The sequence below is a fragment of the Achromobacter sp. DH1f genome, assembly GCF_000633435.1.
Classification (GTDB): Bacteria; Pseudomonadota; Gammaproteobacteria; order Burkholderiales; family Burkholderiaceae_B; genus Achromobacter; species Achromobacter deleyi.
The window spans coordinates 337510-392839 of the sequence record NZ_AYMF01000006.1; the positions used below are offsets into that span (position 1 = coordinate 337510).

Here is a 55330-nt window from a genome sequence, read left to right on the forward strand (position 1 = left end):
CGTTGTCGATATACGGCTTGGTGCCCAGCGCGCTGGCGAACGCCAGCTGGATGCGGCCGCCGATCAGGTCCTGCAGCATGGCCGATTCGCCCTTGTAGGCCACATGGGTCATGTCGCCGTGCTGCGAGGCATCGAGATAGGCCAGGCCCAGGTGTCCGTACGAGCCGACGCCCCAAGATCCATAGGCCACCTTGCCGGGATTGGCGCGAACGTACGCCAGCAGCGCTGGACCGTCCTTGGCCGGCACGCTCGGGTGCGCCACCAGCGTCACCGGCGCGATGGCGATCTGCGAAATCAGGACGAAGTCGCGCAGCGTCTGGTAAGGCAGGTGGTGGTAAAGGAACTGGTTCTGCATCAGCGAAGAGCTGAGCGACACGGTCAGCGTATAGCCATCGGGCGCGGCCTTGGCTGCGGCATCGGTGCCCATGATGCCCGATGCACCCCCGCGGTTTTCCACCAGCACCGGCTGCCCTAGCCGGTTCGACAGGCGTTCGGCCACCATGCGCGCCACGATGTCGGTGGCGCCGCCCGCGTTGTAGGGCACGATGATGCGGATGGGTTTCGTGGGCCATGCGGCCTCGGCGTGCAGCGGGCCGGCCAGCGCCAGCCCCAGCAGGGCCAGTGCGCTGCCCGTCAGCCAACGGCGGCGGGATCGTACGGTGTTGCCCTGGGTCATGCGCATGTCTCCGGATCGGCGCGTGAGGCGGCGGGGCGGGATCGCCACGCCGCTGTCGCGCTCGTTCCAGGATTCTTGTCTTGCGACGTGTTTTTTACAATGCGAGGTCAGGTTGACAGCATGTCAAACGGCCTTTGACGTCGGTAATTCAGCGTAATTCGCTGCGCCGATACAGGCTCAAGCCCAGCGCCAGCAATGCCAGCATGCCGGCGCAGCCGCGGTTGACCCAGGTCATCACCCGGGCCGAAAACGCGCGCATGGCGTGGCGGCCGCCATAGGCATACAGGCACATCATCACGCAGTCGATCGCGGCGCTGACCAGCGCCAGCACCACGTACTGATGCGCGACGGGCGCGGCCGGCTGGATGAATTGCGGCAGGAAAGCCGAGAAGAACAGGATGCCCTTGGGGTTCGACAGGCCCACGAACAGGGCCCGCAGAAAGGCCTTCTTGCCAGTGGCGGACACCTGCGCCGCATTGACCTGCAAGGCGCGCGCCGGTGAATGCCAGATGGCCCAGGCCAGATACAGCAGGTACGCCGCGCCGCCCCATTTGACGACGCTGAACAATTGTTCCGATGCTTGCAGCAGCGCGCCCAGGCCGCAGCCCACCGCGCCGATCAGCAACAAATCAGACAACATCGCGCCGGCAATACCAAAGCCTGCGACGCGCATGCCGTGGCAAGCGCCGTTGTTCAGCGCCAGCAGCATGGAGGGGCCGGGGCTGACCATGACGGCGCTCACGGTGACGACATATAGCAATAGCGTGGTGGCGTCCATCGGTCATGGTGAGGGTAGGAAAACAGCACCAAGCATAGCAATGTCAACAATCGAAAGGAATTTGCATTGCTTTGAAGTTGCCGGCGCCGCTTTGGCCGACCATCGAGTTTTCAGCTTGGAGGGCGAATCGTGTACCCACTATCAAAGCGCTGCGGCGCGGAATTCTTCGGCACGTTCTGGCTGGTGCTGGGCGGTTGCGGGGCGGCCGTGCTGGCGGCGGGCTTTCCGCAATTGGGCATCGGCTTTGCCGGCGTGGCGCTGGCATTCGGCCTGACGGTGCTGACCATGGCCTTTGCGGTCGGGCACATTTCGGGCGGCCACTTCAATCCCGCGGTCACCGTCGGCCTGGTCGCGGGCGGCCGTTTCCCCGCCCGGGAAATCCTGCCTTACGTTGTGGCCCAGGTCCTGGGCGCCATTGCGGCAGCGGCGGTGCTGGCGGTCATCGCCGATGGCAAGCTCGGATTCGACCTGAAGGGCAGCCACTTCGCCGCCAACGGCTACGGCGCGTATTCGCCGGGCAAATACTCGATGGGCGCGGCGCTGGTGACCGAGGTCGTGATGACCGCGGGCTTTCTGTTCGTGATCCTGGGCGCCACTGCCAAACGCGCCCCGGCGGGCTTTGCCGCCATCCCCATCGGTCTGGCCTTGACGCTGATCCACCTGGTCAGCATTCCCGTCACCAATACGTCGGTGAACCCGGCGCGATCCACCGGCCCGGCATTGTTCGTGGGCGGCTGGGCGCTGGAGCAACTGTGGCTGTTCTGGGTCGCGCCGATCGCCGGGGCAATCATTGGCGCGCTGGCGTATCGCCTGGTGAGTGAGCCGGCGACTCAGGGGTAGAGGAGAGAGGTGTCGCCCGGATCGGCGCTCAGTTGCTGCTCTACACCGTCACCGTGAGCGCCGTCATGGCCAGCCCCAGCCCATATCAGAGCGGCAAATTCGTCAGTTGCGCCAATTGGGAATCGCTAGGAAATCCGCGGGTCCGGTAGCGGACCGGATAGGTATCTTGACGCTCCAGCATAGGCCCCAGCAGGGTGGACGCCTGCGCCCAGTCGACCACTCTGACTTCACCCATGGTGTCAGTGGCGCCGGGGCGTACCAGTGCCAGCCGGTCTGTCTTGGGAAGCAAGCAATCGGCGCCGCGCGTCCATGATGTCAACGATAGCGAACCGCCCGAAGGGTTGTTGGCTCCGCGAAAGAGATAGTCGGCCACGAAAATGTCGAGGTTCTGAGCGGTGTGGATGCGATCCAGCGCTTCTTTTTGTGTGTCATATTCTTCCTTGGCCATCCTGCGTGCCAGTGTGGCCAGCAGGCTGGCCGTTTCGTCGTTCTCTGGCAGATAGCGTTCGACCTTGGCGTCGCAATAACGGTACATGTGCGGCGATAGCGCAGTGCCATGCTCGAGCGCTATATGGCTCAGTAGCACGATGTTGGTCAGCCCTTCGATGTCGGCGTCGCCGGTGATCAATAGTGTCTCGCGAACGGGCACCATGAATATGGGTTGGCCACGAATCTGCGCGCGTTTGAGCAGGTCGGGCAACAAGGCGCGGCTGGTGTGGTAGCTATCTTTCCAGGCGCCGCCGTAGACACCGGGGCTCAGGGGCGTGAAGTCCGGCGGCGAGTGGCGCAAGTTGTCGATGCTGATAGCCAGTGATTCTTCAAAGGTGAAGCCCCAGTCTTGGGGAACACCTTGGAACAGCGTCGTGATGGATTCCGGTTGCTCCAGCGCCAGCATTACCACGAAATCTTCGTCGAACGGTTTGAACACGGGATGAAAATCGGCGTCGCTACCGTGTGAGAGGATGAGTTGCATGCGAGCGCTTTCGATGGCGCTGCGGCACCGAATGACGGGTCGCAACTGCGAACGCCCGTCGGCCTGAGCCGGGGCGGACTGACGGGCGCTCGCCAGGGCCTTTATATGTATCCGCAGCAATGCCGGCTTTTGCGCTCGGTCGGCATTGCAGTAGTCGCGATACGCGTTCAAGAGCTCGAAATGGGTGCCGTCCTCGAACAACAGCTGAAACTTGTCCGTCCGGTAACCGATATCGTCTGGACAGCCATGGCGCCGGGCAGCATCGATGAATAGCTTCGCGAATTGGTCTTGTGTTGGTTGGCGCCGAAATAGCTTGTCTAAAAATGGCATGTATCTCTCTGGAGGTTTAACGTATCGTGGTCGGCCGAGGTCGGCTCGAGCCATCGTCACGCACCAGAGAAAGACTGGGAATTGGAAAATTCTGAAAATTCGGGTGCTGGCCGGAGTCCGATGCAGGGTTATTGGCTCGCACCCGGATCTTCAAGGCGGCGGGCCCTAGTCCAAAGCCCGCAGACCAGCCAGGTCCGCGTCGCTGGGAAACCCCCGCGTGCGGTAGCGCACCGGGTAGACCTCTTCCGGTTCCAGCAAGGGCGCCAGCACCGCCAGCGCCTGTTCCCAGTCGACCACGCGGACTTCGCCGATCTCGTCGTCGGCATCCGGGCGCACCAGCGCCAGGCGGTCGACCTGGGGTAGTGATGTATCCACGCCGCGCGTCCAGGAAGCCACCGAGAAAGACGCCGTGGCGTCGTCGTTCTGCGTGAACAGGTTGTAGTTGGCGACAAAAATGTCGACGCCCTGTTCTTCGTGGATGCGGTCCAGGGTTTCCTTCTGAGCGTCGTAGTCGCCCTTGGCCAACAGGCGCGCCAGGTGGTTCAACTGACGGCGCGTCGCGTCTTGCGGGGGCTGGTAGCGTTCGATGCCCGCGTCGGTGTAGTGATACATGTGCGGCGACACCGGGCGGCCATGCGGCACGACCTGTTGACAGAGTTCAGCCATCTTCATCAGGCCGGCGTCGTCGTTGTCGCCGCTGACCAGGAGCAGGTCGCGAGTGGGCATCATGAATACCGGACGGCCGCGTACCGGCACGCGCTCAAGCATGTCGGGCAGCAACGCGCGGCTGGTGTCGTAGCCGTCTTCCCAACCGCCGCTGTAGACGCCGGGCGCCACTTCCACAAAGTCATCGGCCGAGTCGCGCAGATTGTCGATCGCCATCGTCAGCGCTTGCTCGAACGAGATGCCCCAGGCGGCCTCGGGGCCGTTGGTCAGGGTCGAGATGGATTCGGGGTGGTCCAGCGCCAGCAGTACCACGCAGTCGTCGCCGAAGGGCCGCAGTGCGGGATGGAAATCGGCGTCGTTGCCGTCGGTGCGCACGTGATGCATGCGCACGTCTTCGATGGCGCCCAGATTGCGGATCACGGGCCGCAGCAGCGGGCGGGCTTCGGCCAGCGATTGCGGCACGGCCACGCCGCTGCTGAGCAGCGTCGACACGAAGCCCTGCAGGGCGCCCTGGCGCTGTCCGCCGGGGGCGCTACAGTAGGCGTGATAGGCATTGTGCAGGTTGAAATACGAGCCTTCGCCCTGCAGCAGGCGGAATTCGTCGGCCTTGTAGGCCAGGTCGCCCGTGTAGCCACGCTGGCGTACGGCAGCAATGAAAAGCTCGGCGAACTGGTCCTGTGTCGGCTTGCGCCGTAACAGCGAATCTAGGAATCCCATGCTTTTCTCGGGTGGTTGAGGCGGTGCCGTCGGGCGCGGCGGCGTTCGGCTACGTCACATCGCGGTCGGGAAGCGAGCGTTGCGGGGCGTCGGCCGCTCGGGCAGCGGCTTGCTCGCGGATGCGGGCCTGGGTGTCGGCGTCCACCAGCCGGCGCAATTCGCGAAACAGCGGCAAGGCGTCGGTGTACTTGCGGCCGTAGTCCAGATTGAAGGCGTAGTCGAAATCGGGGTCGTTGGCGCCCTGGTTATGTTGCAGCAGGGTTTCCAGCTTGTCCATGGCTTTCACGGCCCGGGCTTCGGGCGACGAGGCGTTTTCGTAGTCGTCCCACAAGGCCAGCAGCTGGGCGCGGGCGGGGGCATCCAGCGGCCCGGCCAGGGTCAGCAGGTCCAGGCGTTCCTGGGCGCCCTTGTCCAGGCCGGGTGTCTGCCGGATCGCGGGCACATCGCCGTGGATGGCCTCGCCCAGGTCATGGATGACGCACAGCTTGAGGATGCGGGCGAAGTCCAGGCCCGTCAGGCCTTCTTCGAGCATCATTGCCATCAGGCACAGGCGCCAGGTGTGTTCCGCGGTGCTTTCCTGGCGGCCGCCGGAGCTATGGGCGCTGCGCAGCACGTCTTTGAGTCGTTCGGCCTGGCGGAGAAATTCCAGCCGGCCCTGGAGAGTGTCGGTGTCCATGAATCAGGTTGTCGTAAGTCTGATATCAATATTCTGGCGGGCGTTGCCTGGATAGACAGGCCCATCGCCAACGAGTGTATCTTGTGACTGCCGCCTCCCTTCCGACCGCCCCTGCCGCCGACTCGCATTACGACCGGGCCACCATCGCCTTTCATTGGCTGACGGTCATCCTGGTGGTCGGGCTGTTCGCCCTGGCCGAAATCTGGGGCTTTCTGCCGCGCGGCACACCCACGCGGCGCCTCTTGCAATCGCTGCATATCTCGTTCGGCTTGCTGTTTGCCGCGGTGTTCGTGCTGCGGGTGGTGTGGCGCTTGGGCGCGGGCCGCCAGCTGCCACCGGCCGGGGCAGGGTGGCTGCGGCTGGCCAGTTCAGGCATGCACGGGGTGCTGTACCTGTTGCTGGCGGCGCAGATCGTGCTGGGCTTCCTGTTCCGCTGGGCCCAGGGCGAGCCCTTTGCCTTCTTCGGCCTGTTCGACATTCCCACGCTGATCAGCATCGACCACGAACAGCGGCGTTTCATCGGCGGCCTGCACAACACCGTGGCCTGGAGCATCATCGTGCTGGCCTGTATCCACGCGGTGGCCGCCTTGTTCCACCACTACGTGCTGCGCGACGGCGTGCTGCGCCGCATGACCTCCAGCCGCTGAAGCGAGCCAAAAAAGGCACGGCAGTCCGCCGGATCGGGGGTGGGCAGGTTGTACATTACGCACTATTGCCTGCTTCACCTTTACAGGACCGCCTCACCATGACCGCCCCGAAAGTCGCCATTTCGCCTTCGATCTCCTGCGCCAACGACCAACCCTTCGTGCTGTTCGGCGGGATCAACGTGCTGGAATCCCTGGATCTCGCCCTGCGTTCCTGCGAGGAATACCAGCGCGTGACCACCAAGCTGGGCATTCCTTACGTGTTCAAGGCCTCGTTCGACAAGGCGAATCGCTCCTCGATCCATTCCTATCGCGGCCCGGGCCTGGAAGAGGGCATGAAGATCTTCGAGGCGGTCAAGAAGGAATTCGGCGTGCCGGTCATCACCGACGTGCACGAACCGTGGCAGGCGGCGCCCGTCGCTGAAGTGGCCGACATCCTGCAACTGCCGGCCTTCCTGGCGCGCCAGACCGACCTGGTGGTGGCGCTGGCCAAGACCGGCCGCGTCATCAACATCAAGAAGCCGCAGTTTCTCAGCCCCACGCAAGTGCTGAACATCGTTGAAAAATTCACCGAAGCCGGCAACGAACAACTGATCCTGTGCGACCGCGGCACCAGCTTCGGCTACGACAACCTGGTGGTCGACATGCTGGGCTTTGGCGTCATGAAGAAGGTATCGGGCAATCGCCCGGTGATCTTCGACGTCACCCACGCGCTGCAGCAGCGTTCGGCGCTGGACGCCGCGTCCGGCGGACGCCGCGAACAGGTGGCCGACCTGGCGCGGGCCGGCATGGGCGTGGGTTTGGCCGGCCTGTTCCTGGAAGCCCACCCCGACCCCAAGAACGCCAAATGCGACGGCCCCAGCGCCTTGCCGCTCGACAAGCTCGAGCCATTCCTGACCCAGCTCAAGCAGCTGGATGACCTGGTGAAATCCTTTGCGCCTATCGACATCGAGCCCTGACCCGGGTTGTCATCGCAGGTCAGCCAAGTTGTTATACGATCCGGGCCACATACTTTAGGGAGGCCTGGATGTCTTTTTACGCGATCGTCGCCGTTCGTAAAGAACCCGTCAGCGGCCATGTCGCCTATGTGCGCTGGGGGCTGGCCGAACGCGGCGTGCCGGGGTGGGTCAGCGACCCTGTCACCGCGGCGGCGTCCGAGGTCATCGAGGCCATCAAGGCCGGCGCCGACGTCGAAACCATGATCAGCGTCGACGGCCTGTCGGTCGCCTCGCGCCCCGTGCGCGTGCTGGTCGACGACGACGGACGCGAGCACCTGGCGTCGGTGCCAGCGCCCAGTTCCACGCTGCACACGGTGTTCGACCTGCCCGAGTTCTAGAACGCCGGCTTTCGGCCTCGGGAATACCCTGCTTGCGCGGCACCGGCCGCGGCGCGACCCTGCTGGAGTCACCGCCAGAAGGGGGTCTGCATGTCCGAGTCGGAACTTGCCAGCGCCACCGCGGCCCCCCGTGCCCGCAGACGGCGCGTTTCCTGGATCTGGCTCGTACCCGTCGTGGCCGCCGTGGGCGGCCTGCTGCTGGTGCTGCATGCCTGGCTGGCTGCCGGCCCCACCGCCACCATCGCCTTTCGCACTGCCGAAAGCCTAGAAGCCGGCAAGACCCAGGTCCGTTTCAAGGAAGTGGTGGTCGGCATGGTCGAGCGCGTGGCGCTCAACGACGACCGCTCCGGCGTGGTGGCAACCATCCGCCTGAATCAAGACGCCGCCGACCTGCTGCGCGACGGCACGGCCTTCTGGGTGGTGCGGCCGCGCCTGACGCTCAATGGCGTATCCGGCCTGGGCACGCTGCTGTCCGGCGCCTACATCGGCGTGGATCCCGCCGGCCCGCGCAAGGATGGCGCCAAGGCGGCGTCCAAAACGGTATTCACCGGCCTGGAAACCCCGCCACAGGTGTCGCAGGACCGCGGCGGCAAGCGCTTTGCCTTGCAGGCCCGCGACCTGGGGTCGCTGGAAATCGGGTCGCCGGTCTATTACCGCCGCGTCGCGGTGGGCGAGGTCATCGGCCATCAACTGGAACGCGGCGGCGCGGGCGTGACGGTCGAGGTGTTCGTCGACACACCGTACGATGCCTATGTCAATGCTGGCACGCGCTTCTGGAATGCCGGCGGCATCGACTTCAGCGTGGATTCTCGCGGGCTGAAGGTACGCTCGCAATCGTTGCTGTCGGTGGCCATTGGCGGCCTGGCGTTCGAGACGTTCGATGCCCGCGAGCATCCGCCGGCCCAGGCGGGCGCCGCGTTCGCCCTGTTTCCCAATGAAGAAGCCGCCCGGGCGCAGCCCGATGGCGAACCGTTGCGGATACGTCTGCGCTTTGACCAATCCGTGCGCGGACTGGCGGTCGGCGCGCCCATCGACGCCTTCGGTGCGACGCTGGGGCAGGTCGACGCGATCAACCTGGATTTCGACAACACCACCGGCTTGTTCTACGCGGTGGTGTCCGCCACCGTCTATCCCCAGCGGCTGGGCGCGCAGGTGCTGGGCGAGGTCAAAGAATACACCGGCCCCGACCTGTCGCGTCCCACCGGGCGCTTGCTGACGTCGCTGGTCGAACGCGGCCTGCGCGCGCAACTGCGTATCGGCAACCTGCTGACGGGCCAGCTGTATGTGGCGATGTCGGTGTTTCCCGACGCCAAACCGGTCACTTTCACCATGGAGGAAGTGCCTTTCCTGCCCACCGTGCCCAACAACCTGGATCAGCTGCAGCAGCAGATCAATCGCATCATGACCCGCCTGGACAAGGTGCCGTTCGACTCGATCGGCACCGAACTGAGCGGCCTGTTGCGGTCGGCATCCAGCCTGGCGCGCAGGCTGGATACGCAAGTGGCGCCGGCCGCGCAGGCCCTGCTGCGCGAGGCCAGTCAGTCGCTGGCGGCGGTCGGCGGCATGCTGCAGCCGGATGGCACCTTGTCCGTGGATACCGAGGTGGCAGTGCGGGAACTGGGCCGGGCCGCCCGGTCGCTGCGGCAATTGTCGGATTTCCTGCAGACCCGCCCCGAAGCCTTGCTGCGGGGACGCGGGCCGGACTCGGCCAAGCCGGCGCGCTGAGGCCGCACCCCGGCGGCAAGGACTGCGGCCGGCCTGTCCGTGACCCAGTGCAGCCGTATCGGCGGCAATGGTAGTTTTTGCACTGTCGCGCATCTTTGCCAAGGGATCCCGGCGGGCGCAGCCTTACGGGTGCCCCGGCGCACAATGGGCATGGCGCTTGCTGGTGTTGGCCTGTCTGATCGCCACGGCCCTCGGGGCCGCGGCCCGGCTTCACTGGGGAATCAGCATGGACCATAACGAAATGATGGCTCGCATGATCAGCAAGCCTGTCGCGCCCGGCAAGCCCGAGGGCTGGGACGGCATCTTGTCCGCGTACGCGGATTGCCTGTTGAAAGTGCAGGCCAAACTGACCGACGAGGATGTGCGGGGGTTTTTGGAGGTGGGCGCGCGGGTGTTCAGGACTTGCTGCCAGGAAGAGGCCAAGCAGCGCTGGACCGCAGAGCAACTGGCCGCCTACCACCGCAAGCCGCCGGCACCGGCTTAGGGCCGGCCGTTGCTGCGCAGGGGGCTACAGGCACTGGCGCAGCGCAAACTTGCGGCCAAAGGCGCGAATTTCATCGCCATCGACCGAGGCGGCCACATCCCAGTGGTCGCCGCGGGTTACCAGCACCGACTGGGACGAAAAAGCATGGCGCAGCGCGAACATCCAGAAGGCGGCTTCCGAGCCGACCGGCGCCAGGTCATGCGGCCCGATCCGCAAACGCTCAGGACGGGGCGTTGCGCCCAGTGACCAGCGCAGCGCGATCGCCAGGAAGGCAAAGCGCGCCGAGGCGGACGACGGTTGGACGCAAAACACGCGAATCTTCGGGTTCATGGAATGTGGCCTCCAGCAATGTGACCCAGCCTAGCAAAGAAGGTTGCATCGTTCCATACCGCGTTCGGGTGAGGCGCCTGCGGGTGGCCGGCGCGGCGATCGGTCTCGTCGGCGCTTGCCAACAGGCCTTACTGATCCGCCGGCAAGCGCGTGAAGACGTTGGTGACGATCATCTCTTGCGGCCGCGTGGTCCCCGGCACCTGCGGGGGCATGAGCTTGTCCATTTCCTTGCGGTCCTGCACGCGCGTCAGGCTCAGGTGATCACCCTGGATTTTCACGTAGCGGATGGACGCCACGCCCAGTTCGTACTTGCTGGTGGATTGTTCCAGCGTCTGTTCGATGCGCTTGGCGTCCAGCCAGCGATAGGTGCCGCTGGACACCGTGCCGGGGCCCTGCATCGACCAGGTGCCGTCCGCGCGGAATTCCGCCACGCCCGCACCGCCGGCCGGTTGCGGCGCCAGCGCTTGCCCATCCACGGTGCGCAGCATGGTCTGGTGCCGCCATTTGCCCACCAGGGCTTGCACGGCGTCGGGCGCCGGCGGTTGGGCGGCGGCTGGGATCAGCGCGGCGCTGCAGAGCAGGGCGGCCAGGGCGTAGGAGCGCAGGAGCTTCATGGTGCGGTTCAGGCGTTCAGGTCGTCAGTGGGGCCCTGGGCGGCGCGTGCGTCGGGCGGGCGTGGGTTTGCCGCATTATGCGCGTCGATGGCGCTGGCGTCACGGCTCGCGCCGCAGTCCTTGCAGCAGCAGTTCCTGGGCCTGCAACGCCAGCGCCAGCCGGTCCGCGGCATCGTCCCCGGCGGCAATCCAGAAGGCGCTTTCGGCCAGGCCGCCATACAGCATGCGGGCCAGCGCCCGCGGGTCGGCCGGGCCGATGCGGCCTTCCTCCATCAGCGTCTGCAGCAGCGCGCCCAGCGACACGCTGCATTGGTCCTGCGCGGTGTTGCCGTTGTGGCCCAGGACCGCACGGGCGTCTTGCAGCACGATCCGGCGAATCTCCGGCTCGGTCGCCATTTCCAGATAGGCGCGGCAGCGTTCGACCAAGCCCGTCCAGGCATCGGGCGCGCGCCGGGAAATGGCTTGCAGCCGTTCATCCATCTCGCCGTCGATCTGCTCGACGACCGCTGCCAGCAATCCCGACTTGTCACCAAAATGGTGATACAACGCTCCTCGGGTCAGCCCGGCGGCGGCGGTCAGATCGTCCATCGACGTGCCCGCGTAGCCGGCGCGGCGGAACGATTCCCGCGCCGTCGCCAGCAGCTTCCCGCGGGTTGCTTCAATCATCTCGGCGCGCGATCGCGACATGGTGGGCTCCCGTTGCATACGCCGCGTATGTTAATTGACATGCGACCGGTATGTGAATACGATCTTGCATACGCTTCGTATGTCAATTTGTCCGACGGCCCGTCCCGCCGGCCTGCAACATCCCCAGAGGTTTCGGGTGTCCAATCCCTATCGCGAATTATTCAAGGCGCCCGGCGCCGCAGGTTTTGTCGCCGCGTGCGCGGTCGCCCGATTGGCCTTGCCGATGATCGGCATCGGCATCATCACCATGTTGTCGCAGGTGCGCGGCGCCTATACCCTGGCCGGCGCCGTGGCGGCCACGTTCGCGCTGGCGACGGCGCTGCTGGCGCCGCGTATTTCCCGCCTGGTCGACCGCCACGGCCAGGGCAGGATCCTGCCCTTGGCTGCCGGCGCCAGCGTCGCGGGCCTGGTCGGCCTGGCGCTGTGCGTGCGTGTCGGCGCGCCGGATTGGACGCTGTTCGTGTTCGCGGCGCTGTCGGGCAGCTTGCCCAGCATGCCCGCCATGGCACGGGCCCGCTGGACCGAGATCTACCGCGACCAGCCCCAACTGCGCACGGCCTACGCGCTGGAATCGGTCTTCGATGAACTCAGCTTCATCATCGGGCCGCCGGTGGCGGTGGGCCTGTGCGTCCTGCTGTTTCCCGAGGCCGGCCCGCTCGGCGCGGCGCTGCTGCTGGGCGTCGGCGTCACGGCGTTCGTCATGCAGCGCGCCACCGCGCCCAAGGTGCAGCCGCGCGAAGAAGGCCGCGAAGCGTCGGTGTTGAGCGTGCCCATCATGCGGCAACTGACCACCATGATGGCGGCCATGGGCGTCATCGTCGGCACCATCGATGTGATGAGCGTGGCGTTCGCCCGCCAGCAGGGCCTGCCGGCAGGCGCCAGCGTGGTGCTGTCGGCCTATGCCCTGGGCTCGTGCGTGGCTGGCCTGGCGTTCGGCGTGCTGAAATTCCAGATGCCGCTGGCTCGCCTGTTGGCCATTGCCGCCACCGTCACCGCCTTCACCACGGTGCCGCTGCTGCTGGTTGCGGACCTGCTGACCCTGTCGTTGGGCGTCCTGCTGGCCGGCTTGTCGTTCGCGCCCACCATGATCATCGCCATGGCGATGGTCGAAGGCAGCGTGCCGGGGCGCCGCTTGACCGAAGGGCTGACCTGGCTGGTGACGGGCCTGGGCGCAGGGGTTGCGGCCGGGGCTGCCCTGGCGGGCTGGATCGTCGACCATCATGGCGTGGGCGCGGGATTCTGGACGGCGGTGGGGGCGGGCGCGGTCGTGTTGCTGGTGGCCCTGTATGCCGCGCGCGGCGCCAAGCCCGCGCCAGCGGCAGCGTGAACGCCCGGCGGTTCTAGAATGCCGGTAGCGCCGGGCCGCGGGGCGCGGCGCCCACAAGGAGAACAACCATGTCCCGAACCGTCGTCAATCCCGACACTGTCTTCAACTCGGTGCAATACGGCTTCAGCCAGGCCGTCATCGTGACCGGCCAGCGGCGCATGCTGCTGTCCGGCCAGGTCGGCGTCGATGCCGACGAACGCACCGTCGGGCCCGGCCTTCAGGAACAGACCGAGGCTGCGCTGGACAACATCGAACGCGTCCTGGCCGCGGCCGGCGGCACGCTGGCGCAGGTCATCATGCTGCGCCTCTATATTTGCGACACGGTCCGCGAAGACCAGGAAGTGATCGCCCAGGCCCTGCGCGACCGCTTTCCGAAAGATCCGCCACCCTCCTCGTGGGTCATCGTCAGCGGCCTGTCGCTGCCGGAATGGCTGATCGAGATCGAAGCCGAGGCCATGCTGGACTGACGCCGCTGCAAAGCAACGCCGGGTCCGCAAGCTTCAATCCTTGTCGCGCCACGGCGTCGCGGCAAAGGCCTCGCGGAGGTGGGCCAGAAAGCCCGCCGTGCGGGCCGACAGGTCCTGGCGCGACTTCACCAGCGCCACCACGTTGGCCTCGGGCAAGTTCCAGCCGGCCAGCAGCGGCACCAGGTCGCGGTTCTTCACATGCTCGGCCACATCCCATTCCGATCGGGCCACGATGCCATGGCCCGCCAATGCCCAGGCCACCGCCGCCGCGCCGGCGTTGCTCGACAGCACCGGCGCGATGCGCACCCCCACCGCCGGTCCGCGGCCGCGCTTGAAGCGCCACAGTGTCACGTCTTCTTCGTTTTCCCGCAGGGCGATGCAATCGTGGTCCCGCAGATCTTCCGGCTTGGCGGGGGCGCCGCGCCGAGCCAGGTAGGCGGGCGACGCGCACAGGATGCGGCGGTTGGGCGCCAGCGGGTAGGCTACCAGCGTCGAATCGCGCAGTTCGCCGATGTGGATCATGACGTCCCAGTTGTCGCTGGCCAGGCGGGGAGGGCCGTCGGACAGGATCAGGCTGGCGGTCACGTCTTCGCTGTCTTGGCGAAACTGTGCCACCAGGTCCGCCACGTAGCGCTGGCCGAAACCCAGCGGCGCCACCACCCGCAGGTGGCCGGCCACCACGCCGCGGCGGCCGACCAGCTCGTCGGCCAGGTCATTCAGTTCGCCGCAGATCTGCCCGGCGCGCAGCGCCAGCAGGCGGCCTTCGTCGGTCAACGCCGTGCCGCGGCCGGACCGGTTCACCAGCCGCACGCCCAGCCGCTTTTCCAGCGCATGCAGCCGTTGCGTCACGGCGGGCGGCGTCACATCCAGCGCGCGCGCGGCCTGCGCCAGGGAGCTGGTGGCCGCCAGGCTCAGAAAAAAGCGCAGGTCGTCGGTGGTAATCATTCAGAATTGCCTTAATGATTGATTAAGTCCTTATTAAACACGCAAGCCCCGTGGCGCGCCATACTGCCGGCATGCGGTTGCGCCCGGGCGGCGCCCGCCTCGATCCCCGCCCGTTCCCGCCCGTTCTCTTCCGACACTGCCATGACCGCTGCCCCTGCCACCCTCGATACTCTGGATACGCCCTGCCTGCTGCTGGACGACACCCGCATGACGCGCAATATCGAGCGCCTGAACGGCCTGATGGCTGGCCACGGCGTGCAGTTGCGCCCGCACCTGAAGACGCCCAAGTCGATCGAAGTCGCCCGCCGCGTGATGGCCAGTCCGCAAGGTCCGGCCGCGGTGTCCACGCTGCAAGAGGCCGAACAATTCGCCGCCGCCGGTGTCACCGACCTGCTCTATGCGGTGGGCGTGGCGCCCGCCAAGCTGGATCGCGTCCTGGCCCTGCGTGGCCGCGGCGTCAACCTCACGGTGGTGGTCGACAGCATCCAGGCCGCGCAAGCCGTTGCCGAGCGCGCCAGGCAAGCGGGAGCGGGTATTCCCGCCCTGATCGAAATCGACTGTGACGGCCATCGGGCCGGCGTGCAGCCGGGCCACACCGACCCGTTGCTGGCCATTGCGCGGGTGTTGCACGGTGCGGGCTGCCTGCAAGGCGTCATGACGCATGCCGGCGAGTCCTACGGCTGTCGCAGCCTCGAGGCCATCGCCGCCATGGCGGAGCAAGAACGCCTGGCCGCGGTCACGTGCGCCGACGCGATCCGCGCGGCCGGCCTGCCGTGCCCGGTCGTCAGCGTCGGTTCGACCCCCACCGCGCATTTCGCCCGCAACCTGGAGGGCGTCACCGAAGTGCGCGCGGGCGTCTACGTCTTCTTCGACCTGGTCATGGCCGGACTAGGCGTCTGCTCGGTGGACGACATTGCCGCCACCGTCCTGACGACGGTGATCGGCCATCAGCCCGACAAGGGCTGGATCCTGGTGGACGCAGGCTGGATGGCCATGTCACGCGACCGTGGCACCGCCAAGCAGCCGGTGGACCAGTTGTACGGCCTGGTATGCGATGCCGATGGCAAGGTCTATCCCGACCTGCTGTTGGCCGAAACCAACCAGGAGCAAGGCATCATCAAGCTGCGCGCCGGCAGCGGCGCCGTCTTGCCGGACCTGCCGCTGGGCACCAGACTGCGCGTCGTGCCCAACCACGCCTGCGCCACCTGCGCCCAGCACGACGCCTACGAAGTCCTGCACAGCGGCAGCCGCGACATCGTGGCGCACTGGGAACGTTTCCGCGGTTGGTAAGCCTGCAAAAGGAATCTCGATGGACACCATTTACACCCCCAACGCCACCCCGCCGGCCGGCCACTATTCGCAGGCCGTGCGGGCCAACGGCTTCATCTTTGTCTCCGGGCAACTGGGCTTTCTGCCCGCCGCCCAGCCGGGCGAACGCCCGCAGTTGGCGCAGGGCGTGGCGGCCCAGACCGAAGCCGCGCTGCGCAGCATGGCGGCCATTCTGCAAGCTGCGGGTTCGTCGATGGCCCACGTGGTCAACGTCACCGTCTATATCCCCGACGTCGCCCTGTGGAACGAGGTGAACAGCGTGTACGAACGCAGCTTCGGCGACCATCGGCCCGCCCGGGCCATCGTCCCCACCCGTGAACTGCACTACGGCGCACTGGTGGAAATCAGCGCCATCGCGGTGGCGCCATCCGCTTGATCTGTGGGGGACGGATGAGGGGCGTGCGCGGCCTATAATGCGGGCGCCTCGATACCCCTGGGGGAGCCCATCCGCATGCACTACGAATATCTGTTCTGGTCCATGGCTGCCATGGTCGCCATGGCGCTGGTAGGCGGTTCGCTCTGCGGCCGCCTGCGCTCGGTTGGCCGGGCGTTGGCCGGCGTGGCCGTGCTGGCCGCCGCAGTCTTCGCCGCCGTGTTCGCAATGTCGCGCTCGGCCGGCTTTGGCGACCAGGCCGCCATGCTGTCGATCGCGGCCTTCATGTTCAGCCTGGTGATCGGCAGCGCGGCGGCGCTGCTCACCCGCCGCATCCTGCGCCGCGCCTGAGCCGAAAAAGAGCAGGGCGCCCGCAAGGGGCGCCCCGTTACACCTGCCCGCGTCGCATGCCGAACGGGCTGGGTGCCCTCGGCCCGCGAGTTGCGGCGGCTTATTCTTCGGCGTCGTCGAAGTCTTCGTCTTCGTCGTCCTCTTCGTCCTGCTCCAGGGCGTCATAGCCCTTCCAGGTGATGCGCCAGCGCGTGTCGCCGGCCGTCGCGGCCGTCTCGCTGACTTGCTTGACCAGGCCGGCATCGGCCAGCAGGTCCAGGTGATGCGCAATCAGTTGCAGGCCCTGCTCCTGCGCGTGGGGCGCCAGAGCGGCGTTCTTGATGTCGTGGGTGCTCAGGTTGGGGCCCGCCGCGTCGCGCAAGGCACCCAGGATGGTGACGACCAGATCGAAATCGCGTTGCATGATGTTGTCCGCCAAGTTGGGAAAAAAGACAGGCCGACAATAGCAGAGTTCCGTGGCGTCCACGCGACAGCCGCGAGGCCGGGTTACAGTGGCGGGTTACCGATAACCGTTACGGGCAGTACCCATGAAGAAACCCGCAGAGCGCGATTGCCTCGCGCTGATCCCCGGCTATACCGGCCAGGCCGCCAAGCTCTTTCTGACCCGCACCGAAGACGGCGCCATCGACGGCGTGACCGTGTTCGACCTGCTGGGCCACGTCAAGCTGCAGGGCGATGCCCAGGCTGCGGCCGACTGGATCGCCGACTGGCTCGCGCAAGAGTCCGACAACCGCAAGGCCCGCCGCACCCAGTTGCAGGCCCAGATGTTCCTGTGCAAGCTGGCTGGCGACGAGAAGGCCACGTTCCTGGCCGCCCAGAAGCCGCTGGTGGCCGCGCTGGCCGCTGCCGGCGTGCGCAGCCGCAGCGTGGCGGCCACGTCCGGCGCGGCTCGCCGTTCGCTCGGTCCGAATGTCAGGAAGCCTTAGCATAAGGCTGTTATAGTCGCGCCTGGGCGTGTGTGCACCTGCACGGTGCGTGCCCAGGCGGGCATGGCCCGCAAGTCTAGGAAGATTGATCATGGAAATACTCAGTCGGCACGTTGCCGACGTGGCGGGCGGCGTTGAGCTGCACACGACGCTGGATGGCGAGAGCATCAGCGTTTATGTCGTAACCGGCGTAAACGATCTCAATGGCATCGCCGACATCGTGCCCCCCGAAAAAGTCGAAGGCGGAGCAGACATACACGCTGCCAATGTCGACAATGTTGATAATGCGCAAGACCAAATCGACCAGGTCCTGGAAAATATGAATCCCGGCGACGTGGCGGTTTTCCTTTGCTCGGGTCCCGATGCTTTTGGCGCGGCGCTCGATCTGTTGGGCTTACCTATCGACGAGTAAGCCTCACGGCAAACCAAAAAATGCCCGACCCAAACGGCGTATGAGTCCGATGCGCGTTTGACGGCATTTATATAAGCCTCGATTGTTTTTTTATGATGCGTGGGTGTTTACACCTATGCAGGACTCCTTTTTGCCTATGAAAACGTGTAAATTTTGTGCGCAGTTTCTCTTTGTTGCATTATTGGCACGTATTTTTTAGGATTATGTTGACTTGTGAGGGGAACATAACGATAGTGTCGGCACACGATCACAAGCGTTGCGATTTTCGTTCAGTGCCGTGCCTTTTCCGGCTCAGCGTTATTGTTCTACTGTCCCCTCCTTGATTGATTCGTGACCTCCGGGCATTTGCCCATTATCTCTAGGAAATACAGTATGGAAACCGGCGTCGTTAAGTGGTTCAATTCGGAAAAAGGCTACGGCTTCATCACCCCGGAAGCGGGTGGTAAGGACCTGTTCGCTCACTTCTCCGAAATTCAGGGCTCGGGCTTCAAGTCTCTGGAAGAGAACCAGCGCGTCAGCTTTGTGACGGCCAATGGCCCCAAGGGCCCGCAAGCCACGAAGATCCAGGTCCTGTAAAGGTTCTGGCTTTTCGGAAAAGCCCCTTCGGGGGCTTTTTTGCATCTGGGGCTCCCGCAAGGGGGCCTTTTTCATGTCGTCCGGCCGGGCGCGGTATCCTTGCCGCAGCTTTGCGCCTCTTGCCCGGCTCCAAGCCGGGCGTGCACCCGATACAGGACGAACTCCATGACCCATCCCGGCCAGACACCGCTTTCCCTGCAACCGCAAGACGTGGTGGCGTTTTGGCGCGATGCGGGGCCCCCGGCCTGGTTCACCAAGGATGCGGCCTTCGATGAGCGTTTCCGGCAGCGCTGCGGGGCGGCTCACCTGGCCGCGGCGGCTCGGCAACTGGATGCCTGGCTGGAAGAGCCCGAGGGCGCGCTGGCGCTGATGATCCTGCTGGACCAGTACCCCCGCAATGCCTATCGCGGTACCGCCCATATGTTCGCCACAGACCCCTTGGCGCTGGTGTTTGCCGAACGGGCCATCGCGGCCGGGCACGACCTGTCGGTCGACCCGTCACTGCGCCAGTTCTTCTACCTGCCCTTCGAGCATGCCGAGAACCTGGCCGCGCAGAATCGCGCGGTGGCCCTCATGGAACCCCTGGGCGCCGACTCCGTGCGCTGGGCGGTTCTGCATCGCGACATCATCAAGCGTTTTGGCCGCTTCCCGCATCGCAATGCCGCACTGGGTCGCCACACCACGCAGCCCGAGCAGGAATTCCTGGACGCGGGCGGCTTTGCCGGCTGAGCCCGAACGGCCGGCGCAGGCGGCTTTCCCTCGCCGGCGCGACCCTGCTGCTCGCTCGGTATCCGCATGTATCGGCGCATGGCGAGTTGAAAATATCCGCCCGATCCGTGCGGGCCCAGGCGGGGCACGGGCCTGCGGATGCCCGCATATTTGACGTTTTTCAGGGTTCGCCAATACACTGGGTTCAGCGAGATTTTCAAGAGACGCGGTCTGCGTTTAACTTGTCGCCGTCAGTGGTGCTGCGGTTGCTTCCTCTCCCATCCTTGATGATCTGGCGCCCCGCGAGCAATCGCATCTTTTAGGTTCGAGGAAATTCCATGGCAACCGGCATCGTCAAGTGGTTCAACGCCGAAAAGGGTTATGGCTTCATCATGCCCGACGACGGCAGCAAGGATCTGTTCGCTCATTACTCTGAAATCCGCAGCGAAGGCTACAAGTCGCTGCAGGAGAACCAGCGCGTCACGTTCGAGGTCGGTACCGGCCCCAAGGGCCCCAGCGCCAAGAACATCAAGGTCGCAGCCTGAGTTCCTTCCTGTAGCGGTCCGGCAACGGCCCGCTCCAATAAAAAGCCCCCGCACGCAATGTGCAGGGGCTTTTTCTTTTTCGGGGCGGGCGGGGCGTCAGTGCTTGGGGTGCGGCGCCGGCGTGGACAGCTTGTCCACCAGGGCGATGCCCAGGGCGGACAGGATGAACAGCGCGTGGATGATGGTCTGCCACATCACGCCGGCCTCGGAAAAGCGGGCATTGGGCGTGCCCAGGGTGCCGGCCTCGATGAAGGTGCGTAGCAGGTGGATCGACGAGATGCCGATGATGGCCATGGCCAGCTTGACCTTCAGGACGCTGGCGTTGACGTGGCTGAGCCATTCCGGCTGGTCCGGGTGGCCCTGCAGGCGCAGGCGCGACACGAAGGTTTCGTAGCCGCCGACGATCACCATCACCAGGAGGTTCGAGATCATCACGACGTCGATCAGGCCCAGCACGAGCAGCATGATTTCCATTTCGCCAAAGCTGTTGGCGTGCGTCAGCAGATGCCACAGTTCCTTCAGGAACAGCATCACGTAGACGCCCTGGGCGACGATCAGGCCCAGGTATAGCGGCAGCTGGAGCCAGCGTGAACTGAATATCAGGCTGGGCAGCAGGCCAAGGCGGGGAGGGGTATTCGGGGTCATGAGTGGTTGCGAGCCAAGGTTGGGTGCGAAAAAGTGCGGCGGCAATTCTATCAATGCCGGACCTCGCGGCAATTTGTTTTTGATGACAAATCGGTATTGCGGCGAGGGTATTTACCACGCTAACGAGTCATTTGCATGCCTTTTGTGTAAGTGAAGTTCGCATTTGCGAAACTCTGTGGCGAAACGGTTTGCGACCTTTTGGCGTATATAGAATTGCCGCCTCACTCGCAAAGAGTCAGTCAAGAGGAGTTTTTCCATGAAGATCCGCTACACCGTTGCCGCCCTGGCCGTTGCGCTTGCCCCTTATTCCGCGTCGCATGCCCTCGACATCGGGGGCCTGGTGGGCGCCGGCAGCAAGGTGGTGCAGGCCGCCACCCTGAGCGATGCCGACATCAAGACCTTGTCCGACAAGGCTTGCGCACAAAGCGATTCCCAGGAAAAGATCGCTGCCCCTGGCAGCAAGTACGACGCTCGCCTGCAAAAGATTGCCAAGCAACTGGGCGGCACCGTGAACGGCCAGAAGGCCAACTACAAGGTCTACATCACCAAGGATGTGAACGCCTGGGCCATGGCCAACGGCTGCATCCGCGTCTACAGCGGCCTGATGGACATGATGACCGACGACGAAGTGCTGGGTGTGGTCGGCCACGAAATCGGCCACGTGGCGCTGGGCCACAGCAAGAAGGCCATGCAGACCGCCTACACGGTGTCGGCTGCGCGCGACGCGGCCGGCGCTGCGGGCGGCGCCACCGTGGCTGCCCTGAATTCGTCGCAATTGGGCGACGTGACCGAAAAGTTCATCAACGCGCAATTCTCGCAGTCGCAGGAAAGCGCCGCCGACGACTACTCGTTCGACCAGCTCCAGGCCAAGAAGCTCAACACGAAGGGTCTGGTGACCGCGTTCCAGAAGCTGGCCGAGCTTGATGGCGGCAAGAGCGATATGATGAGCTCCCATCCGTCTTCGGCAAAGCGCGCTCAGCACATCGAAGATCGCATCGCCAAAGCGAAATAAGGCGTCCCAAGCGGGCGTTTGCCTCCCTTCGGGGGTGGAAACGGGGTGCGGGCATCCGGGCTTATCCGGGGGCTCGCACCCCTTTGCGTCAGGGTTCCGGAAGTTTCCGGTAAAATGGCGCGTTTATCCGCCCGTCATCTCTTATCTCTCGGAAAATAGGTCTTTTAATGCAGCCTGTGGTTGAAACCCTCTCCGGCCTGGAGCGCCGTGTTGATCTGGCCGTCTCGGTGGCCGACGTCGAAAAGGAAGTCCAGGCGCAATTGAAGCGCGTGGCCCGTACCGCCAAGGTGCCCGGCTTCCGTCCCGGCAAGGCGCCGCTCGCCATGCTCGAGCGCAGCCATGGCCCCGGCATCCGCTACGACGTGATCAATAGCCAAGTTGGCCGTGCGTTCGAACAAGCCGTCGACGGCGCCAAGCTGCGCGTCGCCGGTGCCCCGAACCTGGAACCCAAGACCGAAGGCGTCACCGACGACACGCTGGCGTTCACCGCCACGTTCGAGGTCTACCCCGAAGTCGCCGTGCCCGACCTGTCGGCACTGACCGTCACCCGCTTTGACACCGCCGTCACCGACGCCGAAGTGCAACAGACCCTGGACGTCCTGCGCAAGCAGCGCGCCACGTTCGAAGCCCGTGAAGGCCGCGCCTCGCAAGACGGCGACCGCGTCACCCTCGACTTCGCCGGCACCATCGACGGCGTGCCGTTCGAAGGCGGCAAGGCCGAAGACTTCCCGTTCGTGCTCGGCCAAGGCCGCATGCTGCCGGAATTCGAAGAAGCCGCCCGCGGCCTGAAGGCTGGCGAATCCAAGGTCTTCCCGCTGAAGTTCCCTGACGACTACCAAGGCAAGGAAGTCGCCGGCAAGACCGCCGAATTCACCATCACCGTCAAGGAAGTGGCTGAAGGCGTCCTGCCCGAGCTGAACGCTGAATTCGCCAAGTCCCTCGGCCAGGCCGAAGGCGACGTCGAAAAGCTGAAGGCCGACATCCGCAGCAACATCGAACGCGAAGTCAAGGTCCGCTCGCAAGGCCGTACCAAGTCCAGCGTGATGGACGCCCTGGTCGAAGCCGGCAAGTTCGACGTGCCGAAGGCCCTGGTCGACAACGACGTGCAAAGCCGCATCGCCGCTGCCCGCGAAGAGCTCAAGCAACGCGGTGTGCCGAACGCCGAGTCCGTGCCGATCCCCGCCGAAGCCTTCTCCACCGAATCCGAGCGCCGCGTGCGCCTGGGTCTGCTGGTGTCCGAACTGGTCAAGCAAGCCCAGCTGCAAGCCAAGCCGGAACAGGTTCGTGCCCGCATCGAAGAATTCGCGGAAAACTACGAACAACCCGCCCAGGTTGTCAGCTATTACCTGGCTGACCGTCAACGTCGTGCTGAAATCGAGGCTATCGTGCTCGAAGACAACGTCGTTGCACACGTTCTGGACAAGGCCAAGGTCACCGAAGAAAAGGTGCCTTTCGATCAGTTGATGGGGATGGCGTAACACTATGCAGAGATTCACCGATTTCTATGCGGCAATGAATGGCGGGTCGTCGGTGACCCCCACCGGCCTGGGCTACATTCCCATGGTGATCGAGCAGTCGGGGCGCGGCGAACGCGCCTACGACATCTATTCGCGTCTGCTCCGCGAGCGGCTCATCTTCCTGGTGGGCCCGGTCAACGACGCAACGGCCAACCTGGTCGTGGCGCAGTTGCTGTTCCTGGAATCGGAGAATCCTGACAAGGACATTTCCCTGTACATCAACTCGCCTGGCGGGTCGGTGTACGCGGGCATGGCCATCTACGACACCATGCAGTTCATCAAGCCGGACGTGTCGACCCTGTGCACCGGCCTGGCGGCCAGCATGGGCGCCTTCCTGCTGGCGGCTGGCAAGAAGGGCAAGCGTTTCACCTTGCCCAACTCGCGCATCATGATCCACCAGCCCTCGGGCGGCGCCCAGGGGCAGGCCTCCGACATCCAGATCCAGGCTCGCGAGATCCTGGATCTGCGCGAGCGTCTCAATCGCATCCTGGCCGACAACACCGGCCAGTCGATCGAGCGCATCGCCCTGGACACGGAACGTGACAACTTCATGTCCGCCGAAGATGCGGTATCGTATGGACTGGTGGACAAGGTGATGACCTCCCGTTCGGAAGGCTGACTTCCCGGTTGAGTCTGACCCGCTACCGCCACGTTTGAGTAAGCGCAGGCGCCGGGCCGTTTACCCGGTCCGGCGCTTCTTTACCTGAGATACGACTACATATGCCAGAAAAAAAGGGATCGGCAGACGCAAAAGTGCTGCATTGCTCGTTTTGCAATAAAAGCCAGCACGAAGTCCGCAAGCTGATCGCGGGTCCGTCGGTATTCATCTGCGATGAATGCATAGACCTGTGCAACGACATCATCCGCGAGGAAGCGCAGGCTACCGCGCGCGCGGCGATTCGTTCCGAACTGCCCACTCCGGCTGAGATCAAGACGTTCCTCGACCAGTACGTCATTGGGCAGACCTCGCCCAAGCGCATGCTGGCGGTGGCCGTCTACAACCACTACAAGCGCATTCGCCACGGCGAAATCAAGGGCGACGAAGTCGAGTTGTCCAAGAGCAACATCATGCTGATCGGCCCCACCGGGTCGGGCAAGACGTTGCTGGCGCAAACGCTGGCGCGTATGCTGAACGTTCCGTTCGTCATGGCCGATGCCACCACGCTGACCGAAGCCGGTTACGTGGGCGAAGACGTCGAAAACATCATTCAGAAGTTGCTGCAGAACTGCAACTATGAAGTCGAGAAGGCGCAGCGCGCCATTATCTACATCGACGAAATCGACAAGATTTCCCGCAAGTCCGACAACCCGTCCATCACCCGCGACGTATCGGGCGAAGGCGTGCAGCAGGCCTTGCTCAAGCTGATCGAAGGAACGGTGGCCTCGGTGCCCCCGCAGGGCGGGCGCAAGCACCCCAACCAGGACTTCGTTCAGGTCGACACGACCAACATCCTGTTCATCGTCGGCGGTGCCTTCGACGGACTCGAAAAGGTCATCCGCGACCGTACCGAAAAGTCGGGCATCGGCTTCTCGGCCTCCGTGCGCGCCAAGTCCGAACGCGGCGTGGGCGAGCTGTTCTCGGAAGTCGAACCCGAAGACCTGATCAAGTTCGGCCTGATCCCCGAACTGGTCGGCCGTCTGCCGGTGGTCGCCACCCTGGACGAGCTCGACGAAGCCGCGCTGGTCCAGATCCTGACCGAGCCCAAGAACGCCCTGCTCAAGCAGTTCCAGAAGCTGTTCGCCATGGAAGGCGCCGAGCTGGACGTGCGCCCGGCCGCCTTGAAGGCCATCGCCCGCAAGGCGCTCAAGCGCAAGACCGGCGCCCGCGGCCTGCGTTCCATCATCGAGCAGGCCCTGCTCGACACCATGTATGACCTGCCGTCGCAAGGCAACGTCAAGCGCGTGGTGCTGGACGAAGGCGCGATCGAAGGCGAGGGCAAGCCCTTGCTGATCTACGCGGACGAAGAAAGCGCCGCCGAAAAGCCCGAGCGCGGAGAAGTCCGCGACGCCGCGGCCTGACGGTTATTTCAGAAAAACCCGTTCTCGTAACGGGTTTTTTTACCTCGGGGCCAGGCGTTGAACGCATGCTCTCGGGGCGTGTCCAAGAAAACAAGGGATACCGGCCGCTGTTTTTTTTGCCGTTTTGTTTATCCGGCAGCCGGGATCTTGAATTTTCGGCTATTGTTCCCATAACAGACGTAACTGACGAAGATGCCCGGGTATACCCGGTCATCCTGTCCCCGATACGCCGAGTCATACCGAGGAACCTCCTATGTCTGCCAGCCAGACCCTGCCTTCCGACCCGATCGACCTTCCCCTGCTGCCACTGCGCGATGTCGTAGTGTTCCCGCACATGGTCATCCCGCTGTTCGTCGGCCGTCCGCGCTCGATTCGCGCGCTCGAGGTTGCGATGGAAGCGGGCAAGAGCATCATGCTGGTGGCCCAAAAGTCCGCCGGCAAGGATGATCCCACCCCCGAAGACGTCTACGAGATCGGCTGCGTTGCCGGTATCCTGCAGATGCTCAAGCTGCCCGACGGCACCGTCAAGGTGCTGGTCGAAGGCACCCAGCGTGCCCGCATCAACAGCATCGAAGACGCCGATTCGCACTTTACGTGCCAGGTCACCCCGATCGAACCGGACGCCGTCCAAGGCTCCGAAACCGAGGCCCTGCGCCGCGCGATCGTTGCCCAGTTCGAGCAATACGTCAAACTGAACAAGAAGATCCCTCCGGAGATCCTGACCTCGCTCGCCGGCATCGATGACGCCGGCCGCCTGGCCGACACGATCGCCGCGCATCTTCCGCTGAAGCTCGAGCAGAAGCAAAAAATGCTCGAGATCGTCGGCACCTCCGAGCGCCTCGAAGGCTTGCTCACGCAGCTGGAAACCGAAATCGACATCCTCCAGGTCGAGAAGCGGATTCGCGGCCGCGTGAAGAAGCAGATGGAAAAGAGCCAGCGCGACTACTACCTGAATGAGCAGGTCAAGGCCATTCAGAAAGAGTTGGGCGAAGGCGAAGAAGGCGCGGACATCGAAGAGCTCGAAAAGAAGATCATCGCTGCCCACATGCCCAAAGAGGCACGTAAGAAGGCCGATGCCGAGCTCAAGAAGCTCAAGCTCATGTCGCCCATGTCGGCCGAAGCCACCGTGGTGCGCAACTACATCGATACGCTCATCAATCTCCCCTGGAGAAAGAAGAGCAAGATCAACAATTCCATCTCCAACGCTGAAACCGTACTGGACAACGACCACTACGGCCTGGAAAAGGTGAAGGAACGCATCCTTGAATATCTTGCCGTGCAACAGCGCGTGGACAAGGTCAAGGCGCCGATCCTGTGCCTGGTCGGCCCTCCGGGCGTCGGCAAGACCTCGCTCGGCCAGTCCATCGCCAAGGCCACGAACCGCAAGTTCGTGCGCATGGCCCTGGGCGGCGTGCGCGACGAAGCCGAGATCCGCGGCCATCGCCGGACCTACATCGGTTCGATGCCGGGCAAGATCGTCCAGAACATGTCGAAGGTCGGCGTGCGCAATCCCTTGTTCCTGCTCGACGAAATCGACAAGCTGGGCATGGATTTCCGCGGCGATCCCTCGTCGGCGCTGCTCGAAGTGCTGGACCCTGAACAGAACCACACGTTCCAGGACCACTACATCGAGGTCGACTTCGATCTGTCCGACGTCATGTTCGTGGCGACCAGCAACACGCTGAACATTCCGCCGGCGCTGCTGGACCGCATGGAAGTGATCCGCCTGTCGGGTTACACCGAGGAAGAAAAGATCCACATCGCCCGCGACCATCTGCTGCCCAAGCTGATGAAGAACAACGGCGTGAAGGATACCGAGCTGACCGTCGATGACAGCGCCTTGCGCGACATCGTGCGCTACTACACCCGCGAAGCCGGTGTGCGTGCGCTCGAACGCGAAGTGGGCAAGATCTGCCGCAAGGTCATCAAGCAATTGCTGACCCAGACCGATCGTGCCAAGGCCGAAGGCAAGACTCTCGAGGTCAAGCCGGTCAATGTCACGGGCGACAACCTCAGCGACTACCTCGGCGTGCGCCGCTACACCTTCGGCATGGCCGAAAAGGAAAACCAGATCGGCCAAGTGACCGGCCTGGCCTGGACGGAAGTCGGTGGCGACCTGCTCACGATCGAAGTGGCAGACATGCCCGGCAAGGGCGTGATCCAACGCACCGGTTCGCTGGGTGACGTGATGAAGGAATCGGTCGAAGCGGCTCGTACGGTGGTGCGCTCGCGGGCACGTCGCCTGGGCTTTGCCGACAGCGTCTTCGAGAAGCACGACATGCACGTGCACGTGCCGGAAGGCGCGACGCCCAAGGACGGTCCGTCCGCGGGTATCGCGATCACCACGGCCATGGTGTCGGCGCTGTCGCGCATCCCGGTGCGCGCCGATGTCGCCATGACCGGCGAAATCACGCTGCGCGGCGAAGTCCTGCCGATCGGCGGCTTGAAGGAAAAGCTGCTGGCCGCCCACCGCGGTGGCATCAAGACGGTCTTGATCCCGGAAGAAAACGTCAAGGATTTGGCGGAGATCCCGGACAACGTCAAGAACCATCTCGAGATCGTGCCGGTCCGCTGGATCGACAAGGTGCTGGAACTGGCTCTGGAGCGTCTGCCCGAACCGCTGGCTGAAGACGAGGCGGTCAAGGAACCGCTGGTGGCCAAGCCGGCCGAGCCGGGTTCGACGGATCCGGTGCTCAAGCACTGATCCCGGCCTGCAAGGCGCTGCCAGCAGCGCCTTCAAAAAGAAACCCCGCCATGGCGGGGTTTCTTTTTTGGGGCTTGCCTCTGAACGGCAGTGTGCCTGAACTACGCGGGCGAAGTGGGCGCTGTGCGTGGCTTGGCAAGGCCTGAAAGGCCCGCCCGGCGCGCGGTTCAGTGCCGAATCAATGCAGCGCGTGCGTGCGGATCAGGCCGACCGCTATGCCTTCAAGGGCGAATTCCTGGTCGGCTTCGACCACGATGGTGTCGAAGTCGGGGTTTTCGGGCAGCAGCTCGATACGGCCATGCTGGCGTTGCAGGCGCTTGACGGTGACGTCGTCGCCCAGGCGGGCCACCACGATCTGGCCATTACGGGCTTCGGAGGCTTTCTTGACGGCGAGCAGATCGCCTTCGAGGATGCCGGCATCGCGCATGCTCATGCCGCGGACCTTGAGCAGGTAGTCGGGCGCTTGGGCGAACAGGCTGGAGTCGACGCCGATTTCGCGTTCGACGTGCTCGGCGGCCAGGATGGGGCTGCCCGCGGCCACTCGACCTACCAGCGGCAGGAGCAGTTGCGCCAGGCCCGGCAGGGGCAGGGCGGCTTGCGTGGGGGAGGCCGAGGCGTCTTTCAGGCGGATGCCGCGCGAGGCGCCGGCCGTGAGTTCGATGGCACCTTTGCGGGCCAGGGCCTTGAGATGGTCTTCGGCCGCGTTGGGCGAGCGAAATCCCAGGGCCAGGGCAATTTCGGCGCGGGTGGGCGGAAAGCCTGTGCGCGCGACGGTTTGCCGGATGAGGTCCAGGATTTGCTGTTGACGATCAGTGAGTTTGCTGGCCATGGCGATGATCCGTTGGGGTCGGACTGTACATATATACAGCAGCATTCTGGGGGACATAACGCAAAAAAGCAAGCGGGTGTCGATTGCGGCGGCAAGCGGCCATGGCAGGCGTGCAATAAAAAACGGGACCCGAAGGTCCCGTCTGGCAGGTGCCGGCTTTGCGAGGCGCTTTACAGCACCGCGGCGATGCCCTTGGCGACCTGGTCGATGTTGCCGCTGTTCAGGGCGGCGACGCAGATGCGGCCGCTGGAGACGGCGTAGACGCCGTGCTCTTCGCGCAGGCGGTCGACCTGGGCCGAGGACAGGCCCGAATACGAGAACATGCCGCGCTGCTGCAGCACGAAGCTGAAGTCCTGCTTGCCGCCGTGTTCCTTGATTTTCTCGACCAGGTGCTTGCGCATCAGGCGGATGCGGTCGCGCATGGCGCCCAGTTCCTGTTCCCACATGGCGAACAGTTCAGGCGTGTTGAGGACGGTCGAGACGATCGTGCCGCCGTGGGTGGGCGGGTTGGAGTAGTTGGTGCGGATGACGCGCTTGAGCTGGCTCAGGACGCGGGTGGCCTGGTCTTTGCTGCCGGCTACGACGGTCAGGGCACCGACGCGCTCGCCGTACAGCGAGAACGACTTCGAGAACGACGAGCTGATGAACATGGTCATGTTCAGGTCGGCGAACAGGCGCACGACGGCGGCATCTTCCTTGAGGCCATCGCCGAAGCCCTGGTAGGCGATGTCCAGGAACGGGACCAGGTTGTTTTCCTTCACGACGGCGGCGATCTGCTGCCATTGTTCGAAGGTGGGGTCCACACCCGTGGGGTTGTGGCAGCAAGCGTGCAGCACGACGACGGTCTGGGCCGGCGCGGCCTTCAGGGCAGCCAGCATGCCGTCGAAATTCAGGCCGCGGGTGGCGGCGTCGTAGTAGGCGTAGGTGCCGACTTCGAAACCGGCGCGTTCGAACAGCGCGCGGTGGTTTTCCCAGCTGGGATCGCTGATCAGGACCTTGGAGGTCGGCAACAGCTGGCGCAGGAAGTCGGCGCCGATCTTGAGGGCGCCGGTGCCGCCCAGAGCCTGGGTGGTGAGGACGCGGCCTTCGGTGACCAGCGGGGAATCCTTGCCGATCAGCAGGGCTTGCGCGCCCTGGTTGTAGCCGGCGATGCCTTCGATCGGCAGGTAGCCGCGGGCAGCGGCGGCTTCGATGCGGGCGATTTCGGCCTTGCGCACGGCGCCCAGCAGGGGAATCCGACCCTGATCGTCGTAGTACACGCCAACGCCCAGGTTGACTTTACCGGGGCGGGTATCCGCGTTGTATTGTTCGTTCAGACCAAGGATGGGGTCGCGCGGCGCGAGTTCGACGGAATCGAAAAGGGTGCTCATGGGACTCTGCTGAGGGTGAGTGGACGCAGTGGGAAGTGCTGTGGATAATGGGGGGTTTACCCTGGGAACAGTCTAGCATGCCTAAGAGCGCAATAGACCCGAGTGCTGCGGGCGCGGCGGCCGCTGGTGCAACCGCTGGCGCAGCCAGCGAATCGACCATCGCATCGACCGGCGCTGCCCCCGTTACGGCTGTACCCGGTGCGGGCCCGGCAGGGGCCGGGTTCGTGGATTTTCCGGACAGCCCGTTTCATCTGTACCAACCGTACCCGCCCGCCGGCGACCAGCCCGCGGCCATCGAGGGCCTGGTGCAGGGCATCCAGGATGGCCTGATGTTCCAGACCTTGCTGGGCGTGACCGGGTCGGGCAAGACCTACACCATGGCCAACGTCATTGCCCAGCTCGGGCGGCCGGCGTTGGTTCTGGCCCCGAATAAGACCCTGGCAGCCCAGCTGTACGCCGAGATGCGCGAGTTCTTCCCCAAGAACGCCATCGAGTATTTCGTGTCGTACTACGATTACTACCAGCCCGAAGCCTACGTGCCCACGCGCGACCTGTTCATTGAAAAGGACTCGTCCATCAATGAGCACATCGAGCAGATGCGGCTGTCGGCCACCAAGAGTCTGCTGGAACGCCGCGACACGATCATCGTCGGCACGGTGTCGTGTATCTACGGTATCGGCAACCCGGGCGACTACCACGCGATGGTGCTGATCCTGCGCGCCGGCGACCAGATCTCGCGGCGCGAGGTCCTGGCGCGCCTGGTGGCGATGCAGTACACCCGCAACGACGCGGAATTCACGCGCGGCGTGTTCCGGGTGCGCGGCGAAACCATCGACATCTTCCCGGCCGAAAGCGCCGAACTGGCACTGCGGCTGACCTTGTTCGATGACGAGATCGAAAGCCTGGAGCTGTTCGATCCGCTGACCGGCCGTATCCGCCAGAAGCTGCCGCGCTTTACCGTCTACCCCGGCTCGCACTACGTGACGCCGCGCGACACGGTCATGCGCGCCATCGAGACCATCAAGGAAGAACTGCGCGAACGAGTCAAACGCTTTGTCGATGACGGCCACCTTGTCGAGGCCCAGCGCCTTGAGCAGCGCACCCGCTTTGACCTCGAAATGCTGCAGGAGCTGGGCTTCTGCAAGGGCATCGAGAACTACTCGCGCCATCTGTCGGGCGCGGCTCCGGGTGATCCGCCGCCCACGCTGATCGACTACCTGCCGTCCGATGCGTTGATGTTCATCGACGAAAGCCACGTCACCATCGGCCAGCTCAGTGCCATGTATCGCGGCGACCGGTCGCGCAAAGAGACGCTGGTGCAGTATGGCTTTCGCCTGCCGTCGGCATTGGACAACCGGCCTCTCAAGCTCGAGGAGTTCGAGGCCCGGATGCGCCAATGCGTGTTCGTGTCGGCTACGCCCGCCGCCTACGAGAAAGAGCACACCGACAACGTCATCGAGCAGGTGGTTCGTCCCACCGGCCTGGTCGATCCGATTGTCGAGGTGCTGCCTGCCCGCACACAGGTGGACGACTTGTTGGGCCAGATCAAGGCGCGCGTGGGGCAGGGCGAGCGGGTGCTCGTCACCACCCTGACCAAGCGCATGGCCGAAGACCTGACGGACTTCCTGTCCGAGCACGGGGTGCGGGTGCGCTACCTGCACTCGGACATCGATACGGTGGAACGCGTCGAAATCATCCGCGACCTGCGCCTGGGCACGTTCGACGTGCTGGTGGGGATCAACCTGCTGCGTGAAGGCCTGGATATTCCGGAAGTTTCCCTGGTGGCCATCCTGGACGCTGACAAGGAAGGGTTCCTGCGGTCCGAGCGCAGCCTGATCCAGACGATCGGCCGGGCGGCCCGCAACCTGAACGGCCACGCCATCCTGTATGCCGACCGCATCACCGATTCGATGCAGCGCGCCATGGAGGAAACCAGCCGCCGCCGTACCAAGCAACTGCAGTTCAATGCCGACAACGGCATTACGGCGCGTGGCGTGCACAAGGCCGTGCGCGAGTTGATCGACGGCATCGTGGCGCCGGTACAGCACGACGCCCTGGAAGCCGCGGTGCCCGCGGAATTCCTGAAGGATGAAAAGGCCCTGGCGCGCGAGATCAAGCGCCTGGAAAAGCTGATGATGGACCACGCCCGCAATCTGGAGTTCGAACAGGCCGCGGCAGCGCGCGACGCGCTGAACGCGTTGAAGCAGCGGGTGCTGTTGGATGGGGCGGTCTGACCGTATTGGGGTATCTAAATGTATCTGTGCGCTGACAGCCTGCTGAATCGTGGTTGGCGGCGCACCGTTCCATTTACATGCTCAATATTTGGACAATCGGTCTGTCGAAAGCATCTCGAGCAACCTTAAGTATAGTCCGTAACTATATGATTTATAGTTGATATTTAAGGGGACGTATTTGCGCGCCGTCCTGGCTGGCGCTGCAAAAAAAGCTTGCCTTATCTCGGGTTTTCCCGCACACTTACTCCCATGATGACCAAGGTACTTTTCGTTTGCATGGGCAATATCTGTCGCTCGCCGAGCGCAGAGGGCGTGTTTCGCCATTTGGTGAACGACGCGGGTTTGGGCGATGTGGTTCGCATCGACTCCGCGGGCACGCACGCGTTTCATATCGGCGAGGCGCCTGATGCCCGGGCGCAGGCTGCGGCGCGTAAGCGCGGCTACGAGATCACGCACTGCGAGGCGCGTCAGGTCACCGCGGAAGATTTCCGCGACTTCGATCTCATCCTCGCCATGGATTGGGACAACCTGTCTGCCATGCAGCAGCAGTGCCCCAAGGCCTACCAGCACAAGCTGATGCTGCTGATGCGCTTTGCCAACGAGTTCGAAGAAGCCACCGTGCCGGACCCGTATTACGGCGGCGCCGACGGTTTCGGCAAAGTGCTCGACTACCTCGAAGATGCCTGTCAGGGCGTGCTCGAGCTGGTCCGCAAGCGCGCTACCCAGTACCAGGCGGCCTGATCCCCTGGTGCACCAGGCCGCCCACGGGCGGCCTTGGGCAATTTGGTAGTGAAAAAAACCGCGCAACTGCGCGGTTTTTTCTAGCCGGGAGCCATACCAAATTAGTCGGGAATTTGCTATACTTGAGCCAATTACTCGGGTATTGACCGCCGGATTCGCCGGCGGCCATTGCCGAATCACAGGGAACCCACCATGCGGCTAACTACCAAAGGGCGTTTCGCCGTGACTGCCATGATCGATCTGGCTATGCGGCAGCATAGCGGCCCGGTCACTCTTGCGGCCATCAGCCAGCGTCAGAACATTTCGCTTTCGTACCTGGAACAGCTATTCGGGAAACTGCGTCGCCACGAACTCGTGGACAGCGTGCGCGGCCCCGGCGGCGGCTACTCGCTTGCTCGCCTGGCGCGCAACGTGACCGTGGCCGACATCATCTTTGCCGTCGACGAGCCGCTGGATGCAACCAGCTGCGGCGGCAAGCGGGACTGTACGAGCGGCAACGACGGCAAGCCCGGCAAGTGCATGACGCACGAGCTCTGGGCGACGTTGAATCGCAAGATGGTGGATTACCTGGATTCGGTGTCCCTGCAAGATCTGGTTGATCAGCAGCGCGTGCGCCAACTGCAGGAAGCCAACAATCAAGCGCAGGCCTGCGCGGTGCGTGTGAATCGGGGGGGGGGCGCCAATGCCGCCGCCAATGCCCCGACCACGACCGTCGCGGCCAACGCCACCGTATAAGCAGCATCAGGAGTTGTAGAAATGACCACCCGCCCGATCTATCTGGACTATTCGGCCACGACCCCCGTCGACCCCCGCGTCGTCGACAAGATGGTGCCCTGGCTGTACGAGAACTTTGGCAATCCCGCTTCGCGCAGCCATGCCTTTGGCTGGGAATCCGAGGACGCCGTCGAACGCGCCCGCGAAGAAGTGGCCAAGCTGGTGAATGCCGATCCCCGTGAAATCGTCTGGACCTCCGGCGCCACGGAATCGGACAACCTGGCCATCAAGGGCGCTGCCAATTTCTACGCGGAACGCGGCAAGCACATCATCACGATCAAGACCGAGCACAAGGCCGTGCTGGATACCTGTCGCGAACTGGAGCGCCAGGGCTTTGAAGTGACCTACCTGGACGTCAAGGACGACGGCCTGATCGACCTGGACGTCTTCAAGGCGGCGCTGCGCCCCGACACCGTGCTGGTGTCCGTGATGATGGTGAACAACGAAATCGGCGTCATCCAGGATATCGAAACCCTGGGCGAGATCTGCCGCGAGAAGGGCATCATCTTCCATGTGGACGCCGCGCAGGCGACCGGCAAGGTCGAGATCGACCTGCAGAAGCTGAAGGTCGACCTGATGTCGTTCTCGGCCCACAAGACCTACGGCCCCAAGGGCATCGGCGCCCTGTACGTTCGCCGCAAGCCGCGTGTGCGCATCGAGGCGCAGATGCATGGCGGTGGCCACGAGCGCGGTTTCCGCTCGGGCACGCTGGCGACCCACCAGATCGTTGGCATGGGCGAAGCTTTCCGCCTGGCGCGCGAAGAAATGGGCACCGAAAACGAGCGCATCCGCATGCTGCGTGATCGCCTGTGGGCCGGCCTGTCGCAGATCGAAGAGGTCTACCTGAACGGCGACATGGACCAGCGCGTGCCGCACAACCTGAACGTCAGCTTCAACTATGTCGAAGGCGAGTCCCTGATCATGGCGATCAAGGAACTGGCCGTGTCCAGCGGTTCGGCCTGCACCTCGGCCAGCCTGGAGCCGTCGTACGTGCTGCGCGCCCTGGGCCGCAACGACGAACTGGCGCACAGCTCGATCCGTTTCACCCTGGGCCGCTTCACGACCGAAAAGGAAGTGGATTACGCCATCGAATTGCTCAAGAGCCGGGTCGGCAAGCTGCGCGACATGTCGCCGCTGTGGGAAATGGCCAAGGAAGGCGTCGACCTGAATACCGTGCAGTGGGCCGCTCACTGAGCGCCCGCGCCAACGAAATACGTGGAGAACTGATATGTCTTACAGCACCAAAGTCCTGGATCACTACGAAAACCCGCGCAACGTCGGTTCGTTCGACAAGTCGGACGACTCGGTGGGCACCGGCATGGTCGGCGCGCCCGCCTGTGGCGACGTCATGAAGCTGCAGATCAAGGTCAACGAAGCCGGCGTCATCGAAGATGCGCGTTTCAAGACCTACGGCTGTGGCTCGGCCATCGCTTCCAGCTCGCTCGTGACCGAATGGGTCAAGGGCAAGACGCTGGACGAAGCCATGAACATCCGCAACACGCAGATCGCCGAAGAACTGGCCCTGCCGCCCGTGAAGGTGCACTGCTCGATCCTGGCCGAAGACGCGATCAAGGCCGCCGTGCAGAACTACAAGGAAAAGCATTCGGTCGTGGCCGAAGCTGTGGCGAACTGACATGTCCGTTACCCTGACCCAACAGGCTGCCACCCACATCGGCCGCTACTTGCAAAAGCGCGGAAAGGGTATTGGCTTGCGGCTCGGCGTTAGGACGACGGGCTGCTCCGGCATGGCCTACAAGCTGGAGTACGTGGACGACGTGGCGCCCGAAGACCAGGTCTTCGAGAGCTTCGGCGTGAAGGTATTCGTCGACCCCAAGAGCCTGTCCTACCTGGACGGCACCGAGCTGGATTACGCCCGCGAAGGCCTGAACGAAGGCTTCAAGTTCCGCAACCCCAACGAGAAGGCGACCTGCGGCTGCGGCGAGTCGTTCACGGTGTAAGTCTTGGCTGGAGACGACCACTTCAGCCTGTTCGGCTTGCCGGCACGCTTTGACCTGGACCCGCAGGCGCTGGAAACCGCATGGCGGACCGTCGCCGCGCAGGTGCATCCCGACCGCTTTGCCACCGCCAGTCCCGCGGAACGCCGCGTGGCCATGCAGTGGGCAGCCCGCGCCAACGAGGCCTATCGGCTGTTGCGCGATCCGCTGTTGCGAGCGCGCTACCTGTGTGAACAGGCGGGCGTCGATTTGCAGACCGAGAGCAACACGTCCATGGACACGGCTTTCCTGATGCAGCAGATGACCTGGCGCGAAATGCTGGACGATGCGCGCGATGACGCTGACGCCCTGGCGGCGCTGCAGGTCGAGTTGCAGGACGCCCGCGTGCAGATGCGCACCACGCTGACCCGGCTGTTGGACGAACAGCGCGACTACGCGGCCGCGGGCCTGAAGGTGCGGGAATGGATGTTCGTGGAAAAGCTGGCGCAAGAGCTGGCGCACGCCCATCCCTAGCCTGACGATCCGGACGAGCCTGGCCGCCGGGCGCCCAGGCTTTGCCGCCTACTGAGCAGAAAAATAGAATCATGGCCTTATTGCAGATTTCCGAGCCCGGTGAATCGCCCGCACCGCACCAGCGCAAGCTGGCGGTGGGCATCGATTTGGGCACGACCAATTCCCTGGTTGCCGCAGTGCGCAGCAGTGTGGCTGAAGTGCTGCCTGACGCGCAGGGGCATGTGCTGCTGCCGTCGGCGGTGCGCTACTACCCGGGCGGCCGCGTGACCACGGGCCGCGAGCCCTTGGCGCAGCAGGCCGAAGACCCGCTGAACACGGTGGTGTCGGTCAAGCGTTTCATGGGCCGTTCGCTGGAAGAGGCGCGCGCCACGCGCGCCCCGTACGAATTCGTGGACGCGCCCGGCATGGTGCGCATCCGCACGGCGCAGGGCGACCTGAGCCCGGTCGAGGTGTCGGCGCAGATCCTGGCCGTGCTGCGCCAGCGCGCCGAAGATGTGCTGGGCGACGACCTGGTCGGTGCCGTGATCACGGTGCCGGCGTATTTCGATGACGCGCAGCGCCAGGCCACCCGCGATGCGGCCCGACTGGCCGGCCTGAATGTGCTGCGCCTGTTGAATGAACCCACCGCCGCGGCAATTGCCTACGGCCTGGATAACGCCGCCGAAGGCGTGTATGCGGTGTACGACCTGGGCGGCGGCACGTTCGATATCTCGATCCTGCGCTTGACGCAGGGCGTGTTCGAGGTGATTTCCACCGGCGGCGATACCGCGCTGGGCGGCGATGACTTTGATTCCCTGATCGTCGACCACGTGGTGGCGGCGGCTGGTGCGGGCGACCTGACGCACGCCGATCGGCGTGGCCTGCTGATGTCGGCGCGTGCGGTGCGCGAAGCGCTGTCGGAGGCGCGGGAAGCGCGTCTGCAACTGACGCTGGCCAGCGGCCAGGCGATTGACCGCACCTTGACGCGCGCGGAATTCGAAACGCTGGCGCAACCCTTGATCCAGCGCACGCTGGAATGCGCGCGCCGCGCGCTGCGCGATGCCGAGCTCAAGCCGGCGGACGTGCGTGGGGTGGTGATGGTGGGCGGCGCGACGCGCATGCCCGTGGTGCGGGCGGCGGTGGGCCAGATGTTCGGCACCGAGCCGCTGACCGATCTGGACCCGGACCAGGTGGTGGCGCTGGGCGCGGCCCTGCAGGCCAATCTGCTGGCCGGCAACCGCGCACCGGGCGAAGACTGGCTGCTGCTGGATGTGATTCCGCTGTCGCTGGGCCTGGAAACGATGGGTGGCCTGGTCGAGCGCGTGATTCCCCGCAACAGCACCATTCCGGTGGCGCGCGCGCAGGAATTCACGACGTTCAAGGATGGCCAGACGGCCATGAGCATCCATGTGCTGCAAGGCGAACGCGACCTGGTGTCCGATTGCCGCTCGCTGGCGCGTTTCGAACTGCGCGGCATTCCGCCGATGGTGGCCGGCGCCGCGCGTATTCGCGTGACCTTCCAGGTGGATGCGGACGGGCTGCTGAGCGTGACCGCGCGTGAGCAGAGCAAGGGCGTCGAGGCCGCGGTGTCGGTCAAGCCGTCGTACGGTTTGAGCGACGACGAGATTGCGCAGATGCTGGCCGACAGCGTGGCGCAGGCCGATTCCGATGCCCGCGCCCGCATGTTGCGCGAACAGCAGGTGGATGCGCGCCAGTTGGTGGAATCGGTGCAGGCCGCGCTGGCGGCCGATGGCGATCTGCTGGATGCCGACGAACGCAAGCGCGTGGACGAATGCCTGCAAGCGGCGATCGCGGCGCAGGACGCCCAGGATGTGGACACGGTGAAGGCCGCGACCGAGGCCTTGTCGGCGGCCACCGACGACTTTGCCGCCCGCCGCATGGACCGCAGCATTCGCGCCGCCCTGGCTGGCCGCAAACTTGACGAAATTGCCTGATAAGAAGTTATGCCGAAACTGACCGTACTGCCTCATCCCGATTACTGCCCCGAGGGCGCCGTGATCGAAGACGCGCCCAAAGGCGTGTCGATCTGCCGCGTTCTGCTGGACAACCACATCGACATCGAGCATGCGTGCGAGCTGTCGTGCGCGTGCACGACCTGTCACGTGGTGGTCAAGCAGGGCTATGCGTCGCTGGAAGACGCGACCGACGACGAAGAGGATCTGCTGGACAAGGCCTGGGGCCTGACGCCGACCTCGCGCCTGTCGTGCCAGGCCTTGGTGACCGATGCCGACCTGACGGTCGAGATCCCCAAGTACACCATCAACCACGCCAAAGAGGGCCATTGATGAAGTGGACCGATACCTACCAGATCGCCGAAGCGCTGGTGGACGCCCATCCGGACGTCGACCCCAAGACGCTGCGTTTCACCCAACTGCGCGAATGGGTGCTGGCCTTGCCCGGGTTCAGTGATGATCCCGAACGCAGCGGCGAGAAGATCCTGGAAGCCATCCAGATGGCCTGGATCGACGAAGCCGACTGAGCCGCGCCGCAAACGCTCCCTTCCGGGAGCGTTTTTGTTTTGGCGCGCCGGCTGCGCGGTATCATCAAGGCTCTTCTTGTTGTTCCAACCGCCCGAGTCTACCGATGCCCGCTGCCCCTTTGCGCTTTGGCCTGGCCGCCAACCGACTGCACCATGAAACGCCCGATGCCGCCTTGTTCAGCTGGTTGCGGGCGTGTTCGTCCACGATCCGCGAACTGGGCGTGCAGTTGCACACCGTGGGCCGCACGCACGACGCGATCGTGCGCGAAGGCATGCTGCAAGGCTATAGCGGCCTGATCCGCTATCCGTATGGCCGCGAAGGCGGTTTGATGAAGCTGGTGGCGCGCGTGACCGAGGGCCGCGACGGACAGGCGCCGTTCGACGGCGCGATCTACCTGATCGATCCCGTGGACCCGTCGTCGATTTTTCCCGAGGCCCTGGCGCTCAAGCGCCAATGCATCACGCACGGTCGGCCGTTCATTTCGACGCTGGCTGGCGCCATCGAATGGATGGAGGTCGAGCGCATCCATGCCGGCCTGGCGCCGGATGTGTCGGCCTCGCGGCTGTTCAATTACACGGGCCAGACGCTGGCGCTGATTGCCCACGATGCGCTCAAGGACGAGATGGTGGCATTTGCCAGCGAACATTTCGACGTGCTGTCGCAGTTTGCGCGGCGCGTGGCGACGGGCACGACGGGCGGCCGCCTGAACGACCTGGCCTGGTCGCGCGGCTGGCCCAAGGACACGCCCTGGGTGCATCGCTACCTGAGCGGCCCGCTGGGGGGCGACGCCCAGATTGCCGAGCTGGTGCTGGAGCATCAATGCCAGCGCGTGATCTTCTTCGAAGACCCGCACGTGGCCCGCCAGCACGAAGCGGATATCCAGTTGCTGGAGCGCGCGGTGCGGGTGGTGACCGAATCGGCCACCTGCGCGACGTCGCCGTCGGTGGCGCGGCGCTGGGCCCAGGCTGTGCAGTTGCGCGCGGGACGGGCGTAGCGCGGCAGGCTGAGCTGGCCACGTGCCTGTCGCGCGGCGCAGCGTGATCGCCAGCGTCAGCTACAAGTTCTGAAGCCGGCCTGCGGGCGCGGCGCCTAGCGGCCCTGGAAGCGCGGCGCGCGTTTTTCGCGGAAGGCGGCGACGCCTTCGGTGAAATCGTCGCGCCGGGCCGACGCCAGGAAGGTGGCGGTTTCTTCGGCCAATTGTGTTTCCAGCGACGCCTGCGCGGCGCTGCGCAGCAAGCGCTTGGCGCCGGCGATGCCGTGCGGTGCATGGCTGGCGATGGCCTGGGCGTAGGCCTGCGCCTGCGGTTCGAGCTGGCCCGCGGGGGTGCTGCGGGTGATGATGCCCCAGGCCTGTGCGTCGGCGGCGGTGAAGGCATCGTGGCGCAGCAGCAGGTCGAGCGCACGCTTGGGGCCCACCACACGCATGAGGCCGTGCGTCATGCCGGCATCGGGCGTGGCGCCCAGCTTGAGATAGGCGGTCATGAAGCGCGTGTCGGCATCGGCGATGGCCAGGTCGCAGGCCAGCACCAGGGACAGGCCGGCGCCCGCGGCCACGCCGTGCACCTGGGCAAGCCAGATCTTGTCCATGCGCACGATGCGCGACAGGAAATCGTTGAGCGGCGTGAAGAGATCGAGCAGCTTGTCGCGCACGGCATCGGGGCCGCCTTCGAACATCGCGATGTCGCCGCCTGCGCAGAAGGCCTTGCCCGCGCCGCGCAGCAGCACCACCCGGATATCGCCTTGCGTGTCGAGCCATTGCGCGGCGCGTTGCAGGTCTTGCGCCATGGCGACGCTGATGGCATTTAGCGCGTTGGGCTGGTTCAACGTAAGGGTGGCGATGCCATCGCCGGCATCAAGAAGCAGCGTTGGAAAGATCGGAAGGGAAGGGGTCATGGCCTGTCTCCGTTATCGGGTAAATACCAACTTTCGATCCAAAAACCACGATGCTATGGTCGGAACCGAGCGCTTGCTTGGTTGACCATCCGCACGGCAAGCGTAACGCATAGAACGATTTTCCGGCGCTGTACCAGCGTAGGTAAAGACAGGTTCGCTGCATCGCCTGCCTCGGGGCTACGCTGATTCACCGCCATTAGAAAAACAGCTTCGCGACACAGCGAGGAGACAAAGGTGGATCAATCCGACAGCCCTCCCTTGCTGGAGGTGGATGGGGTCACGTTGGCGTTCGGCGGGGTCAAGGCGCTCAGCGGCGTGGGCTTTCGCGTGGCGCCGGGGTCCATCACCACGGTCATCGGCCCCAATGGCGCGGGCAAGACGTCGCTGTTCAACACCATTTCCGGGTTCTACCGGCCAGCCGCGGGCACGATCCGCTTTCTGGGCCGCGACATCACGCGCGTCGCCGCGCCCGAACGGGCCCGCCTGGGGTTGGCGCGCAGTTTCCAGAACATTGCGCTGTTTCGCGGCATGACGGTGCTGGACAACATCAAGCTGGGGCGTCACGCCCACCTGCGCAGCACGGTGCTGGACGCGCTGCTGTACCTGGGCCGCGCCCGCCGCGAGGAAATGGCGCTGCGTGCCGACATCGAAGAACGCATCATCGATTTCCTGGAGATCGACCACATTCGCCATGCGCCGGTGGCGGCGCTGTCGTACGGGCTGCAAAAGCGCGTGGAACTGGCGCGCGCGCTGGCGATGAACCCCAAGGTGCTGATGCTGGACGAGCCCGTGGCCGGCATGAACCGCGAGGAAACCGATGACATGGCGCGCTTCATCCTGGATGCGCGCGCCGAATGGGGCGTGACCGTGCTGATGGTGGAGCACGACATGGGCATGGTGATGGACCTGTCGGACCACGTGGTGGTGCTGAACTTCGGCCAGGTGATCGCCGATGGGTCGCCGACGCAGGTGCAGGCGGATCCGGAAGTCATCAAGGCCTATCTGGGCGCGGGCGACGTGGGCGACCTGCGGCGCCGGCTGCGGGAGGCGGCCTGATGGACGGGCTGTTCTTCCTGGAAGTGTCGCTGGCCGGGCTGGGCAGCGGCGGGCTGTATGCGCTGGCGGCGCTGGCGTTCGTGATCGTCTACAAGGCGACGCGGGTGGTCAACATCGCCATCGGTGAATTCCTGATGCTGGGCGCCTATGTGTTCTATGCCTTTGCCGCCGGCATGGCGTGGCCGGTGTGGTTGGCGATCGCGGGGGCGGTAGGCGTGTCGGCGGCGCTGGGCGCGCTGGTCGAGCGTTTGACGATCCGGCCGATGCTGGGGGAGTCGCCGATTTCGGTGTTCATGATCACGGTGGGGCTGGCGTCGATCCTGGTGGGGGTGGTGGAGCTGATCTGGACGGCGGACCAGCGCCGCTTGCCCGAATTCATGCCGCGCGCACCGGTGATGGTGGGAGAAGCCTTCGTGGCGCCCAAGGTGTTCTACGGCTTCTGGGTGGCGGTGGCGTTCGTGCTGCTGGTGCTGGCCGTGTTTCGCTACTGGCGCGGCGGGGTGGCCCTGCGCGCCACGGCATCGGACCAGGGCGCGGCCTACGCGATGGGCATCAACGTGCCGCGGGTGTTTTCGCTGTCGTGGGCGGCAGCGGGTGCGATTGCCGCGGTGTCGGGAGTGATCGTGGGCGCGATCGGCGGCATTTCTTCGTCGATGGGCGTATTTGGCCTGTCGGTGCTGGTGGTGGTGATCGTGGGCGGCCTGGACAGCGTGGCGGGCGCGCTGGTGGGCGGGATCTTCATCGGTTTGCTGGAAGCCTGGGCCGGCGCCTATCTGGGCGGCGAATACAAATTGCTGGCGACCTTCGTGGTGCTGGTGGTGGTGCTGATGCTGCGGCCTTATGGGCTGTTCGGCACCCGCGAGATCGAGAGGCTGTAGCCGATGCGCATCGCGACCGCGAAAGAGACATACCTGGCCGACCAGGCGCTGTTCGATACCCGCACGCAGCGCCTGTGGCTGGCGCTGCTGGCGGCATCCCTGGTGTTGTTCCCGTTCATGGCGGACGCCTATTGGCTGTACCTGGCCTGCCTGGTGGCCATCAATGTGGCCAGCGCGACGGGCCTGAACATCCTGACGGGCTACACGGGGCTGGTGAGCCTGGGGCAGGCGGCCTTCATGGGACTGGGCGCCTACACGGTGGCGGTGATGGAACTGCGCCTGGGTACGCCGGTGCTGGTCAATCTGCTGGGCGGGGGCGTGGTGGCGATGCTGGGCGGCCTGCTGGTGGGTATTCCGTCGCTGCGCGTCAAGGGGCTGTACCTGGCGATATCGACCATTGCAGCGTCGTTCATTGCGCATTTCGTCTTCGCCAACTGGCAGTTCACCGGCGGCACCGGCGGGTTGCAGGTGCCGCCCGCCCGCATCCTGGGCATGGATCTGGACACGTCGTTCAAGATCTATTGGCTGATCGTGCCGCTGACCGTGCTGATGGTGCTGGGCGCGGCCAATCTGTTTCGTACGCGCATCGGCCGGGCGTTCATCGCGATCCGCGACCGCGATATCTCGGCCGAAGTGCTGGGCATCCACCTGCTGCGCTACAAGCTGCTGTCGTTCGGCCTGTCGTCGTTCTATGCCGGGGTGGCAGGCGGTCTGTGGGCGTATTTCTTTCGCGTGGTCACGCCGGAGAGCTTTCCGCTGATCATGTCGATCTTCTTTCTGGCTGCCATCATCGTGGGCGGCATGGGCTCGATCCTGGGTTCCATCCTGGGCGCCGTGTTCATGACGATGGTGCCCGAACTGCTCAAGCTGATCGTGGGCTGGCTGCCGGTGGGGGGCGATGCCCTGAGCCTGATTTCGCCCGTACGCACGATCGTATTCGGCCTGCTGATTGTGGGCTTTCTGATCTTCGAGCCGCACGGGCTCGCGGAAATCTGGCGCCGCGTGCGCCGTTACTTCCACTTGTGGCCATTCCGCACGTAGACGGCGGCCGCGCACCCAGAGAACCAGGAGACATCAACATGAAGCGCATCCGGATAGGCAGCGGTTTATCGAAGTTGCTGGCGCCCTTGGGCGTGGCGATGGCCATGGCGGCCGCGCCCGCGGCCCACGCCGAAGAAGACCTGGTGCTGGGCGGCTCGATTCCGCTGAGCGGGGTGTTCGCGTTTGCTGGGCAGGGCATTCATGCCGGCATCACCGACTACGTGAAGATCATCAACGACCAGGGTGGGGTGAAGGGCCGCAAGGTGCGTTATGTGCCGGAAGACACGGCCTACAAGGTGGATGCCTCGGTGGCGGCCTTCAAGAAGATCACCAGCCAGAACAAGGTGAATTTCTACTACGGCGATTCGACCGGGTTTTCGAAGACCATCAATGCCGAACTGAACCGCGCGGGCAGCATCCTCATGACGGGCGCCTCGTTCGCCACCGAACTGAACGACCCGGCCAAGTATCCGGCGCAATTCATGCTGGGGCCGGACTACACCGAGATGTTCGGCATTCTGCTGCGCTATATCGCCAAGGAAAAGCCGGGGGCCAAGGTGGCATTCGTGTATTCGGACACCGAGTTCGGACGCGACCCGATTGCGAGTTCGCGCGCGGTGGCGCAGAAGCTGGGGCTGACGGTGGCCACCGAGATCATGACGCCGCCCGGCAGCGTGGATGTATCGACCGAGGTGATCAAGCTGCGCCGCGCGGACCCGGACTTCACGATTTTCCATGGCTACGTGCTGGCGCCGATTCCGGAATTCGTCGGCCAGGGCAAGCGCATGGGCCTGAAGACGCGCTACATGGGCACGTTCTGGACCATGGACAATTCCACCGTGATGCAGATGGGCGAGGATGCCGAGGGCTTCATGGGCGTGATGCCTTACCGCTACTACTATGACGACGCGGCCGATGCGCCGATGCTCAAGAAGATCCGAGAAATGCGGCCGCAGTACCAGAGCACGGGCTACATGCAGGGCTTTCTGGCCGCGATGCTGTTCACCGAAGTCGCCAAGCGCACGCTGGATGCGGGTAAAGAGCTGACCAGCGCCAACATGAAGGCCGCGCTGGAAGGCATCAAGGACTTCGACACCGGTGGCCTGATCGGCGTGCCGATCTCGATCAAGGGCAATTCCATTCCCGTGGGCCGGATCTACCGCGCGGACACCAAGCAGAAGCAGATGGTGCCGGCGTCGGACTGGATCGTGCTGCAGTGAGGCGGCCGTGATACCCGGAATCGTCGCAACGACGCCAGCGCCGCCTGCGGCGGTGCTGGACATCAACAACATCGAGGTCGTCTACAACAAGGCGGTGCAGGTGCTGCGCGGCCTGTCGCTGTCGGTGCCGACGGGCGCCATCGTGGCGCTGCTGGGCAGCAACGGCGCGGGCAAGTCGACCACGCTGAAGGCGGTGTCGCGCCTGTTGGACCTGGAGGACGGCGAACTGGTGCGCGGCCGCATCGCGTTCGATGGCGGCGATACGGCGGGCGCGCGGCCGCAGAACCTGGTGCGCGCGGGGCTGGCGCACGTGATGGAAGGGCGCCGCGTGTTCGAGGACCTGACGGTGGAAGAGAACCTGGTGGCCGCGACCTATGCGCTGACCGGGCGGCCCGGCGCCAAGGTGGATTTCGACCTGGTCTATGGCTATTTTCCGCGGCTGCACGAGCGTCGCCGCGGCCTGGCGGGCTATCTGTCGGGCGGCGAGCAGCAGATGCTGGCGATCGGCCGCGCGCTGATCGCGCAGCCCAAGCTGATGCTGCTGGACGAACCGTCGCTGGGGCTGTCGCCGATGCTGGTGGAAACGATTTTTTCGATCATTGCCCGGATCAATCGCGAACAGGGGGTGTCGATGCTGCTGGTCGAGCAGAACGCGTCGGTGGCGCTGGCGGTGGCCCACTACGGCTACATCATGGAAACGGGCAAGGTGGTCATCGACGGCACAGCCGACAAGCTGGCGGCGGACCCGGACGTGCGCGAGTTCTACCTGGGCGTGGGCGGCTCGGGCGAGGCCCGCGGCTTTCGCGATATCAAGCATTACAAGCGCCGCAAGCGCTGGCTGTCATGACGGCGCCCGATGCTTCGCGGCCGGCGGACGGTCTCTGGCCGGCGCTGACCTTGCCGCAGATGCTGCGCGAACAGGCGCGCCGCCAGCCGGCCGGCATTGCCGTGCGGCAGAAGGACTTCGGTATCTGGCAGCCGGTGCCGTGGGCGCAGTACTGGCAGCGGGCCTGCCGCGTGGGGCTGGGCTTGCAGGCCGAAGGCCTGTCTCGCGGCGGCCGGGTGGCCATCGTGTCCGACAACCGCCTGGAATGGCTGCTGGTGCAGCTGGGCGCGGGCGCGGTGGGCGGCGTGGCCGTGGGGGTGTACGCCACCAGCCCGGCCGAGGAAATGGGCTACGTGCTGGAACATGCCGACGTCGAGCTGGTGGTGTGCGAAGACCAGGAACAGACCGACAAGGTGTTGCAGGTGGCGCACCGGCTGCCGCTTTTGCGCCGCATTGTAGTGATGGAAACCAAGGGGTTGCGCTCGTATCCGCCCGGCGAACGTGCGCGCATCGTTGCCTTCGCCGAACTCGAAGCGGAAGGCCTGCGGCGCGAGGCCGACGGGCTGGAGGCGCTCAATGCCTGGCTGGACACGCAGCAGCTGGATGACCTGGGGCTGATGATCTACACGTCCGGCTCCACGGGCAAGCCGAAGGGCGCGATGCTGAGCTACCGCAACATGCGCGGCGTGGCTCCTGGCATCGCCGACCGCCTGTCGATGGATGCCGGCAGCGTGCACCTGTCGTACCTGCCGCTGTGCCATGTGGCCGAGCAGATGCTGTCGACCTTCGTGCCGATCTATCTGGGGGCGCAGGTCAATTTCGGCGAGTCGATCCGCACGGTGCAGGAAGATCTGCGCGAAGTGGCGCCCACGGTGTTCCTGGGCGTGCCGCGCATCTGGGAAAAGCTGCACGCGTCGATTTCGATCAAGATGCAGGAAGCGGGCCGGTTGCAGCAATGGCTGTATCGGCGGGCGCTGGTGGCCTGCGCGCCGTTCCTGGAAAAATCGGCGCGGCAACGCAGCGTGGGCGAAAGGCTGACCTATGCGCTGTGGTACGTGTTGGTGCTGCGAGCCTTGCAGAATTTCATCGGCCTGCGTCGGGTCAGGGTGGCAATGACGGGGGCGGCTCCCATTGCCCCCGACGTGGTGCGGTATTTCCGCACGATCGGTGTGCCACTGGTCGAGGTGTATGGCCTGACCGAATCGGCGGGCATGATCTTTGGCCAGCATCCGGACCGGGTCAAAGTGGGTACGGTGGGCGAGGCGATTTTGGGGGTCGATTGGCGCCTGGGCGACGCGGATGAACTGCAGGTGCGCGGCGACATGGTGTTTGCCGGCTACTACAAGAACGAGGCGGCCACGGCGGATACCGTGCGGGACGGCTGGCTGCACACGGGCGACGTGGCCGCGGTGCAGGACGGACGCCTGCGCATCGTCGATCGCCTGAAAGACATCATGATCACGGCCGGCGGCAAGAACCTGACGCCGTCGGAAATCGAGAATGCGGTCAAGAGCAGCCCCTATGTGAAGGAGTGCGTGATCATCGCGGATGGCCGCCGCTTTGTCGCAGCATTGATCCAGCTGGAATTCGACACGGTGGGCAAATGGGCGGAATCGCGGCGCATCGCCTTTACGCATTTCCGGTCGCTGGCCGAATGCGCAGAGGTGCGCGAGCTGGTGGCGGGCGAGGTGGCGCGCGCCAATACCGGGCTGGCGCCGGTGGCGCAGATCAAGCGCTTTCATCTCTTGACCAAGGAACTGGACCACGACGATGGCGAGGTGACCGCGACCATGAAGGTGCGGCGCGCCAGCATCTACCGCAGCTATGCGGACGATATCGAGCGGCTGTACGCCGAGGAGGCAGCGGCATGAACGAAGCGGTGATTGTGGAGGCCGTGCGCACGCCCTTCGGGCGGCGTGGCGGCCGTTGGGCCGACAGGCGGCCCGATGATTTGCTGGCTGATGCCATCCAGGGCTTGCTGGGGCGGGCCGGCCTGCCGCCTGGCCAGGTCGAGGACGTGCTGGCCGGCTGCGTCAGCCAGGCCGGCGAGCAGGGCGCCAATATCGGCCGCCTGGCGGCGCTGCTGGCGGGCTTGCCCGAGACGGTGCCGGGCCTGTCGCTGAACCGCATGTGCGGGTCCAGCCAGCAGGCGGTGCACATGGGGGCGCAGGCCATTGCCGCGGGCGACATGCGTTATGTCGTGGCGGGCGGGGTGGAAAGCATGAGCCGCGTGCCGATGTTCCTGGACGTGACGTTGGGGCAGGGTGAGTTTCGCGGGTTCGATTCGCTGAACCCCGGGCTGCTGCAGCGCTATCCGCTGGTGCATCAGATCGAAAGCGCGGAACGCATCGCCGAACAATGGGGGCTGACGCGCGCCGAGATGGATGCGTGGTCGGTGCAGAGCCATGCCCGCGCCTGGGCGGCGGCCTCGGCAGGCCGGCATAGCGAACTGCTGGCGGGGCCGGCGGGGCTGCCGCTGCGCGACGAAGGCATCCGCGAACGGGCGGACCCGGCCAAGATGGCCACGCTGGCGCCGGCCTTGCGCCCGCCGGGTCAGGGCAATGTGACCGCCGCCCAGGCCAGCCAGTTGGCCGACGGCGCGGCCGCCGTGCTGCTGGCGGACCGGCAGGCGGCGTTGGCCGACGGCCTGCGTCCGCAGGCGCGTTTTCGCGCCCGCGTGGCGGTCGGTTCGGACCCGGTACTGCAACTGACCGGCGTGATTCCTGCCACCGAACAGGCGTTGGCCCGTGCCGGCCTGCGCTTGCAGGACATGGACTGGATCGAGATCAACGAGGCCTTTGCCAGCGTGGTGCTGGCGTGGCAGCGCAGCCTGGATGCCGACCCGGCGCGCGTGAATCCGTGGGGTGGTGCCATCGCCCACGGCCATCCGCTGGGCGCGACGGGGGCGGGCCTGATGGCGAAGATGCTGGCGGGGCTGCGCGCTACGGGCGGCCAGTTCGGCTTGCAGGTCATGTGCATCGGCCATGGCATGGCGACTGCGACGGTGATCGAACGCTTATGAGCCGGCCAGCCAGGGACGTACCGGCCAGCCACGAGGACGGGGCGGAATCGCTGCGCCGCGACGAGGTGATCCTGACGGCCGGACGCCTCTTTCGCCAGCATGGCTACGAACGTACGACGGTGCGTGAACTGGCGCGGGCCGTGGGTTTGCAGTCGGGCAGCCTGTTCCATCATTTCCGCAGCAAAGAGGAAATCCTGGTGGCGGTGATGAACAATGGCATCCAGGAAGTGCTGGACGGCGGCCGCCAGGCGCTGGATCACTACCAGGCGCCAGCGGACCGCCTGGCGGCGTTGTTCCGGGTGCATATGTGGAGCATGCTGCATGGCGCCGGCGGCGACGCGATGAATGCGCTGGTGTACGAGTGGCGCAGTCTGTCGGCGCCCAGCCAGGCTAGCGTCAAGGGCTTGAGCGACCGCTACGAGGCGATGTGGCAGCAGGTGGTGGCGGCGGCGGTGGCGGCGGGCCTGCTGCGGGGCGACGCCCGGGTGATCAAGCGTTGCGTGCTGGGCGCCATGAACCTGACAGTCCAGTGGTACAAGCCGGACGGCCGGCTGGCGCCCGCCGCGTTCATCGACGAAATGCTGGTGGCCAGCCTGCCGGGCCTGCCGCCAGAAGCTGGCCGCTGGCCCTTGGGCTAAGGGGCGGTTCGGCTATTCGCCGGTGGGCCAGTAATGGCTGTCCGGCAAGGCGCGAGCGCCGAAGATGGCCTGGCCCACGCGCACCACGGTGGCGCCTTCTTCGATGGCGATTTCGAAGTCGCCCGACATGCCCATGGACAGCTCGTCCAGCGCGACGCCCGCGGGCGCGTCCTGGCGCAATTGCTCGCGCAGGCCGCGCAGCATCACGAAACACTGGCGTACCCGCACGGCTTCGCTGGAGAACAGCGCCAGCGTCATCAACCCGCGCACGCGTAGTGCGGTGAATGCCGGCATGGCGCGGACAAAGGCGGCGGCCTCTTCGGGGGGCAGGCCATACTTGCTGGGTTCGCCGGACGTGTTGACCTGCACGAACACATCCAGCGAACGGCCTTCGGCCTGCAGGCGGCGGTCCAGCGCCTCGGCCACGCGCAGGCTGTCCAGGGCCTGGAATTCACTGGCGAAGCGGGCGACCACCTTGGCCTTGTTGGTCTGCAGATGGCCGATGACGGACCAGCGCAGGTCGGTCAGGTCGGTGGTGCCTTCCCATTTGCGCTGGGCTTCCTGCACCTTGTTTTCGCCTAGCAGCCGGCAGCCCGCGGCGTAGGCCAGCCGGATGCGGGATTCGTCCATGGTCTTGCTGACGGGCAAGAGACGCACGTCGCGCGGGTCGCGGCCGGCGCGCTCGCAGGCGGCCTGGATGCGCGCGTGCACGGCGGCGAGGTTGTGCTGGAAATCTTCGACGGTCAGCGCCTGCGGATAGCGGCCGTGCTGGTCATGGCGGGTCTGTGTGTCGTCGGTGGGGGGCAGGTCGGGTTGCATTACTTCACCATGTCCTTGGCGGCCGCGGGGGCGGCGATGGATGTGTCAGTGTAGCGGGTGCGCGTCGGCAGGCGGCCGTTGAGCAGGGCGTGGGCGGCCAGACCGATGAGCAGGCCCCAGAACGCGCCGCCGATGCCGAACAGTTTGATGTTGGCCGCGGCGGCCAGGAAGGTGATCAGCGAGGCCTCGCGCGTCTTGGCGTCGGCCAGGGCGCCGGCCAGGCTGGCGCCGATGGTGCCCAGCAAGGCCAGGCCGGCCAGCGTGGTGATGAAGGTGGCGGGCAACGCCATGAAGACCGCCGCCAGCGTGACCCCGAAGATGCCGACGACGATATAGAACACGCCCGCCGCGATGCCGGCCACCCAGCGCCGGGACGGGTCTTCGTGGGATTCTCGGCCGGTGCAGATGGCGGCCGTGATCGCGGCCAGATTGAAGGCGTGCGACCCGAAGGGCGCCATCAGCAGCGACCCCAGCCCCGTGATCGTGACGATGCCATTGGCGCGGGTCTTGAAGCCGTCGTTGCGCAGCACCAGCATGCCGGGCATGTACTGGCCCGTCAGCGTGATCAGGAACAGCGGTAAGGCGACGCTGAGCGCGGCATTGAGCGAGAAGGCGGGCGAGGTGTAGACGGGCGCGGCCAGCGTCAGTGTCAGGGCAGACAGGTCGACACGGTCCTGCAGCAGCAGCAGGGCCAGGCCCGACACCAGGATGCCGACCACGGCGTAGCGGGCCGTGAAGCGCTTGAGCACCACATAGGCCAGGATGAGCCAGCCCGCCAGCAAGGGGTCCAGGCTGATGCCGCCGAAGGCGCCGATACCAAACGGCAGCAGGATGCCGGCCAGGAGGCCCGCCGCCACGCCGGGCGGAATCAGGCGGATGAGTTTCTCGAAGCCGCCGGACAGGCCCAGCACGACGAAGGCGGCAGCGGAGATCAGGTAGGCGCCCACGGCTTCGGCGTATGGTGTGGTGGCCAGGGCCGTGATCAGGAAGGCGGCGGCCGGTGTGGACCAGGCGGTGATGATGGGCTCGCGCGTGGCCCAGCTGAGCAGGATGCCCGTGACGCCCACACCGATGGAGATGGACCAGACCCACGAGGCGGTATGGGCCGGGTCCAGGCCGGCCGCCTTGGCGGCCTGGAATACCAGAATGAACGTGCCGCCGTAGTTGACGATGACCGAGATGAGGCCGGCGACGACGGGATGCAGAAGGTCGCGCCATTGCAGGGCGGGGCGGGATACGGGGGAAGACATGGCGTAGGGGCCGGCCTGGAGAGGGGGAGGTTGGAGGGAAAGTCGTTTTATAGCGCCGTAATGGACTACCCAGGCCCTATGCTTTTTTAGATACCACCAGACCACTTATTTCGGCTGTCTGCATTGCAGGCGAGGGTTCTGCCCCCTAGAATGGCCTGCCGCGACACTTCATTGTGCGGCTTTCAGGCAGACCACATGAGCAAGGCATTCGAACTGGAAACCCTGAAGATCCGCATGGCCGATGCGGATCTTCAATGGCTGGACCTGCACCAGCGCATCCAGCGTGCGCTGGGGGCGTTGATCCTGGACGGGGCGCTGGGCGCGGGTGTGAAGCTGCCCGCGACGCGTACCCTGGCGCAGTCGCTGGGCGTAGCGCGGGACACCGTCGAAAATGCCTACGTGCAGCTGCACCGTGACGGCTTCATTTCCCGTCGCAAGGGCTCGGGCAGCTACGTGTCCGCCACCCTCGGCGCGGACCTGCGCGGGGCGGCCGGCCGGCGCGTCAAGGCCCCGCCACGCGCAGCCACGGTAGCCGCGCCTGGCGAAGGCCTGAGCCGGCGAGGCCGTTCGATCTTCGATAGCGGCGGCGTGGCCGACCAGCAGGCGATCCAGCCGTTCGCCACCGGGCTGCCCGAGACGCGGACGTTTCCCACCGAGGTCTGGGAACGGCTGCAACGCCAGGTGCTCAAGGAACATCGCGGCCATGTGTTGCTGCATGGTGATCCGCAGGGAGCCGAGCCGCTGCGCAAGGCGATTGCCACCTATCTGAACCTGGAACGCGGCGCCAAGGTGACGGCGCGTCAGATCGTGGTGCTGAGCAGCACGCGCCAGGCGCTGTTCCTGTGCGCGCAGCTGCTGGCCGACGCCGGCAAGCCGATCCTGCTGGAGAACCCCGGCTACTTTGGCGCGCGCAAGGCGTTCGAATTCGCCGAGGCCCGCATCGTGCCGATCGACGTGGACGCGCAGGGCATTCGCACGGACTTGCTACGCGCCGACCGCAGCGGCGCCGCCTGCGTCTACGTGACGCCGTCGCATCAATACCCCACCGGGGCGACGCTGTCGCTGGCGCGCCGGCTGGAATTGACCCGCTGGGCCGGCGAAACCGGCAAGTGGATCATCGAAGACGACTACGACAGCGAATTCCACTACGACGGCTTGCCGACCGCCTGTGTGCAGGGCCTGGACAAACACGGCCGTACGATCTATCTCGGCACGTTCAGCAAGACGCTGTTTCCGGGGTTGCGGATGGGGTACATGGCGTTGCCCGAGGAACTGGTGGACGCCTTCAGCCGCGCGCGCAGCATCGTCGACGGGCACACGCCGCAGATCCTGCAACTGACTTTGGCGCGCTTCATGGACGATGGGCACTACAACTCGCATGTGCGCGCCATGCGCAAGCTGTATGCGGCGCGGCGCGAGGTCATGCTGGACGCGGTGGCGCGCCACTTGCAAGGCGTGGCACGGGCGGTGCGGCCCGAAGGGGGATTGCAGATTCCCTGCCTGCTGGAACCGGGTTGGTCCGAGGCGGACACGATCCGCCGGGCGGCCGCGGCCGGCGTGGCGTTGCCAGGGCTGAGCCGCCTGTATGCGGGGCCGGTGCAACAGCAGGGGTGGCTGCTGGGCTACGCGTCGCTGAGCGCCCACGAAATCGAGACGGCCATGCGGCGCCTGGCCGGAGCCTTGCGCCGCGCGTAGCGGTTTGTGAGAAGGAGAAGCGCCGCGTCAGCCGCGGCGCTTGAAGAAGGCGCCGACGCCGCAGGCGATGGCAATGGCCAGCAGGGCGCCGGCAATGGTGAGCAGGAAGTCGGCTTCGCCGTGATAGCCGCCGCCGGTGACGCCACCGGCGACGCTGCCCATCCAGATCACCGCGGTGATCAGCGCGCCCGACAGGCCCAGCGCGGCGGCCAGGCACAAGGCAATGAACAGCGGCGAGCGCCGCACGGGCGCCGGGCCTGCGGCATAGCCGCCACGGCCGCGCCGTGGCGGCATCACCATGTAGAACAACGCGGCCACGACCGCGGCCAGCATCAGGATCTTGAAGATCATGATGCGGCGCGCGATTTAGTCTTCACGGCGCAGGTGCGGGAAGAGGATGACGTCGCGGATGCTGGGGCTGTCGGTCAGCAGCATGACCAGGCGGTCGATGCCGATGCCGCAGCCGCCCGTGGGGGGCATGCCGTATTCCAGCGCACGGATGTAGTCGGCGTCGTAGTACATCGCTTCTTCGTCGCCGGCGTCCTTGGCCTCGACCTGCGAGCGGAAGCGTTCGGCCTGGTCTTCGGGGTCGTTCAGTTCGGAGAAGCCGTTGGCGATTTCGCGGCCCGTCATGAACAGCTCGAAGCGCTCGGTGATGCCTTCGCGCGAGTCGGAGGCGCGCGCCAGCGGCGAGACTTCGACCGGGTAGTCGATGATGTAGGTGGGGTTCCAGAGCTTGGCTTCGGCGGTTTCCTCGAACAGCGCCAGCTGCAGCGCGCCCAGGCCGGCGCGTGCCAGGACCGGGCCGTCGGCATCGACGCCGAACTTCTTGAGTTCGGTGCGCACGAAGGCGGGGTCGTCCAGTTGGGCCTGGGTGTAGCCGGGCGCGTACTTGAGAATGGCTTCGCAGATGGTCAGCCGGTCGAACGGCTTGGAAAGGTCCAGCTCACGTTCCTGGTAGGTCAGCACGGCGCTACCGGTGGCCGAGATGGCGGCCTGACGGATCAGTTCTTCGGTGAAGTCCATGAGCCAGCGGTAGTCCGCGAAGGCTGCATAGAATTCCATCATCGTGAATTCCGGATTGTGGCGCGGGCTGACGCCTTCGTTGCGGAAGTTGCGGTTGACTTCGAACACGCGTTCGAATCCGCCGACGATGAGGCGCTTGAGGTAGAGCTCGGGCGCGATGCGCAGGAACATTTCCATGTCCAGCGCGTTGTGGTGCGTGACGAACGGCTTGGCCGCCGCGCCGCCCGGGATCGGGTGCAGCATCGGCGTTTCGACTTCCAGGAAGCCGGCGTTGAGCATGAACTGGCGGATGCTGCCCACGGCCTTGCTGCGCGCTTCGAACGTGCGGCGCGTGGCGTCGGTCATGATGAGGTCGACGTAGCGCTGGCGGTAGCGCAGTTCCTGGTCGGCCACGCCGTGGAACTTGTCCGGCAGCGGACGCAGCGACTTGGACAGCAGGCGCGCCGTGGCGGCGTGCACCGACAGTTCGCCCTTGTTGGTCTTGAAGACCGACCCTTCGATTGCGATGATGTCGCCGATATCCCATTGCTTGAACGCGGCGTAGTTGTCTTCGCCCAGCGTGCCGCGGTCCAGGTAGATCTGGATGCGGCCGGTGCTGTCTTGCAGGGTGGCGAAGCTGGCCTTGCCCATGACGCGCTTGAGCATCATGCGGCCGGCGACCTTGACGGTGACGGCGGCGGCGGCCAGGGCTTCCTGTTCCTCGCCGTCGTACTTGTCGTGCAGGGCGGCGGCGCGGGCGTCGGGAACGAAATCGTTGGGATACGCGACCCCGGTTTCGCGCAGTTTGGCCAGCTTGGCGCGCCGTTCGGCGATCAAGCGGTTTTCATCCTGGGCGGTTGCCGGAGCGGTCGTGTGGTCGGTCATGGTCGGGGATCAGTCGTAATTGCGGATGTCGTCGATTTCGGTGGTGCCGAAATCGTCGCGGTCCAGGTAGGCGAGGATGCGGGAGGCCACGTTGGCGGGCGAGGACAGCTTGCCGGTGGCGTGGAAGTCCTGGAACTTGGCCAGCGCCGGGAAGCTCTCGACGCTGCTGGAGCGGATGGCGGCCTGCATGTCGGTGTCGACGATGCCGGGGGCCAGCGAAACGATGCGCGCGCCGCTTTCGCCCTGTTCCTGCTTGACCACGCGCGAGTACATGTCGAGCGCGGCCTTGGTGGCGCAGTAGACGCCCCAGCCGGCGGTGGGGTTGCGGCCCGCGCCGGACGAGATGTTGAGCACGCGGCGGTCGGCGGCAAGGTCTTCGACGGCGGCCAGGAAGCGCGCGGTCAGCAGCATCACGGCCGTGACGTTCAGGTTGAAGGCGGCGGCGATGGCCGGGCCGTCGATCAGCGCGTCGGTACCGGACACGGGGTGCACGGTGCCGGCGTTGTTGATCAGCAGGTAGCGGCGCGCGTCGCGCGGCAGGGCGCCGCAGATGCGCTGGGCGGCGGCATCGGCCGCAGCCAGGTCGGAGAGGTCCACGGACAGCTGTTCCAGCTGCACGTCCTGCGAGCGGGCGTAGGCGGCCAGTTCGGGGTCTTCGCGGCGCGCCAGGGTAAAGAGGCGCGTGCCCGGTTTGACCAGGCCGCGCGCCATGGCGGCGCCGATGCCGCGCGAAGCGCCGGTGAGAATTGCGATGGTGTCAGACATTCGTGGACCCTCTGGGTGCGGTGGGCGGAACTAGCGGGAAACTCAGACGCCTTGCTTCAGGCTGGCCTGGATGAAGGGATCCAGGTCGCCGTCCAGCACTTTCTGCGTG

61 protein-coding genes (2 of these 61 running past the window's edge) are annotated in these 55330 nt (G+C 65.3%); 41 read left to right on the forward strand and 20 right to left on the reverse strand.

From position 1 onward, the window contains the following. A protein-coding gene (locus tag U858_RS0104330; RefSeq protein ID WP_115596925.1) for a tripartite tricarboxylate transporter substrate binding protein crosses the window boundary here: on the reverse strand, nt 1-676 show its 5' portion. It extends 332 nt beyond the left edge of the window; the window shows 676 of its 1008 coding nt (coding positions 1-676); it begins with the start codon at nt 674-676; the stop codon falls past the left edge of the window. A gap of 148 nt (nt 677-824) precedes the next feature. Then, entirely contained in the window at nt 825-1454 is a 630-nt protein-coding gene (locus U858_RS0104335; RefSeq protein ID WP_025135964.1) for a LysE family translocator, read from the reverse strand. 129 nt (nt 1455-1583) lie between these two features. On the opposite strand from U858_RS0104335, the gene aqpZ reads away from it, so the two are divergent. Further along, nucleotides 1584-2294: an aquaporin Z gene (gene aqpZ, locus U858_RS0104340; RefSeq protein ID WP_025135965.1), complete on the forward strand. Its 711-nt coding sequence runs from the start codon at nt 1584-1586 to the stop codon at nt 2292-2294. A gap of 85 nt (nt 2295-2379) precedes the next feature. Here aqpZ and U858_RS0104345 read toward each other — a convergent pair whose 3' ends face one another. The 3 genes from U858_RS0104345 to U858_RS0104355 all read right to left on the reverse strand — a co-directional run bounded on the left by U858_RS0104345 (nt 2380) and on the right by U858_RS0104355 (nt 5656). Then, nucleotides 2380-3597, reverse strand: coding sequence for a hypothetical protein (locus U858_RS0104345; protein ID WP_025135966.1), 1218 nt, complete (start codon nt 3595-3597; stop codon nt 2380-2382). Between the two features lie 165 nt (nt 3598-3762). Then, nucleotides 3763-4980, reverse strand: a complete 1218-nt coding sequence (locus U858_RS0104350; RefSeq protein WP_025135967.1) for a hypothetical protein — start codon at nt 4978-4980, stop codon at nt 3763-3765. Nucleotides 4981-5029: 49 nt separating this feature from the next. Beyond that, nucleotides 5030-5656 carry an HD domain-containing protein gene (locus tag U858_RS0104355; protein WP_025135968.1) on the reverse strand — a complete coding sequence of 209 codons (627 nt, stop codon included), beginning with the start codon at nt 5654-5656 and terminating at the stop codon, nt 5030-5032. 83 nt (nt 5657-5739) lie between these two features. On the opposite strand from U858_RS0104355, the gene U858_RS0104360 reads away from it, so the two are divergent. The 5 genes from U858_RS0104360 (at nt 5740) to U858_RS36100 (ending at nt 9845) form a co-directional block, all read left to right on the forward strand. Next, nucleotides 5740-6303 (forward strand): cytochrome b, encoded by a 564-nt coding sequence (locus U858_RS0104360; RefSeq protein WP_025135969.1) that lies wholly within the window; start codon nt 5740-5742, stop codon nt 6301-6303. 98 nt (nt 6304-6401) lie between these two features. Beyond that, nucleotides 6402-7259: a 3-deoxy-8-phosphooctulonate synthase gene (gene kdsA / locus U858_RS0104365; RefSeq protein WP_025135970.1), complete on the forward strand. Its 858-nt coding sequence runs from the start codon at nt 6402-6404 to the stop codon at nt 7257-7259. A gap of 68 nt (nt 7260-7327) precedes the next feature. Then, nucleotides 7328-7636, forward strand: coding sequence for a hypothetical protein (locus U858_RS0104370; RefSeq protein WP_025135971.1), 309 nt, complete (start codon nt 7328-7330; stop codon nt 7634-7636). A 90-nt stretch (nt 7637-7726) separates the two neighbouring features. Continuing rightward, nucleotides 7727-9361: an intermembrane transport protein PqiB gene (locus tag U858_RS0104375; RefSeq protein WP_025135972.1), complete on the forward strand. Its 1635-nt coding sequence runs from the start codon at nt 7727-7729 to the stop codon at nt 9359-9361. Between the two features lie 67 nt (nt 9362-9428). Further along, a complete protein-coding gene (locus tag U858_RS36100; protein ID WP_232786489.1) occupies nt 9429-9845 on the forward strand; it encodes a hypothetical protein in 417 nt (138 codons plus the stop codon). Nucleotides 9846-9869: 24 nt separating this feature from the next. Here the strand turns inward: U858_RS36100 and U858_RS0104385 are convergent, their stop codons facing one another. The 3 genes from U858_RS0104385 to U858_RS0104395 form a co-directional block, all read right to left on the reverse strand. Continuing rightward, on the reverse strand, nt 9870-10175 hold the full coding sequence (locus tag U858_RS0104385; protein WP_025135974.1) for a hypothetical protein: 306 nt from the start codon (nt 10173-10175) through the stop codon (nt 9870-9872). A gap of 128 nt (nt 10176-10303) precedes the next feature. Continuing rightward, entirely contained in the window at nt 10304-10789 is a 486-nt protein-coding gene (locus U858_RS0104390) for a hypothetical protein (protein ID WP_025135975.1), read from the reverse strand. 99 nt (nt 10790-10888) lie between these two features. Continuing rightward, the gene (locus U858_RS0104395) at nt 10889-11476 is read right to left on the reverse strand and encodes a TetR/AcrR family transcriptional regulator (RefSeq protein WP_025135976.1); all 588 of its coding nucleotides are present in this window, start codon (nt 11474-11476) and stop codon (nt 10889-10891) included. 136 nt (nt 11477-11612) lie between these two features. On the opposite strand from U858_RS0104395, the gene U858_RS0104400 reads away from it, so the two are divergent. After that, on the forward strand, nt 11613-12803 hold the full coding sequence (locus U858_RS0104400) for an MFS transporter (RefSeq protein WP_025135977.1): 1191 nt from the start codon (nt 11613-11615) through the stop codon (nt 12801-12803). Nucleotides 12804-12871: 68 nt separating this feature from the next. Continuing rightward, nucleotides 12872-13270, forward strand: coding sequence for a RidA family protein (locus U858_RS0104405; RefSeq protein WP_025135978.1), 399 nt, complete (start codon nt 12872-12874; stop codon nt 13268-13270). A gap of 33 nt (nt 13271-13303) precedes the next feature. On the opposite strand, the gene U858_RS0104410 is transcribed toward U858_RS0104405, so the two are convergent. After that, complete coding sequence (locus U858_RS0104410) at nt 13304-14215, reverse strand: LysR family transcriptional regulator (protein ID WP_025135979.1); 912 nt, start codon at nt 14213-14215, stop codon at nt 13304-13306. Nucleotides 14216-14356: 141 nt separating this feature from the next. Here U858_RS0104410 and U858_RS0104415 point away from each other — a divergent pair, with 141 nt between their 5' ends. From U858_RS0104415 to U858_RS0104425, 3 genes are all read left to right on the forward strand, one after another. Next, complete coding sequence (locus U858_RS0104415; protein WP_025135980.1) at nt 14357-15505, forward strand: DSD1 family PLP-dependent enzyme; 1149 nt, start codon at nt 14357-14359, stop codon at nt 15503-15505. Nucleotides 15506-15524: 19 nt separating this feature from the next. Further along, complete coding sequence (locus U858_RS0104420; RefSeq protein WP_025135981.1) at nt 15525-15920, forward strand: RidA family protein; 396 nt, start codon at nt 15525-15527, stop codon at nt 15918-15920. A 75-nt stretch (nt 15921-15995) separates the two neighbouring features. Beyond that, on the forward strand, nt 15996-16268 hold the full coding sequence (locus tag U858_RS0104425; RefSeq protein ID WP_025135982.1) for a hypothetical protein: 273 nt from the start codon (nt 15996-15998) through the stop codon (nt 16266-16268). Nucleotides 16269-16368: 100 nt separating this feature from the next. On the opposite strand, the gene U858_RS0104430 is transcribed toward U858_RS0104425, so the two are convergent. Continuing rightward, nucleotides 16369-16671 (reverse strand): DUF2513 domain-containing protein, encoded by a 303-nt coding sequence (locus tag U858_RS0104430; protein WP_025135983.1) that lies wholly within the window; start codon nt 16669-16671, stop codon nt 16369-16371. 124 nt (nt 16672-16795) lie between these two features. Between U858_RS0104430 and U858_RS0104435 the strand changes: the two genes are divergently transcribed. From U858_RS0104435 to U858_RS0104455, 5 genes are all read left to right on the forward strand, one after another. Continuing rightward, entirely contained in the window at nt 16796-17194 is a 399-nt protein-coding gene (locus U858_RS0104435; RefSeq protein WP_025135984.1) for a hypothetical protein, read from the forward strand. Between the two features lie 91 nt (nt 17195-17285). Continuing rightward, the gene (locus U858_RS0104440; protein ID WP_025135985.1) at nt 17286-17606 is read left to right on the forward strand and encodes a hypothetical protein; all 321 of its coding nucleotides are present in this window, start codon (nt 17286-17288) and stop codon (nt 17604-17606) included. A 372-nt stretch (nt 17607-17978) separates the two neighbouring features. Then, nucleotides 17979-18182 (forward strand): cold-shock protein, encoded by a 204-nt coding sequence (locus U858_RS0104445; RefSeq protein ID WP_006220190.1) that lies wholly within the window; start codon nt 17979-17981, stop codon nt 18180-18182. Nucleotides 18183-18347: 165 nt separating this feature from the next. Continuing rightward, the gene (locus U858_RS0104450) at nt 18348-18911 is read left to right on the forward strand and encodes a DUF924 family protein (protein ID WP_025135986.1); all 564 of its coding nucleotides are present in this window, start codon (nt 18348-18350) and stop codon (nt 18909-18911) included. Nucleotides 18912-19228: 317 nt separating this feature from the next. Next, entirely contained in the window at nt 19229-19435 is a 207-nt protein-coding gene (locus U858_RS0104455; protein ID WP_006225311.1) for a cold-shock protein, read from the forward strand. Nucleotides 19436-19531: 96 nt separating this feature from the next. On the opposite strand, the gene U858_RS0104460 is transcribed toward U858_RS0104455, so the two are convergent. Further along, nucleotides 19532-20080, reverse strand: coding sequence for a TIGR00645 family protein (locus U858_RS0104460; protein ID WP_025135987.1), 549 nt, complete (start codon nt 20078-20080; stop codon nt 19532-19534). A 256-nt stretch (nt 20081-20336) separates the two neighbouring features. Here U858_RS0104460 and U858_RS0104465 point away from each other — a divergent pair, with 256 nt between their 5' ends. The 5 genes from U858_RS0104465 (at nt 20337) to lon (ending at nt 27332) form a co-directional block, all read left to right on the forward strand. Continuing rightward, nucleotides 20337-21092 (forward strand): M48 family metalloprotease, encoded by a 756-nt coding sequence (locus tag U858_RS0104465; RefSeq protein ID WP_025135988.1) that lies wholly within the window; start codon nt 20337-20339, stop codon nt 21090-21092. 167 nt (nt 21093-21259) lie between these two features. Continuing rightward, nucleotides 21260-22570 (forward strand): trigger factor, encoded by a 1311-nt coding sequence (gene tig / locus U858_RS0104470; protein ID WP_025135989.1) that lies wholly within the window; start codon nt 21260-21262, stop codon nt 22568-22570. Nucleotides 22571-22574: 4 nt separating this feature from the next. Continuing rightward, the gene (gene clpP / locus U858_RS0104475) at nt 22575-23228 is read left to right on the forward strand and encodes an ATP-dependent Clp endopeptidase proteolytic subunit ClpP (RefSeq protein ID WP_006395872.1); all 654 of its coding nucleotides are present in this window, start codon (nt 22575-22577) and stop codon (nt 23226-23228) included. A gap of 101 nt (nt 23229-23329) precedes the next feature. Further along, nucleotides 23330-24628: an ATP-dependent Clp protease ATP-binding subunit ClpX gene (gene clpX, locus U858_RS0104480; RefSeq protein WP_025135990.1), complete on the forward strand. Its 1299-nt coding sequence runs from the start codon at nt 23330-23332 to the stop codon at nt 24626-24628. A 253-nt stretch (nt 24629-24881) separates the two neighbouring features. Beyond that, the gene (lon, locus tag U858_RS0104485) at nt 24882-27332 is read left to right on the forward strand and encodes an endopeptidase La (RefSeq protein WP_025135991.1); all 2451 of its coding nucleotides are present in this window, start codon (nt 24882-24884) and stop codon (nt 27330-27332) included. 178 nt (nt 27333-27510) lie between these two features. Here lon and lexA read toward each other — a convergent pair whose 3' ends face one another. Then, complete coding sequence (gene lexA, locus U858_RS0104490) at nt 27511-28161, reverse strand: transcriptional repressor LexA (protein WP_025135992.1); 651 nt, start codon at nt 28159-28161, stop codon at nt 27511-27513. 170 nt (nt 28162-28331) lie between these two features. Continuing rightward, nucleotides 28332-29531: an amino acid aminotransferase gene (locus tag U858_RS0104495; protein WP_025135993.1), complete on the reverse strand. Its 1200-nt coding sequence runs from the start codon at nt 29529-29531 to the stop codon at nt 28332-28334. Between the two features lie 77 nt (nt 29532-29608). Between U858_RS0104495 and uvrB the strand changes: the two genes are divergently transcribed. The 11 genes from uvrB to U858_RS0104550 all read left to right on the forward strand — a co-directional run bounded on the left by uvrB (nt 29609) and on the right by U858_RS0104550 (nt 39222). Beyond that, the gene (gene uvrB / locus U858_RS0104500) at nt 29609-31765 is read left to right on the forward strand and encodes an excinuclease ABC subunit UvrB (RefSeq protein WP_232786490.1); all 2157 of its coding nucleotides are present in this window, start codon (nt 29609-29611) and stop codon (nt 31763-31765) included. 249 nt (nt 31766-32014) lie between these two features. Beyond that, entirely contained in the window at nt 32015-32506 is a 492-nt protein-coding gene (locus U858_RS0104505; RefSeq protein ID WP_006386176.1) for a low molecular weight protein-tyrosine-phosphatase, read from the forward strand. A gap of 192 nt (nt 32507-32698) precedes the next feature. Beyond that, nucleotides 32699-33241 carry a Fe-S cluster assembly transcriptional regulator IscR gene (gene iscR / locus U858_RS0104510; protein ID WP_025135995.1) on the forward strand — a complete coding sequence of 181 codons (543 nt, stop codon included), beginning with the start codon at nt 32699-32701 and terminating at the stop codon, nt 33239-33241. A 21-nt stretch (nt 33242-33262) separates the two neighbouring features. Further along, a complete protein-coding gene (locus U858_RS0104515) occupies nt 33263-34474 on the forward strand; it encodes an IscS subfamily cysteine desulfurase (RefSeq protein ID WP_025135996.1) in 1212 nt (403 codons plus the stop codon). A gap of 34 nt (nt 34475-34508) precedes the next feature. After that, the gene (gene iscU, locus U858_RS0104520) at nt 34509-34913 is read left to right on the forward strand and encodes a Fe-S cluster assembly scaffold IscU (RefSeq protein ID WP_025135997.1); all 405 of its coding nucleotides are present in this window, start codon (nt 34509-34511) and stop codon (nt 34911-34913) included. 1 nt (nt 34914) lies between these two features. Beyond that, on the forward strand, nt 34915-35238 hold the full coding sequence (gene iscA, locus U858_RS0104525) for an iron-sulfur cluster assembly protein IscA (RefSeq protein WP_025135998.1): 324 nt from the start codon (nt 34915-34917) through the stop codon (nt 35236-35238). Nucleotides 35239-35241: 3 nt separating this feature from the next. Continuing rightward, complete coding sequence (gene hscB / locus U858_RS0104530) at nt 35242-35748, forward strand: Fe-S protein assembly co-chaperone HscB (protein ID WP_025135999.1); 507 nt, start codon at nt 35242-35244, stop codon at nt 35746-35748. A 71-nt stretch (nt 35749-35819) separates the two neighbouring features. Further along, complete coding sequence (hscA, locus tag U858_RS0104535) at nt 35820-37682, forward strand: Fe-S protein assembly chaperone HscA (RefSeq protein WP_025136000.1); 1863 nt, start codon at nt 35820-35822, stop codon at nt 37680-37682. A 9-nt stretch (nt 37683-37691) separates the two neighbouring features. Next, nucleotides 37692-38033, forward strand: coding sequence for an ISC system 2Fe-2S type ferredoxin (gene fdx, locus U858_RS0104540; RefSeq protein WP_006395860.1), 342 nt, complete (start codon nt 37692-37694; stop codon nt 38031-38033). Then, the gene (gene iscX / locus U858_RS0104545; RefSeq protein ID WP_025136001.1) at nt 38033-38227 is read left to right on the forward strand and encodes a Fe-S cluster assembly protein IscX; all 195 of its coding nucleotides are present in this window, start codon (nt 38033-38035) and stop codon (nt 38225-38227) included. The genes fdx and iscX overlap by 1 nt, the downstream gene beginning before the upstream one ends. A gap of 104 nt (nt 38228-38331) precedes the next feature. Next, the gene (locus tag U858_RS0104550) at nt 38332-39222 is read left to right on the forward strand and encodes a methylglyoxal synthase (RefSeq protein ID WP_025136002.1); all 891 of its coding nucleotides are present in this window, start codon (nt 38332-38334) and stop codon (nt 39220-39222) included. Between the two features lie 95 nt (nt 39223-39317). Here U858_RS0104550 and U858_RS0104555 read toward each other — a convergent pair whose 3' ends face one another. Beyond that, nucleotides 39318-40121: an enoyl-CoA hydratase/isomerase family protein gene (locus U858_RS0104555; RefSeq protein WP_025136003.1), complete on the reverse strand. Its 804-nt coding sequence runs from the start codon at nt 40119-40121 to the stop codon at nt 39318-39320. 258 nt (nt 40122-40379) lie between these two features. Here U858_RS0104555 and U858_RS0104560 point away from each other — a divergent pair, with 258 nt between their 5' ends. From U858_RS0104560 to U858_RS0104595, 8 genes are read left to right on the forward strand one after another with little or no spacing between them, the layout of a single operon-like run. Next, nucleotides 40380-41177: an ABC transporter ATP-binding protein gene (locus U858_RS0104560; RefSeq protein ID WP_369797636.1), complete on the forward strand. Its 798-nt coding sequence runs from the start codon at nt 40380-40382 to the stop codon at nt 41175-41177. Further along, nucleotides 41177-42055, forward strand: coding sequence for a branched-chain amino acid ABC transporter permease (locus tag U858_RS0104565; RefSeq protein WP_025136005.1), 879 nt, complete (start codon nt 41177-41179; stop codon nt 42053-42055). Before U858_RS0104560 ends, U858_RS0104565 begins: the two co-directional genes overlap by 1 nt. Nucleotides 42056-42058: 3 nt before the next feature. After that, nucleotides 42059-43096, forward strand: a complete 1038-nt coding sequence (locus U858_RS0104570; RefSeq protein WP_025136006.1) for a branched-chain amino acid ABC transporter permease — start codon at nt 42059-42061, stop codon at nt 43094-43096. Nucleotides 43097-43134: 38 nt separating this feature from the next. Next, nucleotides 43135-44316: an ABC transporter substrate-binding protein gene (locus U858_RS0104575; RefSeq protein WP_025136007.1), complete on the forward strand. Its 1182-nt coding sequence runs from the start codon at nt 43135-43137 to the stop codon at nt 44314-44316. Nucleotides 44317-44368: 52 nt separating this feature from the next. After that, complete coding sequence (locus tag U858_RS0104580; protein ID WP_025136008.1) at nt 44369-45163, forward strand: ABC transporter ATP-binding protein; 795 nt, start codon at nt 44369-44371, stop codon at nt 45161-45163. Then, on the forward strand, nt 45160-47013 hold the full coding sequence (locus U858_RS0104585; RefSeq protein ID WP_025136009.1) for a long-chain fatty acid--CoA ligase: 1854 nt from the start codon (nt 45160-45162) through the stop codon (nt 47011-47013). The genes U858_RS0104580 and U858_RS0104585 overlap by 4 nt, the downstream gene beginning before the upstream one ends. Next, on the forward strand, nt 47010-48164 hold the full coding sequence (locus tag U858_RS0104590; protein ID WP_025136010.1) for a thiolase family protein: 1155 nt from the start codon (nt 47010-47012) through the stop codon (nt 48162-48164). The genes U858_RS0104585 and U858_RS0104590 overlap by 4 nt, the downstream gene beginning before the upstream one ends. After that, entirely contained in the window at nt 48161-48802 is a 642-nt protein-coding gene (locus U858_RS0104595; protein WP_025136011.1) for a TetR/AcrR family transcriptional regulator, read from the forward strand. Before U858_RS0104590 ends, U858_RS0104595 begins: the two co-directional genes overlap by 4 nt. 12 nt (nt 48803-48814) lie before the next feature. On the opposite strand, the gene U858_RS0104600 is transcribed toward U858_RS0104595, so the two are convergent. Beyond that, on the reverse strand, nt 48815-49621 hold the full coding sequence (locus U858_RS0104600) for a YggS family pyridoxal phosphate-dependent enzyme (protein ID WP_029953530.1): 807 nt from the start codon (nt 49619-49621) through the stop codon (nt 48815-48817). Beyond that, nucleotides 49621-50871 carry a benzoate/H(+) symporter BenE family transporter gene (locus tag U858_RS0104605; RefSeq protein WP_025136013.1) on the reverse strand — a complete coding sequence of 417 codons (1251 nt, stop codon included), beginning with the start codon at nt 50869-50871 and terminating at the stop codon, nt 49621-49623. The genes U858_RS0104600 and U858_RS0104605 overlap by 1 nt, the downstream gene beginning before the upstream one ends. A gap of 195 nt (nt 50872-51066) precedes the next feature. Between U858_RS0104605 and U858_RS0104610 the strand changes: the two genes are divergently transcribed. Further along, nucleotides 51067-52566 (forward strand): PLP-dependent aminotransferase family protein, encoded by a 1500-nt coding sequence (locus U858_RS0104610; protein ID WP_025136014.1) that lies wholly within the window; start codon nt 51067-51069, stop codon nt 52564-52566. A 27-nt stretch (nt 52567-52593) separates the two neighbouring features. On the opposite strand, the gene U858_RS0104615 is transcribed toward U858_RS0104610, so the two are convergent. The 4 genes from U858_RS0104615 to prfB all read right to left on the reverse strand — a co-directional run. After that, on the reverse strand, nt 52594-52917 hold the full coding sequence (locus U858_RS0104615; RefSeq protein WP_025136015.1) for a hypothetical protein: 324 nt from the start codon (nt 52915-52917) through the stop codon (nt 52594-52596). A gap of 15 nt (nt 52918-52932) precedes the next feature. After that, a complete protein-coding gene (lysS, locus tag U858_RS0104620; RefSeq protein ID WP_025136016.1) occupies nt 52933-54456 on the reverse strand; it encodes a lysine--tRNA ligase in 1524 nt (507 codons plus the stop codon). Between the two features lie 9 nt (nt 54457-54465). After that, nucleotides 54466-55221: an SDR family oxidoreductase gene (locus U858_RS0104625; RefSeq protein WP_025136017.1), complete on the reverse strand. Its 756-nt coding sequence runs from the start codon at nt 55219-55221 to the stop codon at nt 54466-54468. 42 nt (nt 55222-55263) lie between these two features. Next, nucleotides 55264-55330 (reverse strand): peptide chain release factor 2 gene (gene prfB / locus U858_RS0104630; RefSeq protein ID WP_115596926.1) (it continues 1038 nt past the right edge of the window). Within the gene, nt 55264-55330 belong to an annotated coding region that runs on past the window's edge; the region does not span the whole gene.

Coding starts and splice junctions, on each gene's coding strand:
- lon (WP_025135991.1), top strand. CDS start 24,882: ATGTCTGCCAGCCAGACCCTGCCTTCCGACCCGATCGACCTTCCCCTG.
- uvrB (WP_232786490.1), top strand. CDS start 29,609: ATGCCTAAGAGCGCAATAGACCCGAGTGCTGCGGGCGCGGCGGCCGCT.
- U858_RS0104515 (WP_025135996.1), top strand. CDS start 33,263: ATGACCACCCGCCCGATCTATCTGGACTATTCGGCCACGACCCCCGTC.
- U858_RS0104590 (WP_025136010.1), top strand. CDS start 47,010: ATGAACGAAGCGGTGATTGTGGAGGCCGTGCGCACGCCCTTCGGGCGG.
- kdsA (WP_025135970.1), top strand. CDS start 6,402: ATGACCGCCCCGAAAGTCGCCATTTCGCCTTCGATCTCCTGCGCCAAC.
- U858_RS0104565 (WP_025136005.1), top strand. CDS start 41,177: ATGGACGGGCTGTTCTTCCTGGAAGTGTCGCTGGCCGGGCTGGGCAGC.
- lexA (WP_025135992.1), bottom strand. CDS start 28,161: ATGGCCAGCAAACTCACTGATCGTCAACAGCAAATCCTGGACCTCATC.
- U858_RS0104370 (WP_025135971.1), top strand. CDS start 7,328: ATGTCTTTTTACGCGATCGTCGCCGTTCGTAAAGAACCCGTCAGCGGC.
- iscX (WP_025136001.1), top strand. CDS start 38,033: ATGAAGTGGACCGATACCTACCAGATCGCCGAAGCGCTGGTGGACGCC.
- U858_RS0104610 (WP_025136014.1), top strand. CDS start 51,067: ATGAGCAAGGCATTCGAACTGGAAACCCTGAAGATCCGCATGGCCGAT.
- U858_RS0104355 (WP_025135968.1), bottom strand. CDS start 5,656: ATGGACACCGACACTCTCCAGGGCCGGCTGGAATTTCTCCGCCAGGCC.
- clpX (WP_025135990.1), top strand. CDS start 23,330: ATGCCAGAAAAAAAGGGATCGGCAGACGCAAAAGTGCTGCATTGCTCG.
- U858_RS0104410 (WP_025135979.1), bottom strand. CDS start 14,215: ATGATTACCACCGACGACCTGCGCTTTTTTCTGAGCCTGGCGGCCACC.
- U858_RS0104600 (WP_029953530.1), bottom strand. CDS start 49,621: ATGCAACCCGACCTGCCCCCCACCGACGACACACAGACCCGCCATGAC.
- iscU (WP_025135997.1), top strand. CDS start 34,509: ATGTCTTACAGCACCAAAGTCCTGGATCACTACGAAAACCCGCGCAAC.
- tig (WP_025135989.1), top strand. CDS start 21,260: ATGCAGCCTGTGGTTGAAACCCTCTCCGGCCTGGAGCGCCGTGTTGAT.
- clpP (WP_006395872.1), top strand. CDS start 22,575: ATGCAGAGATTCACCGATTTCTATGCGGCAATGAATGGCGGGTCGTCG.
- U858_RS0104595 (WP_025136011.1), top strand. CDS start 48,161: ATGAGCCGGCCAGCCAGGGACGTACCGGCCAGCCACGAGGACGGGGCG.
- U858_RS0104420 (WP_025135981.1), top strand. CDS start 15,525: ATGGACACCATTTACACCCCCAACGCCACCCCGCCGGCCGGCCACTAT.
- U858_RS0104585 (WP_025136009.1), top strand. CDS start 45,160: ATGACGGCGCCCGATGCTTCGCGGCCGGCGGACGGTCTCTGGCCGGCG.
- U858_RS0104435 (WP_025135984.1), top strand. CDS start 16,796: ATGAAGAAACCCGCAGAGCGCGATTGCCTCGCGCTGATCCCCGGCTAT.
- U858_RS0104465 (WP_025135988.1), top strand. CDS start 20,337: ATGAAGATCCGCTACACCGTTGCCGCCCTGGCCGTTGCGCTTGCCCCT.
- U858_RS0104625 (WP_025136017.1), bottom strand. CDS start 55,221: ATGTCTGACACCATCGCAATTCTCACCGGCGCTTCGCGCGGCATCGGC.
- U858_RS0104505 (WP_006386176.1), top strand. CDS start 32,015: ATGATGACCAAGGTACTTTTCGTTTGCATGGGCAATATCTGTCGCTCG.
- U858_RS0104570 (WP_025136006.1), top strand. CDS start 42,059: ATGCGCATCGCGACCGCGAAAGAGACATACCTGGCCGACCAGGCGCTG.
- U858_RS0104385 (WP_025135974.1), bottom strand. CDS start 10,175: ATGAACCCGAAGATTCGCGTGTTTTGCGTCCAACCGTCGTCCGCCTCG.
- U858_RS0104335 (WP_025135964.1), bottom strand. CDS start 1,454: ATGGACGCCACCACGCTATTGCTATATGTCGTCACCGTGAGCGCCGTC.
- U858_RS0104395 (WP_025135976.1), bottom strand. CDS start 11,476: ATGTCGCGATCGCGCGCCGAGATGATTGAAGCAACCCGCGGGAAGCTG.
- U858_RS0104450 (WP_025135986.1), top strand. CDS start 18,348: ATGACCCATCCCGGCCAGACACCGCTTTCCCTGCAACCGCAAGACGTG.
- U858_RS0104425 (WP_025135982.1), top strand. CDS start 15,996: ATGCACTACGAATATCTGTTCTGGTCCATGGCTGCCATGGTCGCCATG.
- fdx (WP_006395860.1), top strand. CDS start 37,692: ATGCCGAAACTGACCGTACTGCCTCATCCCGATTACTGCCCCGAGGGC.
- iscR (WP_025135995.1), top strand. CDS start 32,699: ATGCGGCTAACTACCAAAGGGCGTTTCGCCGTGACTGCCATGATCGAT.
- U858_RS0104350 (WP_025135967.1), bottom strand. CDS start 4,980: ATGGGATTCCTAGATTCGCTGTTACGGCGCAAGCCGACACAGGACCAG.
- U858_RS0104430 (WP_025135983.1), bottom strand. CDS start 16,671: ATGCAACGCGATTTCGATCTGGTCGTCACCATCCTGGGTGCCTTGCGC.
- U858_RS0104605 (WP_025136013.1), bottom strand. CDS start 50,871: ATGTCTTCCCCCGTATCCCGCCCCGCCCTGCAATGGCGCGACCTTCTG.
- U858_RS0104575 (WP_025136007.1), top strand. CDS start 43,135: ATGAAGCGCATCCGGATAGGCAGCGGTTTATCGAAGTTGCTGGCGCCC.
- iscA (WP_025135998.1), top strand. CDS start 34,915: ATGTCCGTTACCCTGACCCAACAGGCTGCCACCCACATCGGCCGCTAC.
- U858_RS0104460 (WP_025135987.1), bottom strand. CDS start 20,080: ATGACCCCGAATACCCCTCCCCGCCTTGGCCTGCTGCCCAGCCTGATA.
- U858_RS0104415 (WP_025135980.1), top strand. CDS start 14,357: ATGACCGCTGCCCCTGCCACCCTCGATACTCTGGATACGCCCTGCCTG.
- U858_RS0104555 (WP_025136003.1), bottom strand. CDS start 40,121: ATGACCCCTTCCCTTCCGATCTTTCCAACGCTGCTTCTTGATGCCGGC.
- hscA (WP_025136000.1), top strand. CDS start 35,820: ATGGCCTTATTGCAGATTTCCGAGCCCGGTGAATCGCCCGCACCGCAC.
- U858_RS0104345 (WP_025135966.1), bottom strand. CDS start 3,597: ATGCCATTTTTAGACAAGCTATTTCGGCGCCAACCAACACAAGACCAA.
- U858_RS0104445 (WP_006220190.1), top strand. CDS start 17,979: ATGGAAACCGGCGTCGTTAAGTGGTTCAATTCGGAAAAAGGCTACGGC.
- lysS (WP_025136016.1), bottom strand. CDS start 54,456: ATGACCGACCACACGACCGCTCCGGCAACCGCCCAGGATGAAAACCGC.
- U858_RS0104405 (WP_025135978.1), top strand. CDS start 12,872: ATGTCCCGAACCGTCGTCAATCCCGACACTGTCTTCAACTCGGTGCAA.
- U858_RS0104495 (WP_025135993.1), bottom strand. CDS start 29,531: ATGAGCACCCTTTTCGATTCCGTCGAACTCGCGCCGCGCGACCCCATC.
- U858_RS36100 (WP_232786489.1), top strand. CDS start 9,429: ATGGTAGTTTTTGCACTGTCGCGCATCTTTGCCAAGGGATCCCGGCGG.
- U858_RS0104550 (WP_025136002.1), top strand. CDS start 38,332: ATGCCCGCTGCCCCTTTGCGCTTTGGCCTGGCCGCCAACCGACTGCAC.
- U858_RS0104390 (WP_025135975.1), bottom strand. CDS start 10,789: ATGAAGCTCCTGCGCTCCTACGCCCTGGCCGCCCTGCTCTGCAGCGCC.
- U858_RS0104440 (WP_025135985.1), top strand. CDS start 17,286: ATGGAAATACTCAGTCGGCACGTTGCCGACGTGGCGGGCGGCGTTGAG.
- U858_RS0104375 (WP_025135972.1), top strand. CDS start 7,727: ATGTCCGAGTCGGAACTTGCCAGCGCCACCGCGGCCCCCCGTGCCCGC.
- U858_RS0104615 (WP_025136015.1), bottom strand. CDS start 52,917: ATGATCTTCAAGATCCTGATGCTGGCCGCGGTCGTGGCCGCGTTGTTC.
- U858_RS0104455 (WP_006225311.1), top strand. CDS start 19,229: ATGGCAACCGGCATCGTCAAGTGGTTCAACGCCGAAAAGGGTTATGGC.